Here is a 57,671-nt window from a genome sequence, read left to right on the forward strand (position 1 = left end):
GTCGTTGCGGCAGACCACGCGGACGCCGTCATTGAGTTCCCGCGCAAGGTAGTCGCCGAGCAGGTCCCGGCCACCATGCGCGGCGAGGTACCTGTCCTGCATCGCCAGTTTCCTGGCGGGCTGATTCGGAACGGCCGCCGACGCCCACACCTGGCAGTGCGGATGGGGATTGCTGCAGCCCATGGCGGCGCCCTTGTTTTCGAACACCTGAACGTAGTGCACAAACTCAAGGCGACTTGCCCGCTCGACCTCGTCGGCCCAGGCATCGACAACGGCCCGGATGCCATCGGTCGTCATGCGCGCGATCGTGATGTCGTGGCGCGGCGAGAAACACAGCACGCGACAGCGACCGGGTTGGGGCTCGGCGACGAGCAGGCCATCCAGCCCGCCGCAATCGGGTCTCTGGGCCCGATCAGTGACGTCGCTTGTCTCGTGGCCGGCGTCGACCAGCGCCGGGAAGTCGTTGTCGAAAGCGAACGTCGTAGCGTATGACGGGTTCGGTTTGCCGTTCGCCCTGGCGTTACCCGGGCACAGGTAGCAGGCGGGATCGTAGGACGGCGCCTCCTCGTCCTGCGCCGGTTCCACGTGGCCGAGCCACGGGCGGGCGAGACGGTGCGGCGACACGAGCACCCATTCGTCTAGTAGCGGGTTGTACCGCCGGTGCGGCCCCGCCAGCAGCGATTGGTCAGGCGCATCCATGGCACACGAGCATACACCGGCAGCGCGTCTATAATCCCCCCATGGCTGTCGTCCCTGGACTCACCCGTCTGCTGGCGTCGCGCGACCTCGATGGACATCGGGTTGGCCTGGTCTGCAACCCCGCCTCGGTCGACGCGGACCTGAATCACGCCGCCGATCTGGTCTTCGCGACGCCCGGCGTCACGCTTGGCGCGATCTTCGGGCCGCAACATGGGTTTCGATCCGATCTGCAGGACAACATGATCGAATCCACGCACGCGGCCGACGCCCGGCGCCGGGTGCCGATCTTCTCGCTGTACAGCGAAACGCGCGAGCCGACCGCCGAAATGCTCAAAGGGCTCGATGCGCTCGTGGTGGACCTTCAGGACATTGGCGCCCGCATCTACACGTTCATCTACACGATGGCGAACTGCCTGCGCGCCGCAGCCCGTCACGGCATTCCCGTCATCGTCTGCGATCGCCCGAATCCGATCGGCGGATTGGCGGTTGAGGGACCAGTCCTCGAGCCAGGGTTCGAGTCGTTCGTCGGGCTGTTTCCCATCCCGATGCGGCACGGCATGACGATCGGTGAACTGGCGCGCCTGTTCAACCAGCAGTACGGCATTGGCGCGAGCCTGACCGTCGTGACCATGGAGGGCTGGTCGCGGACGATGTTCTACGACGAGACCGGCCTGCCCTGGGTGATGCCGTCTCCAAACATGCCCACGCTGGACACGGCCGTTGTCTATCCGGGTGCCGTGCTGTTTGAGGGCACACAGCTTTCCGAGGGGCGTGGCACCACAAGGCCATTCGAGTTGCTCGGCGCCCCCTGGATTGACGCAGAAGCGTTCGCGGCCGACATGAACACCCTCGGCGTGCCCGGAGCGCGTTTCAGGCCCGTCGTGTTCGAACCGACGTTCCAGAAACACGCGCGCACCGCGTGCGGCGGCTGCCAGACGCACGTCGTCGACAGGCGCCGGTTCCTGCCGGTGTTGACGGGGGTGGCGCTGCTCTCCCGCTTCTACAAGGCGGATCCGGCCCGGTTCGCCTGGCGCCAGCCTCCGTACGAATACGAACACGAGAAGATGCCGATCGACATCCTGGCGGGGTCAGCAAGCCTGCGTCAGCAGATCGAGGCCGGCGTCGATCCGTTCACGATCGCGGAGAGCTGGACGGCCGAGGTCGACGCCTTCAATCAGATACGGCACCAGTACCTGCTCTACTGATGACGCTCCGCCTCAAACCACTGAGTGCTCTGACCGGTTATCGGCGTCGGACAAATCCCTCCCATTCCGTCATTCCGGCGAACGCCGGAATCCAGTCGTGTACCTCTCTGGATGCCGGCTTGCCACCCCAACGCGGTTGCCGCGTTGGGGACCCCGGCTTCCGCCGGCATGACGATCTCGATGTGACATCCGTTCTCGCCCCGGCGTGACGAAATCTTCCTCCATTACCCGACTGAGCCTCTTTCGTCGCGGCTCGGCCGGGTTATGATGACGCTGCCCCCGGCGGACTTCTCCGCGGTTCCGTAACTCCATTCCCGAGACGAGCGCACATGGCACACCCTGTCACGCCCGGCACCGACGCTCCAGTTCAGCCATTTCCCGGATCGTTCTGGACCGCCAACGTCACGGAACTTTTCGAGCGCGCCGCGTACTACTCGATGGCGAGTTTTGTCGTCATCTACCTCGGCCAGCTCGGCTTCGGGGCGTACTGGCCTTCGACGCTCAATTCGACGCTGTGGTTCCTGGTCTTCTTCCTGCCGATCCTGTCGGGCACGATCGCGGATCAAATCGGCTTCCGGCGGGCATTGCTGATCGCGTTCGTGTTGCTGACGATCGGGTACCTCCTGATGGGGTACCCGGTCTGGTTCGGCGGCAGCACGCTCGCTGCGACAATCGGCAAGGAGGTGACCGCTGGTTCTCGCGATTTCGGGGTGCTGTTCCTCGCGATCCTGCTCATCGGCATCGGCGGCTCGGTGATCAAGCCGTGCATCTCGGGCACGGTGCAGAAGACGGCCGGCGCACGGGCAACGTTGGGGTTCGCGATCTTCTACATGGTCATCAACATCGGGTCGCTGTTCGGACGCGGCACCGCGTTCGTGGTCCGAAGCGGCTCGAGCCTTGGCACCATCCTCGAAGTCGTCGCCATCTGCGGACTGGCGGCGTCGGGTATCGTGTTTCTGGTACACCGCACGACAAAGGCCAACCGGACCCAGAAGGACATCTGGATCGCGACCGCCGGCTTCACGGCGATGGCCGTGGCCGGGGCGTTCCTGGTCGCAAAGATCTATGGCGGTGCAGCCGCCGAACGGGCGGTGGCCGGCGCCGCGAACCTGTCGCTGATTTTCGCCGTTGCGGCGATGGCCTCGATCGTCGCCTTCTTCGTTGTGCTCTTTACCTACCAGGAGCCGGTGGCGGCGACCGCCCCGGCCAAGCCCAGACGCTCGATTGCGCGGATTCTCATCGACATGGTGCTGGTGCTGAGGAGCGGGCGCTTCACGATGTACTTGATTGTGATGACCGGGTTCTACTTCCTCTACAACCAGGTCTACAACGTGCTGCCGTTGTACGTGAAGCGCGTGGTCGAGTCGAACCCCGCCATGGATCTCTACACGGCCGCCAACCCGTTCATCATCGTCTGCTTCCAGCTGATCATCACCAGCACGTGGGGCAAGATGAAGCCCATCCGCTCGATGGTGGCCGGCACCGTGATCATCAGCGTGGCGATGCTCATCAACATCGCGCCGATCTATATGGCGGGCGGGCCGCAGGCGCTGGTCGCCAACTGGCTGCCGATCGCCTCAGTATTCACCATTCTGACGGTGGCGTTGATCGCGCTCGGCGAGCTGTTCACGTCGCCCCGGATGTACGAGTACATTGGGGCGCTGGCGCCCAAGGGACAGGAGGGGTTGTTCCTGGGATATGCCAATCTGCCGCTCGCGTTCGGGGCGATGCTGGGTGGTCCGGTTGGCGCCTACATCTTCAACGACATCATGGCCGCCGGCGCGACGGTCAAGCCCGACGGCCTGCTCGAGCTCGTGCCCGCCAACAACGCCATGGGCTGGCTCATCCTGATGGGCATCGGCTTTGTGTCGGCCGCCTCGTTGTGGATGTTCAACGTCTGGCTCGAAAAGCAGAAGTAGGGTTACGAGCGCGTGACAACCTTGCGCTTCTTATTGGCGAACTCGGGCGCTTCCATCACGCAGGTTCCGAGCACTTTGAATGATCTGGCGAAGGCGCGTGCACCGAGCCGCGAAATCTCGGCCGGGGCCGCGCCAACGTCGGGATAGCCGTCGGCATCGGCTTTCGTGCTGGCGGTTTCCCAATTCTGGAACAGCCGCCCCCAGTCACTCGACAGGACGTCCTTCATCATCCGGTCCGCGTTCATCGGGTACCAGAAGCTGTCGTGGTACATGACGCTGGCGATGTAGGCCCACGGCGCGAGCACGGTCTTGAGGCTCCACTCGATCGGCTTCTTGAGCGGGCCCCAGTAGATCCTGTGCTGCATCCGGGACGCGAACGTCATCTTCTTGAACGGCCCCACAAAGTGCCAGTTTTCGGCGGCCGCCGACTGGTCGCCGACGATCTCGATGTCGCGTGGATCTCCACATCCCAGCCCGGCCTCGTGTGCCAGGCGGATGAACTTGATCGACATCGGGTCCATGCCCATAAGCCGAGCCGCGACCGCGTCAATGGCCACCTGATCCGCGCTCGCCAGGATCACGTTTTTCACCTGCGGCGTCATGCAGCGTGGCCCCGGGCCGTCGCCCGCGAACGTGCCGTCCATCACGGCGAAGACGCCGCGGTGAATCTTCTTCTGGATCATCAGCAGGTCCACGAGCGTTTCGTGGATGACCGGGTGGGTCCAGTGACGCCGCTCGTTCAGCAGTCCGCCAAACGCGTTCTTCATCGCACCGGTCGTCGTTGTGAAGATATGCGTCTTCACGGTCGGCAGATGGATGATGTTCTCGCCGATGAATCGCCGCGGGATCATGAATCCCTGCGGGTAGACCTCATTGAGGCAGAGAAACTTCTTCGTCAAATCGCCGACGGCGTCCTTGATCCCGATCCACTCTTCGTCCTCGTAGAGGTGGATGTTCCTCAGTCCGTGCGCGTCGACGACATTGACCTGCTTGTTCTCACGCTCGCCGAGGTGCGCGTCGATGACGACGGTGCGGTTGTGGCACGCGTGCACCAGCGCCGGATCGTAGCCGTCAGCCTTGAGCGCGCGGATGACGCCATCCAGTTGCCACGGCACCGTTGAGCTGCCTGGAAAGAAGAAGTGCCACGAGATATTGACCTTGAGCGCGGTGTCCGCATCCTTGGCGACGACGTCCTGGTAGCGGGCCAGGTTCATCAGCTCGTGGTAGTCCCTCAGGACAGTCCCGGGGCGCGTACGCAGAATGGCTACAGTCGCTTTGGCCATGGAAACTCTATTGTAGTCGACCGGGCGGCGCGTCAGGAAATGGCATCGTCTGACACGCGAACGAGCAACTTGCCGGTGTTCGCGCCGTCGAAGAGCCGATTGATTGCGATCGGGGCGTGTTCGAGGCCGTCGACGATGTCAGTGCGATAGCGCAGCAGGCCCTTGGACATCCACGTTCCAAGCGCAGCGAACGCCTCCGGGAATCGGGTCGCGTAGTCGAGGATGATGAAGCCCTCGATCCGCGCCCGCTTGATGAGCACGTTACCGAAAAAGCGGGGCCCTGGCGGCGGCACGGGTTCGTTGTACTGGGAGATGAGACCGCAGAGCGCAATACGCGCGCGCTCATTGATGAGTGCCAGCACCGCGTCGAGAATCTCGCCTCCGACATTCTCGAAGTACACATCGATCCCGTTCGGACAGTGCTGCCGCAACCGCCGGAGGACGGATTCGCGTTTGTAGTTGATCGCGGCATCGAAGTGGAGTTCGCCGGTCAACCACTGGCACTTGTCATCACTGCCAGCGATGCCCACAACGCGGCAGCCGAGAATCTTGCCGATCTGACCGACAAGTGAGCCCACCGCGCCGGCGGCACCAGACACGACAATCGTCTCACCCTCCTTCGGCCGGCCGATATCGAGCAGGCCGAAGTACGCCGTCGCCCCGATGTAGCTGAAGACGGCCGGGTAAGCGTCGAGTGGAATGCCGGGCTGAGGCTCGAACCGCGTGACCGCGGCTCCGTCGACCACGCTGTACGCCTGCCAGCCGAGCATGCCCTGCACGTAGTCGCCAGGCCTGAGCGCCGCGTGACGTGACGCCTCCACGATGCCGAGGCCAAAGCCGCGCATGACGCTGCCGAGCGGAATCGGCGGCAGATAGGTCGCGGTGGCATTGGCCCAGCCGCGATTGGTCGGATCCAGCGACAGGTACACGACGCGCACGAGCACCTGGCCGTCGGCCGGATCCGGAACCGGCTCTTCGGCCCACTGAAAGTCCTCTGGTTTGAATGTCCCTTGCGGCCGGGCCGCCAGTTTCCACGCGCGATTGATCAGCGTCGCCATGCCGCTCCTCTGTCCTTCGATTCATGATCTCGACGATGAATGCATTCACTCAGGACATAGTGCTGAGCGAGCACTTTCGCCGGGTGGCCTTCCAAGAATATGCAGCCGTCATTGCGAGTCGAAGCACTATGCCTTGATCGTCTCGAGGCCGTGGGCCTTCGGACCCTTTTCGCTGCGCCACAACAACCACGCGAAGAAGAGGCCGAAGAAACCAAGACACGAGAAGATCCACATGCCGAGGTGGTAGCCGCCAGGGTTCGAGGCGCTCGCGCCCGCGTAATCGTTGGCCCACCCGATAGTCAGGTTGAATCCCGCGAGGCCGATGTTCTGGATGAGCGTCATCAACCCGTACGCCGTGCCGAGCTTGTTCTCCTCGACGACGTAGGCAACCGACGGCCACATGATCGCGGGGATGAGCGAGAAGGCAATGCCCATCACGGCCATCGGCACGTAGAGCGGGATCGACGAGTAAGCCATCACGAGGTAGACCGGGATGAGCAACAGCGACCCGAACATCATGAACAATGATCGTTTGCCGATCTTGTCCACCATCAGGCCGAACAGCGGCGTGCAGATCATGGCGAACAGCGTGAGCATGCTCGACAGGAACCCGCCCGTCTCGCGCGAGACGCCGTGCGACGCCATGAAGAACTTCACCGCGAAGGTCTGGAACGGGAAGATGCCGGAATAGAAGGTCACGCATAGGGCGACGATGCACCAGTAGGACCAGGTAAAGCGGAAGATGTCGCTGAACACGACCTTGTCGGTGGAGCCGGCCGCGCCGAGCGCGTACTTCCGGTCCGCATTGATCTCGAGCAGCCAGTAGAAGATGGCGCCAGTCACGCAGAAGGTGCCGAACGCGACGCTTATCAGCAGCGGCTTGCGCCAGTCGTCAAACGCCCAACTCGCCCAGGATGGGGAGTTGAGGGCCGCAAACGAACCGAGTCGCGCAATCGTCAGGTTGATGCCGAAGGCGAAGCTCAGCTCCTTGCCCTTGAACCACTTCGCGATGGCCGTCGTCACGGCGACGATGAGCGATTCGGCGCCGAGGCCGAAAATGAGACGGCCCGCGGCCATGACCGCCAGGGTGCGCGAATCGGCCGCCAGGCCGAAGGGGCCTCCCAGTGTCGCCGCGAGCGACTGCAGCGCGCCGGTGTCGGCCATAGCCGTTGTGGCAGCCCCGATAAGGCAGAGCGTGCCAAACGCCAGCGTCGCCTTGCGGGTGCCGACACGGTCGATGATGAAACCGCCGATGAGCACCATGAACACGTTCGGGATGCTGTAGATCGCCTGCAGCAGGCCGATGTTCGCATCGGAGAAGCCCAATTTGGCCGTGAGGACATCGGCCATCGGGCTGATGCAGTCGTAGACGTAGTAGTTGCCGAACATCGCGAGGCTGATGAAGACGAGCACCAGCCAGCGATAGGCGCGCGGCGGCTGCGGGCGCGCGGACGTTACGGACCGATCAGTCATCAAGAGCCTCGCTCCACCTAATTCTTCAGCGCCGCCAACTCCTTCGCCGACTCGGCTTCGATGTCCTTGTGCAGACTGTTCCCGTGCGCATCCATCGTCACGATCACCGGGAAGTCCTTGACGTGCAGGTGCCACATCGCTTCGGGCACACCGAACTCGAAGAGCGACACGCCATCGACGCGCTCGATGCACCGGGCGTAGAACTGCGCCGCGCCGCCAATCGCGCTCAAGTAGACCGCGCCGCACTCCTTCAGGGCGTCGAGCGTCTTTGCGCCCATGCCGCCCTTGCCAATGACGGCGCGCACGCCGAACTTGCGAATGACGTCGGCCTGGTACGGCTCCTCGCGAATGCTGGTGGTCGGCCCGGCGGCGTTCATCTTCCACATATCGCCGTCTTTCACCGCCACTGGTCCGCAGTGGTAAATCACCCCGCCGTTCAGATCCACCGGCGGGTTGTTCTTCGCCAGGTATGCGTGCACCGAGTCGCGGCCCGTGAACATGCGGCCGTTGAGCAGCAGGACGTCGCCGACCTTGAGCGAGCGGACCTGCGCCTCGGTGAGCGGCGCGGTCAGCACGACCTCGCGCCCCGTCCGCTTGAACCCGGCCTGATCCGCCATCGGCGCGATCGGGCTCGACGGATCGCGATACTGCCACCGCTTGATCGCGCCGGTGGTCGCGTCCATCACCACGCCGAGCCGGCGGAACGCCCAACAGTCGTACGCGATCGACACGAAGAAGCAGGCCGGCAGACGATTGAGCGCCGCGATCTTGCAGCCGATGAGCGTCGTCTTGCCGCCGAACCCCATCGTGCCAACGCCGAGCCGGTTGACCGTGCCCATGATGTTGGCTTCGAGCTCCGCGAGTTGCGGATCCGGGTTCACATCGTCGAGCGTCCGGAACAGCTGCGCCTTCGCCTCCGCGTAGCTGCTGGTGCGATCGCCGCCAATACACACGCCGACGGCCCCAGGCGCGCACCCCTTGCCCTGTGCCTGCCACACGGCGTGGAGGATGCACTTGCGGACGCCCTCGAGATTCCGGTCCGCGCGCCCGAGATTCGCCAACTCGACCGGCACCGCATACTGGGCGTTGCAGTTCTCGCAACCGCCACCCTTGAGCAGCAGCTTGACCTCAATCTCGTTGGCCGACGCCCACTGATTGAAGTGGATGACGGGCGTGCCGGGGCCGAGGTTGTTGCCGGAATTCTTGCCAGTGATTGAATCGACCGAGTTCGGACGCAGTTTCCCGCGCCTGGTGGCCTCGACAATCGCCCTTCGAACTTCCTCGGCCATCCACAACTGGTCCGCCTCTCGCGGCACGTGGATCTCGAAGGTCGGCATGCCGGTGTCCTGGCAGATCGCGCCTTCGACGTCGGCAGCCTGATCGATATTGACGTTGATGATGCACAGGGCCTGGCCGGCACGCGTGTCGGCGGGTTCCAGATCGGTTGCGGCTTTCATGGCCGCGCGAACGTCGGGAGGCAGTTCAGACGACGTTTTGACGATGAGTTCAAGCATGCTCGAAAAGAATTCTGCTAACATGACGCCAGAGTATATACCGATTCCATATGATGGATTAACCCGTTCATGTTCAGCAGGATACGGCTCGCGGCGGCGTTGTGTGCCGTGGCGCTTTTCGCCACCGAGGCGGGGCACCTCGGTGCGCAGGGCCGGGTGCGGCATGGCCGCTTGTTCGCGCCCCAGGATCTTGGCCTGCTCGAGGGGCCCGACCGCGATCTCTGGCAGATGCCGGGACCGATCATGGATGCGCTCGGCATCGCCGAAGGGTCGATCGTGGCCGACCTCGGAGCGGGCGGCGGCTGGTTCACGATTCGCCTTGCTCGGCGCGTCGGTCCCAACGGAAAGGTCTACGCCGAGGATATCCAGCGCCTGATGCTGGAAGCGACCCGGCGTCGCATCGCCCGCGAGGGTCTTCGCAACGTGGAACCGGTGCTTGGGACGGAATCAGATCCGAGGCTGCCGGCAGGCAAAATCGATGCGGTCCTGGTGGTTGACACGTACCACGAGATCAACGACCCCGTGCCGTTGCTCCGGAACCTCGCAAAGTCGCTGAAGCCGCAAGGACGCGTTGGCGTCGTGGATTTCCGGAAGGATGGGTGGGGCCCTGGCCCGCCGCTCGAGGAGCGCGTGGACCCGGATCTCATCGTGCGCGATGCGGAAGCGGCCGGATTGAAGCTGGCACGGCGAGAGACGTTTCTCCCCTACCAGTTCTTCCTGATCTTCGTGAGGAAGTAATCGGGCGGCGCGTGCGCGTGCGCCGCCCGCAAGGCTAGCGCCCGAGCACCTTCCAGACGCCCGGCAAGACGCTTGCGGCGATGAGGAGCTTGACCAGATCGGCAGCGACAAACGGATAGAAGCCGGCCGCGAGCGCGGCAGCGAGCGCGCCACTACCCATCGCCGGTGCGAACTGCAGCGTGAGCGTCGACACCCCGCCAGCAAAGATGATGGCGAGACCAGCGGCCATGGCGGCCACTGAGGTCAGGTAACGGCGATCGAATCCGCGCTCAGCGAGCAGGCCAGTCACCAACGCCGCGAGCGGGTAGCTGAGCAGGAACCCGCCGGTCGGGCCAAACAGCCTCGCGATGCCGTGTGGAAGTACCGGCGACGCGGCAAACACCGGCAACCCGGCAACGCCGGCCGCCAGGTAGAGGATCTGGCTGGCGACACCCAGCCGGGAACCGAGGGCCGCCGCGCCGAGCAGCACGATCATGGGCTGCAGCGTCAGCGGCACCGGCGTGAACGGCAACGGGATGCTGACCTGGGCTGCGGCCGCGGTCAGCACGGTGATGAACAGAACACTGGCCACCCGGATGGCGCGCGAAGACGGCAACGCCAGTCGGTCAGTCAGTGAATACAGCAGAGATGCATTCGTCATGTCAATCCGGATTCTAGCGTATGAAGAAGGCACTGACAATCGCCGGGAGTGATTCGGGCGGCGGAGCAGGCATCCAGGCCGACCTCAAGACGTTCGCCGCGCACGGGGTCTGGGGCACGAGCGCGATTGCGGCCATCACCGCTCAGAACACGCTCGGGGTGACCGCCGCGCTCCCGCTCCCTTGCGACATCATCACGGCGCAGATCGAGGCCGTCACGAGCGATATCGGCGTCGACGCCGTCAAGACCGGTATGCTCGCCACCACCGCTATCGTCGAAGCCGTCGCCGCCGCGGTGGCGCGGTTCACGCTGGTCAATGTCGTCGTAGACCCGGTGATGGTGTCGAAAAGCGGCGCCGTCCTGCTGGCTGGCGACGCGGTGGATGCTCTGCGCAGACAACTGCTGCCGCGGGCGACCGTGGTCACGCCGAATACGGAGGAAGCGGAGGTGCTGACCGGACTCACGATCCGGAGCGTGGACGACAGCCGGCTGGCGGCGCGCCTGATTCACGACATGGGCCCCGCGGCCGTCATCGTCAAAGGCGGGCATCTTCCAACGGCCGACGTCGTGGATGTGCTGTTTGATGGCCAGGATCTGCTGGAGTTTCGCCACGTGCGCGTGCCGGGGACAAACACGCATGGTACCGGATGCACGTTCGCGGCTGCCATCGCGGCGAACCTGGCACTCGGCAAGACGATCGCGCAAGCCGTTCCGCTCGCCCAAGCATACGTGGAGGGGGCGATCCGCCACGGCGCCGCAGCCGGCCGGGGTGTGGGCGTCCTGAATCACTTCTGGAACGGCGCAGCAAAGCTATACTGAAGTGTTGACTCCAATGCCGCCGACGCTGCTGAGTATCACACGCGACGAACTGGACCTTGCGGCGCTGGTGCGTCTGGTCACCGAGAGCGGCGACCAACCGCCGGGCCGGCATGGAGCGATCGTGACGTTTCTCGGGACAGTCCGGGGCGAGAACCTCGGCCGGCGCGTCGTGGAGCTGGAGTACCAGGCCTACGAGCCCCTGGCCGTGCGCGCGTTTGAGATCATTGCCGCCGAGGTCGCCGACACCTGGCCCGAGGCGAGGCTGGCGCTGCATCATCGGATTGGGACGCTGCGACCGGGCGAGGTCAGCGTCGCGATCGCCGCGGCGTCGCCGCATCGCACAGAGGCGTTCAAGGCCTGCCGCTACGCGATCGAGCGCGTGAAGCAGATCGCGCCGATCTGGAAACGTGAGGTTTTTGAAGGCGGCGAGGCGTGGATCGAGAATGCAACGGCCGATCCCTCCGATTCGGCGGCTCGGCAGGCTGCCAGCGAGCGCGCATGCAGGTAACGATTCGATTGTTCGCGCGGCTGCGCGACATCGCTGGTACAGCCGATCTGGTGCGTGACGTGCCTGAAGGCGCCACCGTGGACACGGCATGGCAGGCCCTCGCCACCGAGTTTCCGGCGATGGCGCCGCATCGCGCATCCCTGTCGGCCGCTGTCAACGCGGAGTACGCGCAATTCACCCGGGCGCTGGCCGATCGGGACGAGGTGGTCTTTCTGCCGCCGGTGTCGGGGGGATGAGGATCGGATTGTTGTTGATGTCAGGTGCTCCACATGCTGGATAAGCTGAATTCCATCGAAGCGAGATACGAGGACCTGCTCGTGGCGCTGGGGACGCCCGCGGTGCAGTCAGACGCGACCCAGTACCGGACCAACGCGAAGGCACTGGCCGAGATCGAGCCTGTCGTCGAGCGTTTTCGCGAGTACAAGAGCGTCACCTCGCAGATCGCGCAGGCGGAAGAACTCGCGAAGACCGATGACGCGGAGATGCGGGCACTGGCGCTCGAAGAATTGCCGCCGCTCAAGGCACGAGCGGAAATCCTGATCGCGGAGATCAAGGCGCTGCTCGTGCCCAAAGACCCGAACGACGCGAAGAACGTCGTCCTGGAGATCCGAGCGGGCACGGGCGGCGACGAGGCGGCGCTGTTTGCCGCCGAGCTGTTCCGGATGTACAGCCGATTTGCGGAACGGCAGGGCTGGCGTATCGAAGTCCTGTCGACCAGCGAGAACGGCATCGGCGGCACCAAGGAAGTGGTCGCGAGCATCGAAGGCAAGCTGGTCTACAGCCGGTTGAAGTACGAAAGCGGCGTGCACCGGGTTCAGCGGGTTCCGGCAACCGAGGCGAGCGGCCGGATCCATACGTCGACCGCGACGGTGGCCGTGCTGCCGGAGGCCGAGGAGGTCGACGTCGCCATCGAGGCGAAAGACCTCCGCGTTGACACGTTCTGCTCGAGCGGTCCCGGCGGCCAGAGCGTCAACACGACGTACTCGGCGGTGCGGATCACGCATCTCCCCTCGGGCCTGGTCGTCTCGCAGCAGGATGAGAAGTCGCAGGTCAAGAATCGGTCGAAGGCCATGAAAGTGCTGCGAGCGCGACTCTACGAGATGGAGATGCGCAAGCAGCAGGCGGCGATCGCCAAGGACCGGCGCAGTCAGGTCGGCACCGGCGAGCGTTCCGAGAAGATCCGGACGTACAACTACCCACAAAGCCGGATTACGGATCATCGGATCAACTTCACGACACACCGGTTGACCGATGTGCTGGACGGCAACGTGACCGAACTGATTGACCAGGTCGTCACGTATTACACGGCCGAGCAATTGAAGGACGTCACGACGGTCGGGGAATAGCCGGACGGGAGTCGGGGTTCGGGATTCGGGAGTCGGTAGTCAGTAGTCGGTAGCCAGTAGACGGTAGCGGGACGATATGGGTCAGCAGCAAGAAGGAACTGGGCAGGGTATCTAGCACTGGAGGCCGGGTCTTCAGACCCGGCGATCACCGCCGTCGGGGCGTGTTTCACCACACCCGAGAAGGCTCGAACGGATGAACGCCACCGACACGCTGCACGCGATCATCTTGGATGCCCGGAGGCGCCTCGAGCGCGCCGGCATCGAACCGGCCGAGGCCGCGCTCGACGCGGAGCTGCTGGCGCGACATGCGCTGGGTGGATGGGAGCGAGGGCAACTGCTCGCCAACTGGCGTGAGCCGGCCCCGGCGGGGTTCGTTGAACGGTTTGACCCGCTCGTTGAGCGTCGCGAACGCCGGGAACCCACCGCATACATCACGGGACACCGCGAATTCTGGGGCCTCGAGATCGACGTCGAGCCCGGCGTGCTCATCCCGCGGCCCGAAACCGAGTTCATCATCGAGGAGGCCCTGGCTCGTCTCACTCCGCTTGCCGAATCCCGACCGAATGGCCGTGTCCTGCGTATCGCCGACATTGGCACCGGCAGCGGCTGTCTTGCCATCGCGCTGGCGCGCTGGCTGCCTTCGGCCCACGTGATTGCCACCGACATGTCGGCCGCCGCGCTCGCCATCGCCGCCAGGAACGTCGTCCGACACGACGTGCAAGACCGCGTGACGCTCGTGCGCTGCGATCTACTGGACGCGACGGCCGGCCCGTTCGACCTCATCGTGTCGAACCCACCATACGTCCCGGCTGCGGATCTGGCATCACTTCAGCCCGAGATCCTCGACTATGAACCGCGGCTCGCGCTGGAGGCGGGACAAGATGGCCTCGACCTGATTCGCCGGCTCGTGCCGATGGCCGCCAGCCGGCTGGTGCCGGGCGGGTGGCTCGTCTTCGAGTTTGGCCATGGCCAGGCGACCAGCGTGCGGGAGATCATCGCAGCCGATGCGCGCCTGGCAGTGGTAGCATTGCGCGACGATCTCGCGGGCATCCCGCGCACCGCCGTCGCCTGTCGAACCCGGAGTGGCCTATGAGCTGCCTGTTCTGTCGCGTGGTCAGTGGCGAAATACCCGCCAAGAAGATCTACGAAGACGACGCCCTGGTGGCGTTCCACGACATCAATCCGCAGGCGCCCGTCCACTTTCTGATCGTGCCGCGCAAGCACATCGCCACGCTCAACGACGTGACGCCAGATGACGAACCACTGATCGGCATGATGCTCACCCGGGCTGCCGCACTCGCCCGCGAACTGGGTCTCGCGGAGCGGGGCTATCGCGCGGTGTTCAACTGCAACAGCGAGGCCGGCCAGACGGTGTTCCACATCCACCTGCACCTGCTCGGTGGACGTCCGATGCTCTGGCCTCCGGGCTAGAAGGGCACGGCATGCCGTGCCCCTGCGGCGCCGCAGTCAGCGCTTCAAGCCGGATCGCAGTTCGTCCAGCTTCCGCTGGAGGCCCAGCAGATCTCGCTTTATTTGGAGCAGTTCCGAATCGTCGGTCGACTTCATGCCTACCTCGATCTTCTTCTGGATAGCGGCCATCCGCTCCTGAAGAAGCATGATCTCCGCCTGGACGCTTTTCATCATCCTCTGTGTCATCAGTTGCGCTTCCTGCTCGGCGCTGATGTTCGCTTGGCGCAGCTTGAGCTGTTCCTCGTGCCGCAGCTTCAGGATCTGATACTGCGTCTGCAAGTCCCGAATGTCCCCCGAGAAAGGCTGGCCGCGTTCTACTCTCGCCTGAAATTCAGCAAGCCGCCTTTCCGCCGCCTCCATCTCGATCCTGGTCTCCTCTAGACTGCCCATCGGCCTTTCTTTTGCGACTTGCGGGCGATCGGAGGCCAACTGGCTCGCACCAGTGACATCGAGTTGCTGTTTCAGCTGCTCGATTCGTTGGCGCAACTTGAGGTGCTCTGGGCTCTCGCGAGAGACCACTCCCGCCTTGATCCGCTGCTCCAAGGCCACGAACCGCTCCTCCAGAACCGCCTTCTCACGTTGGAGGCTGTCCCGTGTCCGCTCTCGCGACTCGATGCTGCCCGCTTGCGGCCTCGCTACCGGCGCCCCCGTCACGTTGGACTGGCCGAAGACGGTCGTCAACTGCTTGCGGCTCGATTCGACGAGGGCTGCCTGGTCGGAGAACTCACGCACGACTCGCTGGTAGGCGGCGAGAGCCTGCTCACGCTTGCCGGCCTTGCGGGAACACTCGGCCAGGCGGTACAGCGCCGCGGCCGCCGTCTTTCGTTCCTCGTCGAACTGGGCGACGATCGCCTGGTATGCCTCGATGGCCTTGGGCAGGTTCTGGTTGACCTCCTCCTGCACGATCCCCTTGCGAAGTTGGTCGGACAGCCGCTCTTGCGCGCCGGCGAGCGCCGACGCCCCGACGAGCATCGCGACGGTCAAAAGGGTCTTCATGACGTGCCTCCCTGGTGGTCTGTCGGAGGGTACCGCTCCGCATCGCTCAACCACCAACCTCATCCTGCGGCGGCTGCCAATGGCAATTGTCATGGTTCTGCAAAAACAAGAGGCTCCGTCACCCTGGCGGAAGCCGGGGTCCACAGCGCGGCAACCGCGGCGGGGTGTTCTCCGGGATCCAGAGAGGCACACGGCTGGATTCCGGCGTACGCCGGAATGACGAAGGTGAAATTGCGCCCCTCCTCATGCTTCGTCCTGAAGAGGAGGCGACTCCAGCCGGTATCCCACGCCATGAACCGTCGTGATCCACCGAGGCTTCTCTGGGTCGGCCTCAATCTTGCCCCGAAGGACGGCAATGTGCGTGTCCACTGTCCTCGTTGTCGGAAACGCCGTGTAACCCCAGGCCCTATCCAGAAAGCGCTCGCGCGTCACCGGCTCCCCACGCGACTCGGCCAGCACTCGCAGGATCGAGTACTCCCTGGCCGTCAGTTGAATCGAACGACCGCCCCGGCGGGCCGATTGCTTCACCAAGTCGATGACGACGTCGCCGAGCGTGAGCGTCTTGGGTGTCCCGGCGCCCCGCGTCGCACGGCGCAGTAGCGCGCGCACCCGCGCAAGCAGTTCGTCGGTGCTGAACGGCTTCACGAGGTAGTCGTCGGCGCCGGTGTCGAGTCCGGCGACCCGATCCTCCACTTGTCCCCTGGCGGTCAGCATCAGCACAGGCACCACCACCGCCACTCTCCGCAGTTCGGTACAGAACGCGAGGCCATCGAGCTTCGGCATCATGACGTCGAGCAGAATGAGGTCCGGCTTCTCGTCCAGCGCCAGCGCCAATCCCGCCTGCCCGTCTGCTGCACACAACACGCGGTAGCCGTCCGCTTTCAGGATGTCCTCGAGCGCCATGCGCATCGGCGCCTCATCCTCGATGACGAGGACGCGTGGACCGAGCGCGGTATGACTCGAAGGCCTGGGTCTGTCGCTCATGACGCGGGCTCCGCGGGAACGGGAAGCTCGATCGTGAAGCGGCTGCCCGATCCGGGGCTGCTGCGCACCACCACGCGGCCGCCGTGGGCCTCGGCGACGTGCTTCACGATGCTGAGGCCGATCCCGATGCCCTGCGTCTCGCGGCGCAATTCGGACCCGCGTCGGTAGAACGGCTCGAAGATCCGCGTCTGCTCGTCGGCCGGAATGCCAGGGCCGTGGTCGGTCACAAAGAGGCGGACCCGGACCGGCCTTCGCGTGTCGCTGGTCGCCTCGTCGGCATCAACCTCGAGGCCGAGGAGCACGTCGGCGCCGGCCGGCGAGTGCTTGATCGCGTTGTCCACCAGGTTGACAAGAGCCTGCTGGAGCGCCTCGCGATCGACGGACATCTGGGGCGGCTCGGCGTCGTCGGTGGCCGTCTGGCACACGAGGCTCACGTGTCGCTGCGCGGCGTACGGCCGCATCACATCGGCGGTCTGCACGACGAGCGCCGGAAGATCGGCCGGCTCGAACGAGTACTGGCGCCGCCCGCGATCGATCCGGGAGAAGTCCAGCAGGTTCTCGACAAGCGATGACAACCGCCTGCATTCCTGGCCGATGACGCGGAGGTATTCCTGCCGGCGCTCGCCCGGTTCGATGGTGCCTCGCTCCAGGCTTTCCGCCATCAGCGTGACCGAGGCGATCGGGGCGCGCAGTTCGTGCGACACGCTTGCCACGAAGTTGGACTTCATCTCGCCGAGACGGCGCTGCCGCTCGAAAGCCCGCCAAGCGCCGACAAGGCCGCCAAACGCGGCGAGCGTCGCTGTGAAGACCAGCCCGATGGCCATCCATAACCGTACCCTGTAGCTCGCGTACAACGCGTTGGCATCCGCCAGTTCGAGGATGACGGTGAAGGCGTGGCCTCCCGGCACACCGCTCAGCCGGACGGCGCCGCCCGGTGCCTGGGAGCGCAACGGAATCGCCTGGGGCGCAATGCGAAACAGCTCACCGGCGAACGTGGATACCGCGTCGGAAGGCACGGCCAACGGCAGCGCAATCTGCCCAGATGCCGAAGCCAGTTCAACGGGATGTTCGGTGGCTGGCATCGCGCGGCCCACGCGCCAGGCGTGGTCCTCGAGCCGGATCGTCGCTGCCGCGTACTTCGGCACGTCGTCGCGGTCGGACGCCGCCGCCTGGAAGACGCGCTCCAACCGGCGCGCGGAAACCAGCGTGATCTGATAGGCGGAACGGCGGGGGACAGCGGTCCCTTCGTCGATTGCGACGAGTGGGTGTATGAGCGCCAACCACGCGCCGTTCCCTGTTTCGATCCATGCCGCCGTGGGGCGCACGGCGTCGATGCGCAATTGCCGCAGGAGATCGAGCGCAAGCTCGTTGGCCGCCCAGCGTCTGTTGATGCCGGCCATCGTCATGTTGCCGGCCGCGACACGGGTGGCGTCTTCGAGAATCAGTTTCGTCAGCAACGATGGGTGCTCGACGATTCGCCGTCTCAGATCCTGAAGCAGCACATCGGGCATCCCGCCGACACGCAGGTGCCTCAGGGCCAGCAGCAGCGCGAGGTCCGAGAGCGGCGTGCCCGATTCGCTCGCGATGCCGGCCGACCGGTTGGCGAGGTCCAGCAGCCGCTCGGTGGCTTTCGACAGGGTGTCCCGATTGACCTCCGCCCGAACCAGGATCCATTCCGCGTTGACTCGCGCAGCGCTCGACGCACCGGCCAGCGACGCCACCGCGCGACGAAGAGTCGCGAGATCCACATCCGCGGGCACGTCGGCGACGACCCGCCACGCGCGAGCCTGGGAGGGGGTGAGATCGCGGAGCCAGTCTGGCGGCGAAAGCGCCGACAGATAGTCGAGCGGTACGCGAATCCGACCATCGACAACAAGACCGCAGAGTGGCCCGCCGTCGCCCGCATCCGCCGGCGGAGCCTGCGCCTCGATGTCGCCCCCCGAACAAGCGGAGGCCACGAGCGCGGCGAGTTGGCTTTCCGCACGCGCTCCCCAGCGACGCGCGAGATCAGTGGCCAGCACAGCAGCATTCCGCCGGGCGTCCTGTTCAATCGATGCGCGATCCTGCCTCAGGGAGTACAACGCCGTCACCGACAGGATCACGACTGGAGGCACGATAAGCAGGATTTGCCACACGAATCTGGCGTCGTGCCGACGGCCTGGGATCGAGCGCGAGCGGACCATCGAACGGAGGATAGCACGCGGCAGCGGGGTCGCGACGAAGCGCGATGCGACCGCAAGGGCTGCCTAGGTGATCCCTATAAAGGCTGGTGGGTATTGGTAAGCAGGTAGCGGCCGTGCTGCCGATCCGCGTGGAGTTCGAAATCAACCACCTTGTACCCACGCGGGAGGTAGTGGTTGAAGATCTCCCGGGTGCCGAGGCGCCAGGCGTGGGCGAGGCCCGGATCGCCAGTCAACATCTCGGTGAATCCACCGGGAATCGCCACAGTCAGCCATGGCGCGTCCGCCCCGAGCGTCACGCCTCCACATCCGACCCATCGGCCGCGCGAGTTCAGGACGTTCACGAGCGGCGCGCGATCCCAGCTCTCTCTCCGTGACGCTGCGCCGCTGGCGGTCTCGTCGCGAGCGACAATCGCCTGCTCGACCCGTGGCGTGCGCATCCACCACTGCGCGATAAAACGGTCGGTTGGATTGCCCCGGTGTAGAACGCTGCTCGACTCGCCATAAACGTTCTCAACGTAGTCCTCGACGATCACGCCCAGGCGGCGAAAGTTGAGGTGGGCGTTGACGGCCTGCAGCGGATCGTACGTCCACTCCATCAACTCGAGACCCATCTCGATCGCGACGCGGCGCTGTTCAAGCTTGAGCTCGCGGCCCACACCGGTGCCGCGGTACTCGGGCAGCACGCCCAGCATGTGCGACCACTGCGTGGGCCGGCCGTCCTTGATCCCGGCAATCGAATACACGAACGCCACCAGGGCGTCGCCGTCGAAGGCGCCGAGCAGGATGCCGCCGCGCTTCAGCGTGATTACGAACATCGGGATGCCGACCGCGTCCTCCGGATCGCCGTACCCCCAGATCTCGCCCTCCAGAGCCATCACCTGTCGAAACTCATCGAAGGTATGGAGGGAGCGGATCGTCATGCCCGGATGTGGCGACTGAGTCCTTCGATTCATGAATTCGGCAACGAATTAGTTCGCTCAGGACTTAGTGCTGAGCGAGCATGTTTCACCGGATCGCCTCGCAGCAACACGCTACCGTATTTGCGAGTCGAAGCATTCAGCCATTCGACATCACTCCACGCGGGGATCCGGATCCGGGTCGAGACAGCACGAGATCCGGCAACTCCACCAGCGACTGGATCACCGGCACATCCTCGTAGCCCGGACCGAGCGAGCGCTGGAGAGGGCTTGACAGGCCGTCGCCCGATCGGCGAACCAACACGGCGCGCATCCCGGCCCGGCGCGCGCCCTCGATGTCGTGTTTCACGCTGTCGCCAACCATCACGGCGTCGCCAGGGGCGACATCAAGCGCGGTCAACGCCGCGTCGAAGATGGATCGATGGGGCTTGAGGAAGCCGTGCTCAGCTGACGACACCGCCGCCGAAATGAGGCCTCCGAGCGCAAAGTGCGCCGCGAATTCATCGAGCGGTCGCTGGGTGTTCGAGATGAGGCCGATCCGGAGCCCCGCATCCGCCAACCTCCTCAGCACCGGCTCGACGTCGTCGTACAGAAAGAAGTGATGGCACTCCGCCCATTCCTCGTAGATGTCACGCGCCGCATCCTGCGTGGCCGGGCCCGTGCCTCCCATGTGTTCGATGATGCTCCGCGTATAGTCGACGAACAGTTGCGCGTCGTAATTGTGTGCCTTGACTTCGTCGAGGATGGGCGCCGAATATGCGACCGCCGCACGGAAGCGCGACGGATCCACCCGCACGCCGTGCCGCGCGCAGAAGAACTCGTAGCCCTGGCCCTGGAGCGTTGGCCCCGGGTAGATCAGGGTGAAGTCGACGTCGAAGAAGACCGCGCGCGTCATGTCGTCGGAACCGCGTTCATTATACGAGCAGAACGGGGACGGGCTAGAATACGGGATCAATCATGTCCGACTGGAAAGCCACTCTCAATCTGCCCAAGACGGGCTTCCCGATGAAGGCCAACCTGCAGGCCACCGAGCCGCAGATGCTGGCGCACTGGGACGCCATCGACCTCTACCGCAAGCTTCGCGACAAGCGCCGGGGCGCGCCGGTTTTCATCCTGCACGACGGCCCGCCGTACGCGAACGGCGATATCCACCTCGGCACCGCGCTCAACAAGACGCTCAAGGACATTGTCGTGCGGTCGCGCTCGATGATGGGCTTCGACTCGCCGTACGTCCCGGGATGGGACTGCCACGGCCTGCCCATCGAGCTGAAGGTCGTCCGGGAGCTTGGCAAGCGGAAGGCGGAGATGAGCGTCGCCGACCTGCGCCGCGCGTGCCGCGAGTACGCGACCAGGTTTGTCGGCATCCAGCGCGAGCAGTTCAAACGCCTCGGCGTGATGGGCGACTGGGACGATCCGTACTTGACGATGGACTTCCGCTACCAGGCGGCGATCGTGCGGGCGCTCGGGCGGTTCGTCGAGCGGGGCATGGTCTACAAGGGCAAGAAGCCCGTGCACTGGTGCATTCACTGCCGCACGGCACTGGCCGAAGCCGAGGTGGAGTACGAGAACCACACCTCGCCGTCGATCTATGTCGAGTTCCAGCTCATGGACGAGTCGCGCGCGGAGCTTGGCTTGCGCGTGCCGGAGCTGAACAACCGCGCCGTGTCCGCGCTCATCTGGACGACCACGCCATGGACGATTCCGTCCAACCTCGCGCTGGCGTTCCACCCCGAGGCCATGTACGCCGCGTACCCGTTCGAAGGCCGGGTGGTCATCGTCGCCGAAGCGCTGGCTGATCAGCTGTCCAGCGAGCTGGGGCGGCCGTTTGTCCATCCGGTCGCGCGCATGCCAGGCACGGCGTTCGAGCACCTCCGGTTCCGGCATCCGCTCTACGATCGCGGGTCGCTCGGCGTGCTTGCTGAGTACGTCACGCTCGACACCGGCACGGGCGTGGTGCACACGGCACCGGGCCATGGCGCCGACGACTTCCGTACCGGCGTGCGGTATGGGATCGAGATCTACGCGCCGGTTGGCGGCGATGGCCGATTCCTCGCCGAGGTGGAGCGATTCGCCGGGCTCACCGTGTTCGAGGCCAACCCGGAAGTTGAGGATGCGCTTGCCGACGCGGGACGCCTCTGGAAGAAGGCGCGGTTCGATCACTCATACCCGCACTGCTGGCGCTGCCACAATCCCGTGATCTTCCTGGCGACCTCGCAGTGGTTCATTGGCATGGATGACACGGGACTGCGCGCCAGAGCGATCGCCGAGGTTGACGCCGTCCAGTGGTTCCCCGCCTGGGGCGGCGACCGCATGAAAGGCATGTTCGCGGGGAGGCCGGACTGGTGCATCTCCCGGCAGCGGTCATGGGGCGTCCCGATCCCCGCGGTCACCTGCAAGCAATGCGGCGTCGCGACGTTGACACCCGACCTGATCGAGCGTGCGGCGAAAGCGTTCGAACAGGATGGCGCCGAGGCTTGGTACGAACGCCCGATCGGCGACTTCGTGCCACCGGGGTTCGAGTGCCCGTCGTGCCACGCGACCGAATTCGAGCGTGAGCAGGACATCCTCGACGTCTGGTTCGACTCGGGTTCCAGCCACGAGGCCGTGCTCGCGGTCCATCCCGAACTGCGCTGGCCAGCCGACCTCTACCTCGAGGGATCGGATCAGTACCGCGGCTGGTTCCAGAGTTCGCTGCTCGTCGGCCTGGGTACGCGCGATCACGCCCCGTACCGGCAGGTCCTCACGCACGGCATGGTGGTGACCGAAGAAGGCAGGAAGATGTCGAAGTCGCTCGGCAACGACATTCCGCCCGAGACGGTGATCAAGCAGAGCGGTGCCGAGATTCTGCGACTGTGGGTTGCCAGCGTGGATTTCCGTGAAGAGGTCCGTTTCGGTCCGGAGATCCTCGCGCGCGTCGTCGAAGCGTACCGCAAGCTGCGCAACACGCTGCGCATCCTGGCGGCCAATCTCACCGATTTCAATCCGGCCACCGACGTAGTGCCGCCACCCGTCATGGACGAGGTCGATCGTTTTGCAATGGCGCGCTACGGCGAAGTGGCGACGGAGATTCGTGCCGCGTACGAGGCGTACGACTTCCCGGCGATCTTCCAGACGCTCAACGCCTTCATTTCGGTGGATTTGAGCGCCTTTTACGTGGACGTGTCCAAGGACCGGGTGTACACGCTGGCCGCCAACGCCCACGCGCGCCGATCGGCACAGACCGCAATGTTCGCGATCGCCGACGGGCTGGCGCGACTCGTCGCGCCAGTGTTGCCCGTGCTGGCGGAGGAATACTGGAAGCACCTGCCGGGCGAGCGCGAAGAATCGGTGCATCTGGCGGAGTTCCCCAGAGACGTCCATCTCTTCAGTGACGAGACGCTCGTCGCCCGATGGTCGCGCCTGCTCAAGGTGCGGGCGGCCGTCAACGTCGAGCTGGAGAAACTCCGGCAGTCGAAGGTCATCGGCCAATCGCTCGAAGCCGTGGTTCATCTCCATGGTGTCGGGCCGGTTCAGGAGTTGCTCACCAGCCATTGGGCGCACCTGCCAGCGCTCTTCATCACGTCGCAGGTCGACGACCAGACCACGGCACCTGTCACGGGCCAGGCGCCGCCGGATGGCTCGGTCTACGTCGAGGGCGAGGGCAGCGCGGTGCACATCGTCGCGTTCCGCGCGGCGGGCACCAAGTGCGATCGCTGCTGGCGGTACGTGCCGGCTGTCTCGAGCGCGCCGGGCCGTGAAGGCGTCTGCCCGCGGTGCGAGGACGCCCTGGGGACGTCCACCCGGTGAGCCCCGCCGCCCATTCCGTCGTCAGCACGGCGACCTTCCGACTTCACAGGCTTGAAGTCGCCGTGGCCGCCGGGATCGTGGTCGTCGACCAGATCACCAAGGCGCTGGTGCGCACGCATGTACCGCTTTACGACACCGTGCCGGTGGTCTCCGGGATCCTGAATCTCACCCATGTCCGCAACTCGGGGGCGGCATTCGGGTTTTTCAATGCCGTGGATTTTCCGTACAAATCGGCCATCCTCGCGCTGGTCGCCACGGCGGCGTTCATCGGGATTGCCGTCTACGCGGCGCGCGCGTCCACCAACGAACGTCTGGCGCGGTTCGGTCTGGCGATGATCCTGGCGGGCGCCATCGGCAACCTCATCGACCGGCTGGTCTTCGGCAGCGTGGTCGATTTCGTGGACGTGGTCTTCGGCTCCTGGCACTTCTGGACGTTCAACGTGGCGGATTCGGCGATCACGCTTGGCGTCATCGCGATGATGATCGATATGATGGGAACGGGCAGACATGTATCCACGACTTCTTGAACTCGGACCTCTGACCGTCTACAGCTACGGCGTGCTGCTGGCCGCCGCGTACCTGCTCGCGTTGTATTTCGCCGTGAGACGAGCGCGGCGTGCCGGCCTCGACGGCGACCGGGTGCTCGATCTCGGGATCTACATCATCATCTCGGCGCTGGTCGGCGCCAAGGCGCTGCTCCTCATCGTCGATTTCGACTACTTCCGCCGGCAGCCGGCTGAATTGTGGACGCTCGCCCGATCGGGGGGTGTGTTCTATGGCGGGCTGGTGCTTGCGTTTTTCGTGGGTCTCTGGTACATGCGACGTCACCGGCTCCCGGTGTGGGCCACGGCCGACGCCATCGCGCCTGGCATCGCGCTCGGCCATGTCGTGGGCCGGATGGGGTGCGTGCTCGCCGGCTGCTGCTATGGCACACCGACGTCGCTGCCCTGGGGCATCACGTTCAGCGATCCGTTTGCGGCCGCCAACGTCGGCACACCGCTCCATGTGGCGCTGCACCCGACGCAGCTGTACGACGCGGCCGCGGAGTTCGTGATCCTGCTCCTGCTGCTCGCGACAGAACGGCGTGGGCGGAAGTTCAACGGCCGGACATTCTGGATCTACATCCTGCTCTACGCCGTCTCGCGATTCGTGATCGAGTTCTTCCGCGGTGATCCGCGCGGCTCGACGTTTGGGTGGTCGACCTCACAGGCGATTTCGATGGGGCTCGCACCGCTGGCGATCATCATGCTGGTGATCCTGGCGCGACTCCGGCCGAGCGAATCGGTTCCGGCGAAGACCCCGGCGGTTGGCACGCCTCGGAAACGCCATCGTTGAAGCTGAGTTCGGAGACCCCTTGAGTTGACGGTGGCTGTACGTCATTTTTGATGGAGCCCGGAGTCGCTTGGGCTGGGCGTTTTGCACTGGAGGCCGGGTCTTCCGCCTTCGCGTGAAGCTTCGGCGGACCGCCGTAGCCTTGGCGGAGGCAGTCAGACCCGGCGACAGAAGCGGCCTACCGCGAGGACTATGCAGCATTTCGATCTCACCGTGGACGCCGAACAAGCCGGCCAGCGCCTCGACCAGTTCGTCGTGGCCCTCGTGCCAGGGCAGTCGCGTTCCCAGGTTCAGCGACTCATCAAGGAAGGCCAGATCCGCCTCGGCGAAAAATCGGTCCGCTCGAACCACCAGGTTCGAGCCGGCGATCTGGTGATCGTCGACGTTCCCGATCCGTCGCCCGCCACCCCTGTGCCGGAGGCCTTGCCGATCGACGTGCTGTTTGAGGATAGCGACGTCATCGTCGTGAACAAGCCGGCGGGCATGGTGGTGCACCCGGCGCCAGGCCACGCGGCCGGCACGCTGGTGAATGCGCTCCTGCACCACGTGAACGACTTGAGCGGGGTAGGCGGCGAGCTCAGGCCCGGCATCGTGCATCGCCTCGACAAGGGCACGTCGGGCGTGATGGTGGTCGCCAAGCACGACGCGGCCCACCAGGAGTTGTCGCGGCAGTTCCAGGACCGTGAGGTCGAAAAGGAATACGTGGCGCTCGTCTGGGGCGAGGTGCAGCAGGGCCGGCGCATTGACGCCGGCATCGGCCGCGACCCCAACGACCGCAAGAAGATGTCGGCGAAGGCCAAGCATGCACGCTCTGCGGTCACGCGGGTAACGAAGGCCCGGTTCCTGCGCGGCGTGTCGTACCTGCACGTCGCCATCGCGACGGGGCGGACGCATCAGATCCGCGTCCACCTGAGCGCGATTGGCCACCCGATCGTGGCCGACTCCGTCTATGGCGGCGTGCGGCGACATGTCCCCCGTCATCTGCGGCCCGTGCTGCGACTCGATCGACCGTTCCTGCACGCGATGCGGCTGGCGTTCACCCACCCGTCCGACCCGAAGCGGCGGATGGAGTTCGTCGCACCTCTTCCCCAGGATTTGCAGGACGTACTCGATGACATCGTGGAGCGCTTCGAGGCGAGGATGGAAGACTAAGTCCTTCGAAGAACAAATACGGCAACGTATTTGTGCCCTCAGGACTTAGTACTGAGAGAGCCACTGCGGCCCACGCGATCGAAAGCGATACGGGGCCGTACTTGTGACTTGAAGCACTAAGTGCGGAGGCGCTCCGCACGGCAGGAGCGCCTCCCCCTCTGCTTCACGATGCGGCGAGATCTCCTCGCCCGATGGCTACTTCCCCTGGTCGTGCGGCACCTTGACGTCCACCGTCGCGGCGCAGGTGCTCCCGGGCGTGGTGCACTGCAACTTGATCGTATAGACGCGCCCGGTTCCATTGCCGTCGCGGTCAGCCCGCAGGCTCACCGTCTTCAGGCCGGTGATGACAACATCCGAGGCTGCAATCGTCTCATTGCAGGTCACGCCCACGATCTTGGTACTGGGCGCGGGGCCGCTTGTGGCCGTCACTGTGACCACAATTGGCACCATCTTCTTGTTGGGTGGCCATACGGTATTAGGTGTTGCGGACGCGCTGATCGCGGACGGCGGAGGCGCCACCACGGTCACTTTCTGCGTCGCCGTGGCGGAGTTGCCCGAGTGGTCCGTCGCGGTCCACGTGACCGTCGTGATACCCACCGGGAAGAGGGCCGGCGCGTTGTTGGTGATTGTAGGGTTCGGATCAGCAATGTCTGTGGCCGTCGCCAACCCCAGGTTCACCGGCGTGCCGCCCGAGCCGGTCTGTTGCGCGGTGACGTCTGGAGGCGCGGTGATCGTCGGCGGCGTGGTGTCCTTGACCGTCACCAACTGAACGGCCGTCGCCTTGTTACCCGAGGCGTCGGTGGCCGTCCACGTGACGGTGGTCACACCCAGAGGAAAGCCGCCCGTCGGCGCGTCGTTGGTGACCACCGGGTTGGCGTCACGGTTGTCTGTCGCCGTCGCCTGGCCAATGTCCACCGGCGTGCCGGTGCTGCCGGTCGCCTCGGCCGTCACGTCCGGCGGGACGGTGAGAGTGGGCGGGGTCGTGTCGGGCGGGAGAACCCCGAACGCCAGCGCATGGCGCCACCCGATGGCGATGGCGGTGGCTCCCGTCAGGTCGGCCGGTACGTTGCGCTGGCCGTAGCTGTCGCCCTCGCCCCACGCGACGACGGTGCCGTCTTCCTTCAGGGCCATACGGTCGTAGTTCGTGCTCGCGGATATAGCAGTGACGCCGGTCAGCCCATCTTTGTTCCACCATTCGACATCGGCGAGCCATTCGACCACGGTGCCGTCCTCCCGGAGGCCTACGCTGTGCGTGAATCCCGCGGCGAGGGCCTTGATGTTGGCCGTGCTTGCATCGGTCAGGAAGGCAGGTACGGTTGCTGGCTCATCGTCGTATCTACCACGGCCCCATGCGACAACAGTGCCGTCGTTCCTGAGGGCCAGGCCATGGTAGGCTCCCGCGGCGATAGCCTTGACGCCGTCCAGCCCGGCCGGGACGGCGATCTGGTTATACATGTTGGCGCCCCAGCCGACGACGGTGCCGTCGGCCTTCAGGGCCAAGCTGAAGTTCTCGCCCGCGGAGATGGCCTTGACGTCGGTCAACCCGGCCGGGACATTGCATTCCCCATAGTAGTTGTAGCCCCAGGCGACGACTGTGCCGTCGCTCTTGAGGGCCAGGTTGTGCGCGTAGTGTGAGGAGATGGCGATAACGCCCGTCAGGCCCTCCGGGAAGCCTTCCATGCCATTGCCGCTTCCCCAGGCGACAACGGTGCCATCGCTCTTCAGCGCCAGGCTATGGGACCCGCCCGCGGCGACGGCGATGACGTCGGTGAGCCCAGCCGGAACATCGCGCTGCTGGTTTTCGTTGCTGCCCCAGACGACGACGCGGGGGGGATTCTGGGCGTTCGGGCTCGCCACGAGCAGGCCGAACATTAAGAAGACAAGCAACCAGGCACGTTTTGCAAACATTGAAGCCTCCCTTGCTACGACCCGACTGGGGTGAACTGTTTCAGTGCTCTCACCGCTCTGTTGTGTTGTTCGGTTGCGAGAATTCGCAATGAGTTCCAAGCACGGCGCAAGAGTAGTGCCCCGCGTCAGCAGCCACAATTCACGAAAACACGTGATGCCTCCGTGAGGCCGGGCTGGAGCCCGGCGATCCCAGGCGAGTCACGCTGACGGGACCGCTTGCCGGGTCTGACAGCCTCCGCCCCGACTTCGCTCTTTGAGCTACGTCGAGGTCACGCCATAGCGCTCTGGCGCGGAGGCTGGTCGCGCCCGTCGCGCAACGGCTAGATTCAGGAATATCGAAGAAGCGGAATGAGGTAGGCCGCTCAGCGGAACTTCGCCTGGAGCATCCTGCCCACGGCGCCCGCACGCGAATGCACGTGGAGCTTGCGGTAGATATTGCGCAAGTGCGTGTCCACGGTGTGGATGCTCAGGTCGAGACGGTCGGCGATTTCCTTGGTCGCCAGACCTTGGACCAGGAACTCGAGCGTTTCCTTTTCGCGCTGGCTGAGGCCATGCTCCGGCGGCGGGCCAGCCATTCGCGCGAAGAGGCCCAACACCGACCGCGCAATCTGCGGCGTCATGGGCGCGCCGCCGCCGAGGACTTCGCGAATCGCCTGGGCGATCTTCTCTGCCGGCGAAGTCTTCAGGAGGTAGCCAGCCGCCCCGGCGCAGATGGCCCTGACGATCTTGTCCGTGTCCTCGAACACGGTCAGGATGATGACGTGCGTGGCCGGCGAAAGTTCCTTGAATTGCTGGATGCCGTCGAGCCCGCTCATGCCCGGCAGGCCGATATCCAACAGGATGATCTCGGGAGGATGGTCTTCGCGCAGCCGTCCCAGGGCGGCCTCGCACGAACCGAACGCGCCTGTGCAGCGAAGGTCCGGAGCGTGGTCCAGCGCGCGCGCAATGGCGCCACGATACGTCTCGTTGTCTTCGACCAGCCAGACGTTGATGGGATGGGCCGGCGAGCCTGACGGTGCGTTCAGCATAGTGGCATCAGCGCTCATGGGCGCATCATCGCACGGCATTGGATGTCGCGCCACTCCCGAGATTTCGTGATGGCCTCTGATCACGCCTCACGGGAGCATCACGGTGAGCGTCACGATGGTTCCCTTAACTGGTTCGCTCTCGACGACGAACTCCCCGCGCAGGTCCGCCGCGCGCTGCTGCATGCTCCGCAAGCCGTGCCCTGACGAGGCGGCCGCGCGATCGAAGCCGCGCCCGTTGTCCTGGACGCGCAAGGTGAGCCGGCGGCCGGTCACCTCCACCCGCATGCTGACCCGTGTGGCGGCGGCGTGCTTGACGATGTTGTGCAGGATTTCCTTGAAGGTGAAGAACACATTGCGACGGAATTCGAGCGGCAGGCTCTGTCCCGACAGCTCGCTCGGCGCCACGAACTCGCAATCCACGCCGGCCAGCAGCGTGCGGGCGAATTCACGCATGCGCGCCACCATGTCGACCAACGTGTCGAAGTCGGGGTTGAGAAACCACACGATGTCGCGCATGGCGCTGGCGGTGCGCTGGGCGGTGGTGTTGATCTCCTGAAGCGAGGTCTGCGCCTCCGTGGGAAGCGCCGGAACGTGCTGCGTCAACTCGCTGAGCAGGATGATGCCGCCGAGGTTGCTGCCGATTTCGTCGTGCAGGTCGCCGGCGATGCGCCCGCGCAACCGGGCGAGTTGCTGCAGGCGCGACACCCGGACATGGATCAACGCCCAACTCACGCCCGCCATCCCGGCGAGCACGAGCAGGAGGAACCACCACGTTTGATGAAACGCCGGCACGACCTCGACCGCGAGCGACACGCCGACCTGGTTCCAGACGCCGTCATTGTTGCAGGCCGTCACATGGAAGGTGTAGTTCCCAGGAGGCAGCCGCGTGTACGAGGCGCTGCGCGTGGCGCCGCCATCCACCCAATCGGGATCGAATCCCTCCATCCGATACCGGAACCGCACCCTGGTCGGGGCTGCGAAGCTCAAGCCTGTGAAGCGAAACTCCACGCGGCGCTGACTCGGCTGCAGCGTGACGCGTGACCAACCTCCCCCCGAAGTCTCACCTCGGCTTTCAGAGCGCTGCTCTTCGACGATCTCGCCATCAATTCGCACTTCGTCTATCATCACTGGCGGCGGGAACGGGTTGACGCGCAGTTGCCTCGGGTCCACGAAGGCCGCGCCCTTGGCCGTGCCGAACCACAGTGTGCCGTCGCGGGCCTTCAAACAGGCCGGCTGGATGCCGCCCACTTCGATCGTCTCCAGCCCGTCACTGCGATCGAAGGCCACATAGTTGACCGAACGGAGGCGGCCGTCGCCAAACTCCGCAAGTTCGTGCCGACTCACGCGAATGATGCCCAGGTCGGAGGCCATCCAGAGGCGCCCATCGTTGTCTTCGAGCATGGGACCAACGCCCCGCGCCGGCAGGCCGCCCTTGACGCGGTAGTTGAAGAACCGACCCGTCTGAAACCGGCTCAGGCCACCACCGTGCGTGCCGATCCACAGCACGTCTTCGGCGTCCACATAGAGCGCGGTGATGACATCGTCGGGCAATCCCTGTTCGTGCGTGAAGACGGTGAACCGCCCGTCCTGAAACCGGTTCAGTCCTCCGTCAGCGGTCCCGATGTAGAGGCGCGCGTGGGAGTCTTCCGCCAGTGTCTGCACTCGATCCGATGACATCCCGTTGCGGCGGGAGTAATGCGTCACCTGATCACGGTCAATCCGGCTCAGCCCTTCGACACCGCCCACCCAGATAGCCCCCTGCCGGTCTTCCAACAAGGCGCGCACCGACCCGGCCAACATCCCCTCGGCTGCCCCGTACGCGGTCAAGGCGCCGTCCTTGAAACGAAAGACCTTTCCCCCGTACGTTCCGATCCAGGTTGCTCCTGTTCGTGCGGCCAGCACGGCCCAGACGCCTTGCATGGGATCGGAAAGCGGGGACGCGATCGCCACCGACACCACGCCGTCATTCAACCAGTACGGTTTCGAAGTGCCGCCCCCGAACCAAATCCGCCCATGCTGATCCTGAGAGACCGAATGAACTGCATCTATGCCCAGCCCTTCGCGCCGGGTGATCATTTTCCAAAGACGAGGTTTGATCCGGAGCAGCCCGCCGCCGTCGGTGCCGGCCCACACGTTGCCTTCCCGGTCGCAATGGAGGCTCCGCAGGGACAACGTGGTCAATCCGGACTCCACCGTGAGATAAGTCCATCCGGTATTCGGGCTGAATCGGAACAGGCCGTTGTTGTACGTCGCCAGCCAGAGGTTACCGGCGAGGTCTTCGCGCGAATCCACGGGGCGGGACTTGAAGTCAGGACACGGCCAGACCACCGGCAGCCATCTACCCTGACGATGCTTGCGGAGGCCCGCCGGCGTGACCACCCAAAGACCGCCGTCACGACTGGGACAGACATGCTTGACCACGGCCTCCGGCTGGCCGTCCGGCCCTTGCAGCAGGACGATCTGGCCGTTGTGAAGACCGAACAGACGATCCTGTTGCTGGAACCACGCCCCACCCTCGCTGTCGACCACCATTCGCTCAATAGGCCCTGCCTCGAGTTCAGGCGGCGCGGGCACGGAGACAAACTTGCCATTCTGCCAACGACGCAAGCTACCCTTCTGTCCGGCCAGCCAGAGAACGCCTTGACCATCTTCCTCCACCCATCGGACTCCTTCCGGCGGCAGACCGTCGGCGGCGGTGAAGGTGCGGCACCGCCCGTTCTGGAGCCGTGCCAAGTCGTAATACTCGGTGATCAACCAAAGCGCGCCTGCCCGGTCTACCGACAATTGGATGAGGCGGTTGTTGGGCAACCCGGGCAGGTTGCTGGTGTCAAACACGGTAAACCGGACGCCATCGAAGCGGGCAAGGCCGTTGAAAGTGGCCAACCACAAATAGCCATCGGGTGTTTGCGCGATGGACTTCACGGAACTCTGCGGCAGGCCGTCATCGGTTTGCCAGGCGTCGATGGTGAAGTCCGCTTGGCCGGTCACTCCCACGGCGCCACCGCTCATCCCGCCGATGGCCACCAGCGCGAGGACGAGGCACTGCGCCTTCCAAGGTCGAAGGCCACTTCCGCGACGCCTCGTGTCAGCAGTCAGCATGGATCGAAGCCGATGGGCGCTATCAGAGGCCTCTCGCGAGGCTCCGAGTTGACCAATCACCCTTTACGCGACACCGCTGGGGACGCTGGGCCGGTGCTTGCACTTGGCGCCGCCGGAACCTCCGGAGGGCACCGGGCAGCCGACGGCCGAACACACGCCGGCACAGGATACACCACACAAGTGCTGACACAGGGCGCATGAGCACCGCCGCACCGAACGCCGGACAGGCATCGTTCGGCCCCGATCCCGAGGAAACGGCCCAGTGCCGCCACAATCTCGCCATGTGCCGAGAGCCATGTGCTGAGAGTCGTTGCGGACCGTGCGTCAGCAGCTCACTTGAGTCGCGGGCTCCGCCGCGGGCAACAACGGTCCCAAGACGATCTCCGGCACGAAAGCAAGAAGCGGGTGGACTGAAAACCGTACTACAGTAGACAGTAGGGTAGGCAGTGGTCGACAGGGAATGGCGAGAATCGAATCAGGAGTCTCTCCCATGAATGAACCGGCAGGCACGCGCCATACGCAGACCACGGCGTTTCAGGGGCGCATCTTCACCGTCACGAAGGACCGCGTCACGCTCCCGAACGGCCGCACGGTCACCTTCGAGATCGTGCGCCATCCAGGTTCGGTGGTCTTGCTGCCGCTCGTCGACAACTCACGCATCGTCCTGATCAGGCAGTACCGCTACGCGCTCGACCGGTGGATTTGGGAATTGCCTGCGGGCAGTCTTGAACCTGGTGAAGATCCCGCCGCGGCGGCGGCACGCGAGTGCGAAGAAGAAATCGGACTGGTGCCCACGACGGTCGAGTTCGCCGGTTCGTGGTACCCGACTCCCGGTTTCTGTACCGAAGCGATGAACTACTACAGGCTCACCGGACTTCATGCCCCGAATCCGGACGGACCCGTCGCAGAAAAGGACGAGGACGAGGACATTCGCGTGCAGGAGTTTTCGCTCGACGATGCACGCGAGTTGGTCCGCCGGGGTGACGTCGTGGATTTGAAGACGGCGTGGGGGTTGACGCTGGTCTGATCGCGCAACCCGGTGTGTGGTCCGTTCCTGTGCCGGTTCCACGCGATCGGCAGACGCGCCGTGGTCGCGTCACGAACGGGCCAGTCGGGTTCACGATACCGAACATTTGTTCATCATACGGCCACGCCGAGTGGCTCCCCGAACCGCGTGATGTACGCCGCGATCGATCGAATTGGCGTATGATGAGAAAGTACCCCTCGCATTTCTCTGCGAAGTGGCGAGACTGGCCGCCCGGCTTCGATGAAGACCGGGCGTGGTCCTTCGATTCATAAGTTCGGCGACGAACTTATTCCCTCAGGACTTCGTGCTGAGCGAGCGTTTGGACCCGATCATCTCACGAGAAATCGCAGTCGTAGTGGCGAGTCGAAGCACTCAGGAAGGTTCTGACGATTCATGCCGCAACATCCCAAAGGCACGCAGGCGCGCGTTCTTCTTTCCTCGGTGTTCGGGCCGTATGCCCAGGACGATGAGTTCGGGAGCCGATCGATCAATCCGATGGAGCTGTACCACAACCAGGTCACGCGTGAGCAGGGCCCGTTCTCGCTCCGCCTGTTCCATCGTTCCTGGGGCATCATCTTCATCCAGCACAACATCTCGGCGCCATGCGCCGTGCTCGACTTCCCCACCCGCGAGCGATTCATCGAAGAGCTGAAAGCCCACGAATACGACATCGTCGGCGTGTCTGGCATCATCGTCAATATCGGCAAGGTCCGCGAAATGTGCCGGCTCGTGCGGGAGCATTCGCCGACATCGACGATCGTGGTTGGCGGCCACGTGGCGGCCATCCCCGGCCTCCAGCACATGATTGATGCCGATCACATCGTGAAGGGCGAAGGCGTGTCGTGGTTCCGGTCCTTCCTTGGCGAGGACCCGACCGTGCCGGTCAATCATCCGGTGATTCCGTCGTCATTCGGATTCAGCATCATGGGCCTGAGAGGACCACAGGGCGGCGGGAGCCCGGCGGCGACGATCATTCCGTCGGTTGGCTGCCCGATGGGCTGCAACTTCTGCACGACGTCGGCGTTTTTTGGCGGCAAGGGCAAAGTCATAAACTTTTTCGAGCACGGCGCGGAGATTTTCCACGCGATGTGCGACGCCGAAGCACGCCTTGGCGTCAAGTCGTTCTTCGTCATGGACGAGAACTTCCTGCTCTACAAAGAGCGCGCGATGGAGTTGCTCGAGCACATGAAGGAGAAGGGCAAGGCCTGGTCGCTCTACGTGTTCTCGTCGGCGAACGCGATCTCCAAGTACAAGATGCGGGAACTGGTCGAACTCGGCGTCGCCTGGATCTGGATGGGCCTCGAAGCGCGCCAGAGCGGGTACAGCAAGCTCAAGGGCGCCGACACCGTCACACTCACGAAGGAACTCCAGGCGCACGGCATCGGCGTGCTCGGGTCGACCATCGTCGGCCTCGAACACCACACGCCCGACAACATCCAGGCCGAGATCGAGCACGCGGTCGCGCACGACACCGACTTTCACCAGTTCATGCTCTACACCCCGGTGCCAGGCACGCCGCTGTACGAGGAAATGGCCGGCGAAGGCCGGTTGATCGACGTGGATCTGGCCGACATCCATGGGCAGGATCGGTTCAATTTCGAGCACGCGGCCATGCCGCGCGACAGCTCGAAGCGATGGCTCGATTGGGCCTTCCGGCGCGACTACGAGAAGAACGGCCCGAGCGTCTATCGCCTGGCCAAGACCATGATGGAAGGCTGGAAGCGCTATCACGACGATCCCGATCCACGAGTCCGGCAGCGATTCCAGCGGACTGCGCGCGACCTGCGCCGATCGTACGGCGCGGCGCTGTTTGCGATGGAGAAGTACCTGCGGGACACCAACGTCGACGTGAGCCTGAAGATCCGCGCCCTGCGCAGAGACATGGAGGGTGAATTCGGCGCGTTGACGCGCTGGATCAACCGCGCGGCGGGCCCGGTGCTGCTGTGGACGTCGCGACGGGACGCACGCAAATACCCGCGCGGGAAGCAGATCGAGCCGATGACGTTCATCGAGCGCCGGAACTGGCCGGAACCCGTCTAAGTAGTGGACGTGGCCGGCGCCAGATCGATGGCAGACGCGATCGTGGCCGTGTGGATGGCTGCGGTGTCCTCGACCCGCCTGGCGTAGCCACCCGCAAGCACGACCACCACAGGCACTCGCGCCACGCGTGCCGCCTGGAACACGGCGCGATCCCGCTGCGCCAGTCCATCCATCGTCACATTCAAACCTCCCAACTGATCCTCGATGAAAGGATCGGCGCCCGCCACGTAGACGACGAGGTCCGGTCGCGATGCCAGCACCTGGGGCAGGGCGCATTCGAGGGTCCGCATATACTCCTCGTCGCCTGCGCCGTCGACGAGGCCCACGTCCAGCGAGCCGCGCGGCTTGACGAAGGGGTAGTTGTGTTCCTGATGCATCGAGAACGTGAATACCGACGGGTCGCCTTCGAAAATGAACGCCGTGCCGTTGCCCTGGTGCACGTCGCAGTCGACCACTGCGGCGCGCGCGATCGTGCCATCGTGCTGCAACGCGCGAATCGCAACGGCGATGTCGTTGTAGAGGCAGAAGCCCTCCCCGTGTGACGGGAAGGCGTGATGAAACCCGCCACCGAGGTTGGCGGAAACAGCCAGGGGAGCAAGGGCGTCATCGGCGGGTGTGGGGTGGTGACGGCTGATCCGAGCCCCTTCGGCCACCGCCAGCCGGGCGGCCAGCACCGTGCCCCCGGTCATGACCCGGAACCCCTCGGCCGCCTCCGATGACCACGGCAGCTCGAGTAGTGCGAGCTCCGACGACCGGAATCCTCCCGACCTGGTCTTCTCGAGATACTGGGGCTCGTGGACCAGGGCCAGCGTCTCCCACGGAGCGGCTGCCGGTTCGAGGATGTCCGCGGGTACGACGAGCCCGGACGACAGGACCGCGTCCCGCACAAGCCGGTACTTCGCCGTCGGAAACACATGGGCGCCGATATCGACCATGTAGCGTTCCGAGTAGACGAGTTTCACGGGCGTCGGTTTCTGACCGCCGGACAACGGTGATGCGGACTCACCGCGAGGAGATCGCTACGGCGGATCGGCGCTTGCGCCGCGAGGTCACTGGCGCGCGCCGGGACGGCAGTGCGGCTGGCAACGCCAGCGCGAGCACCTCGTCAATCGTGGTGACGAAGTGGACCTTCAGATCGCGACGCAGATCCTCGCTGATGTCTTCGTTGATGTTCTTTTCGTTCTGCCGCGGGAGAATCACTTCGCGCAGGCCGGCGCGGCGCGCCGCCAGCACCTTCTCCTTGATGCCCCCGACCGGCAGCACCCGGCCACTCAGCGTGATCTCGCCGGTCATGGCCAGATCACCGCGCACGGGCCGACCCGTGAGCTCGGACGCCAGCGCGGTCACCATGGCGACGCCGGCCGACGGGCCGTCTTTCGGAATCGCACCTGACGGCACGTGCAGGTGAATCTCGGCGTCATGGAAGAAGTCCCCTTTTACGCCGAAGCGGTTGGCGTTGGCCCGCAGCCACGAGAGGGCGGCCCGCGCGGATTCCTTCATGACGTCGCCGAGATGTCCGGTCAGCGTCAGCGAGCCGGTGCCCTTCATCCGTGAAGCCTCGATAAACAGCACCTCGCCCCCAACCGGCGTCCACGCAAGGCCGATGGAGACACCCGGGGCCTTGGTCCGCTCCTCGATCTCCTCATCAATGAACTTCGGCGCGCCAAGCAGATCCATGACCAGACTGGACGTCACCGCGACCGGCGTCTCGTCGCCCTCGGCGTGGCGACGCGCCACCTTGCGGCAGAGCGCCGCGATCTCGCGCTCGAGGTTGCGGACGCCAGCCTCGCGCGTGTAACCCCGGATGACCGTCCTCAGGCTGTCGTCGGTGAACGCGATGACCTCGGCGGTGAGGCCGTGGTTCTGCACCTGCTTGGCGACCAGGTGTTCGCGGGCGATCTTGAGCTTCTCCTCTTCGGTATAGCCCGGCAGCTCGAGCACCTCCATCCGGTCGCGCAGGGCGGGTGGCACCGGGTCGAGGATATTGGCCGTCGTGATGAAGAGCACCTCGGACAGGTCGAAGGGCACATCGAGGTAGTGATCGCGGAACGTGTTGTTCTGTTCCGGGTCCAGGACCTCGAGGAGCGCTGATGCCGGGTCGCCCCGGAAATCCGATCCCAGCTTGTCGATTTCGTCGAGGATGAACACGGGGTTCCTGAACTCCGCCCGCCGGAGGCCCTGGATCACCTGTCCCGGCAGCGCGCCGATGTAGGTGCGCCGGTGACCGCGGATCTCGGCCTCGTCCCTCATGCCGCCAAGCGAGACTCGCACGAATTTCCGGCCGAGCGACGTCGCGATCGACTTGGCGAGCGACGTCTTGCCCACGCCTGGAGGACCGACGAAGCAGAGAATCGGCCCCTTCATCGAGGGGTTCAGCTTACGCACGGCGAGGTATTCCAGGATGCGGTCCTTGGCTTTCTCGAGATCGGAATGATCGGCATCGAGGATGCGTTTCGTGTGGGCCAGATCGATGGTCTCCTCGGTGCGCGCCACCCATGGCAACGTGACCAGCCAGTCGATATACGTGCGCGACACGGTGTACTCGGCGGCAGCCACCGGCATCCGGGACAGGCGATCGAGTTCTCGGAGCGCCTCCTTTTTTACCGCCTCCGGCATGCCTGCGGCCTCGATCTTGTCTCGCAACTCGTCGATCTCCTTGGCCTGGTCGTCGCCTTCACCCAACTCCTTCTGAATTGCCTTCATCTGCTCGCGCAGGAAGTACTCACGCTGGTTCTTGCCGACCTCGGACTGCACCTGCGACTGGATCTTCGAGCCAAGTTCCAGCACCTCCAGTTCCTTGATCAGAATCCGGTTCAGATGCGCCATCCGTTCGCGGAGGTCGAGCGTCTCGAGCACCTCCTGCTTGACCGGCGTGCCGATCGTGCTCAGGCTCGATGCGATGAAATCGGCCAGACGTCCCGGTTCGGTAATGCCGAACGCGAGCGTCTGCAAGTCGTCCGACAGCAGCGGCGAGAGCGACACCACCTGCTGAAAATTCGACTTGATGTTTCGCTGCAGCGCGTCGATCTCCAGATGGTCGTCGTCTCGGGTCACTTCTTCGGCGCGCCGTACCTGCCCACGCAGATAGGGCTCCGTGGCGATGATCGCATCAAGGTGCAGCCGGGCGAGCCCCTGCACGATCAAGCGAAGGCTGCCATCCGGCAGCTTGAACATCTTGTGAATGTGGGTCGCGGTGCCGACGGGGTACAGATCCTCGGCGCGCGGCTCCTCGACACTCGCGTCGCGCTGTGTGCACACCGCGATCAGCTTGCCCGTTCCGATGGCCTCATCAATCAGACGTACGGAGCTTTCGCGCGCCACGGCAAGCGGCATGAAGGAATTCGGAAACAGGACCGTGTCGCGCAGCGGGAGGATCGGGAGATCGGGCGGAATGAAGAGTCCCTTCTCCCCGCCTATCAGATCCTCGAACGGCGGCTTTTCCAGTACATCAGTCATCCGCAACCCTCGTGTCGGGCAGGGAGCGGGGCGACCCACTCACGTCCCGAACGCAGTGAATGAGAGAGAAAACTTCGGCGGGTCCCGACCGGTTACGGCCGACGACCCGTCTGAAGGATGCCGCAGTTAGTTGGAGATGTCAAAGAAGAGTGACGAAGAGGCTGATCGCTGGGCCATCAACCGCTCGCGATGCATCGCGTTCTCTCGCGCCTGCTCGCAATCCTTGCAGCGAACCGCAAACGGCAGGGCGCGCAGCCGCTGCGGGGCGATCTCGTCGCCGCACTCGAAGCAGTCGCCGTACGCCCCTTCCTCGAGTCGCGAGAGCGCTTCGTTGATCTTGGTCAGCGTCTCCGCCTTCATCTGGATCAACGCGAACTCGATGTCGTCCTGGATGTCCGCCTCTGAGCTCTCACCAGCATCGAACACTTCGCTCATCTTGCCGTGGGAACCCTCGGTCCGGACGTCTCGAATCTTGTCGTGCACTTCGTTCACGATCTCGCGACGGCGGTCTTCGAGCATCCGCTTGAGCTCGCCGTAGCGTTCAGTCTTCATACCCTTCACGGTTGCGCCATTGGTTGCCATGGTGTCCGACGCTCCTTTCGCGTCATCCTGGGACGTCAGGGTCTCTATGCCCGCAACACCCCTGCAAAGAATCTGCCATTGTAGCGGGGTGTCTCCCACGCTGTCAATCTCAGTCTGGCATCCTGCTTTGCGTGGCCCGCGCCCTCACGCCCATCGGTTCCAGTGCCCGCTGACCGATTCGAACGGCCGCCTCAAGCCCGGCCAACGCCAAGACCACTCGCGGCCGTAATCGCTTGATGGTCAGTGCCTTACAGGATGCCATCATGGATTGACCAGCAGCGCCTGCCGGCCGCGTTAACACATTAGACGCCGAAGATCCGGCAATAGTTCGAGACGACGACTTGGGTTGCCAAAGAGCGTGAGACGCGCCGGCGGCGTGACCACAAAAGTGGACGTGTCGCATCTTCGCCACATCCCCGTGGCGGCTGTGCACGTCTACGGCAGCGCACACCTACGGCAGCGCACACCTATGTGGCAGCGTTGACGGAATCACGACCCCGTGGCACGCTGGACGGATGCGCTGTCCATCCTGCGACGCTCGACCGGCCCGCCGCGCCTGCCCGGCCCTCGGAAAAAGCATCTGTTCGGTCTGCTGTGGCACCAAGCGCCATGTCGACATCAGGTGCCCGGACACCTGTCCGTACCTGTCCTCATCCCGATCGCACCCTCCCGCTATGGTGCGAAAGCAGCAGGAGCAGGATATGGCGATGCTCGTGCCCGGGATGATGGGGCTGTCTGATGGACAGCAGCGGCTGTTCTTCCTGAGCCTGACGCTCATTCACCGATTCCGCGGAGAAGGCCTCGAGGCGGCACGCGATGTCGAGGTCGCCGACGCGGCCGGGTCGCTGGCCTCGACGTATGAAACTGAATCGAAGGGCCTGATTTATGAGCACCGGGCAGGCTCACTGCCAGCCCAGCGAATGGCCACCGAACTCCGCACGGTGTTCGATGAGTTGGGGCGGGAGCGCCCGTCCGCGTTTGTCCGCGATGCGGCTGCCGTCCTTCGGCGACTCGAGCAGCTGGCGCGTGGCGCGCAGAAGACGGCGCCAGGCGACTCTCTCTATTTCCTGAACCTGATCGGTCGGGTCGCGGGGCGAATCGCCTCGGCCGCGGGCGCACCCGAGCCACTCGGGTCGGCCGACGGCTCGGAGGCCGCCGCCAGGCCCGCCATCATCATGCCGTAGTGCTTCGACTCGCAATGCCGGTTGAGCGTTCTTGCGAACCGGTCGGGTGAAGTGCTCGCTCAGCACTACGTCCTGAGTGAACAGATTCGTTGCCGAGCTCATGAATTGAAGGACGTAGGCGACCCGCAGTGGTCTACTTTCAACTTCTTCCCGTGATGGACGGCACGGCGTATGCTAACGCCGACGTCTCACCCGCACCACCCATTACCCAAATCTGAGCAGGGGCAACAACGTGCTTGGTGTGGTGGACCCGCCATCCTCGTCAGAACAGGCGGCGCGATCTCGCTCGGGCTAGTCTTTGGATTAGCCCTAATCATGGCTTTAGGTTAGATATTGCCGTCGTTCCTGCCGAGTCATCGGTTGATCGTAGTTCAGGCCGCGCGTGGATTCGTCAAAGATCAGGTGGTTCTTCGCGCGGTCGTACCTTCGGCCGAATCCTGCTTCGTGGACATCGCCGAAACGGTCCTCGTAATGAACTTCGCCGGAAAGCCACCATGTATGAGTGGCCAGCATTTCCTTGCCAACAGGCACGTCCACCGAGCACATCATGCTGGCTTCGGCCGTGAGAAGCATGGGCGCAACATCGATGAACTTCTTGAGTTCCACCAATTGACTGCCGGGTGTATCGGTGGCCGACCACCAGATGTTGCCCCCGAGAACCTGCCCCGGAGTCTTCCCGCGATTCATGATTTTCATTCGGATGGAGGCGCTGTCCTCGCGCAACTCAGTCAGCCGGACGTGAGAAACGCCGATATAGGCTCGTTCGACCACCTTGGTGTGGTCACGCATTTGTCGATAGACGATGACCTGCCAACATGCGAAGAGGGCAATAACAGCAGTTATCCACGTAATCGGATTCATCAAATCATCGGCCAAGCGGTCAGTTTTGTTCTGTTCATGTGTGGTTGCTGGCTCGTCATTATTCGTAGTGGCGATTATCTGGCGAGAGGCTACAGGCTCCGGGGATGGTTGGCCCGGCTGATCGGCATCCTTGTGTTTCTGGTCGGTTGGGTCAGCGGACTGTGGGGTTGGTTCGGCGAACTGTGGGGTTGGTGGTGGTTGTGACCGTGTCGCCACGCCGGAGACGCAGCCGACAATGACCGCGACGACCACGATCCATTTCATCCCGACGATGAGTAAATCCGGGTTGTCGCCGTCGTAGAACAGGTTCATGACCGGCCGATTGTAACTCAGGCGCGGTCGAGTAAGGCCACGATCTCAGTGATCGTCCAAACGTGATCGGAGATGCCCGCTTCCATCGCGGGCGTGACTCGGAGGGTCTGATGAATCTTGGCGAAGTTGTAATACAGGAAGTGCAGCGCAACGGCGTGCGCGTGCATTTCGACCTTCTTCGAGAACCCGTTCGTCAGGCGGGTGAACCGTCGCATGTGCATCCGCATGGTCAGGTTCTGCCGCTCAACGTAACTCGTGCTGATGTGTTTCGGGTTCGGGTTGCCCGTGATCGGTCGGGCGATGGCTCCAAGGCAGACGGCCGGACTGTACCGCTTCTCGGCAATCGGGTCAGACCCGTAGATTTTCTGAAGCATGGCGTAGTCGATGTCCGCGCCGAACGCATCCTCAACCGCCGCGAGGTAGGGCGTGTGACCGTCCGTCGTGAGTTGTACGCGATGGCGCAAACGACTCGCCACGTCCTGCATGAATTCATAGGCCGATCCGGCGTCTCGCGCGCCGACGAGCCACGACACGATCAGCTTGGAATCGGCATCCAGTGCCGTCCAGGTCCAGATGTCGCCCGCGTCGGGGTGTGTGGCGGCGATTTTCGCCGTGACGTTTTTCTGCTTGGCGTACACGAAGCACCAGATTTCGTCGCATTGAATCCGGCGGCAATGGAGGTTTCGCAGGTGCTCGTCTTGATACCGGACAGAGGCCGCGCCCAGGTCGCGGAGGAGCTTTTCGACGGTCATCCGAGCTACGCCGGTCATGCGGGCCGTGGCGCGAAGGCCGCAACCTTCAACCAGGGCCGCCACCACTCGAACACGGTCCTCGGTGCTCAGCTTGTTCATACTAGACAATATACTTGCTCGTGCAAGTATTGTCAAGTGGTGAGACGAAATAAGTTCGGCGTCGGCGACTCGGTTCGCGTAGTCTCTGTGCCATGTCAACACGCAATGCGGCTTTCGGAGTGGGTGGCGTAATGCTTGGACTATTCGCGACGGTGGCGGTAGCGCAGGCCCAGTCCGCGCCAAACCCGTGGACGGCGTTCCTCGTACGAGCCACTTGGCTTGTGCCAACGCTGGCAATAATCACCGCCTGTTGCTTTGTGTTTGCCATCCTGCAGACCGGCCCAGGGAGCCGTTGGGCATGGCGCGTATTCAGAAGAGTTGTTCCTCCACCAGACCAATGCGTCGGTGGCCGGGCGGTCGTCTCTGAACCGCCAGCCGAAACCATCACATTGGTAACTCCGTCCGACTGGCACCGCTTGGAGACTAGTTTTACCGTCATGGATGCCGCGCTTGAAGGCATGTGGCAGCAAGAGAAGGGCATCAACGGCGCGTCAACAAGTTGGCAAATACTGGGTGCCGACGAGAGATCGCGCGAACGCTGCGATGCGCGCGCCCGAGAAGCAGGGGCTCTCTTGCTTCACTCCCGTTACGTCTGTGCGGCGCATCCCGGACTCACCAAGGAAGCCGATCCGCTTGCGCGGTGGCTCAATACGGTGCAGAAGTTTGCCGCCACGTCCGGCATACATGGAATCGGGACCGGAGAGGGTAAGGAACACACGTTCGGCTCAATCTCCGGCCTACCGAGCGCCTGCGTGGTGACCTGTGCTCAGTTGGCTGCGCGTGAGTTGGAATACGCGGCGAAAGGCAGGAAGGACGCGAAATGGGGATGACAACCGGAAAGCACCTTGTGCGGTTCGTCCTCCAGGCGGCCGTCTGCTATGTCCTATGGCTGGCCGTGGACGGTCTTTTGGTATGGATACTGGAGAGATTCGCGGGGATGCCGTTTCCAGCAAGGTTCTACGGCGACCCACCGACAAGATACTTGGTGGTCGATACTGTCGCCCTCGTAATCGCCGTGTCACTGCAAACGCGCTGGCGATGGCCGGATTGGCCGAAATCGTAGGTCGGCGGCGTCTGAATAACTGAGAATGTCGCTCGACTAAACGATCTCGTTGGACAACTTCGACGGGATCTTCGTGATCGCGACCTAGTGGATTAATCAGAAATGTGGGGGGAATATGACGGATGCCAAGTCAGATGATTTCGACTGGGTGACTGCTCGCCATCAGTGCTCGGTAGGCATCATCTTTGAACGGTTGCGCGTCCGAACTAGCGCAGACGTCGCGCTTCGTAACAAACGGCTGGAATCTGAACGTGAGGTTGCCCCGCTGACGGTCACTACTGACGGGGCGTCTTTCTCTGTTTTGAGGGGTCCGACGCGGGTCGTGAGGTTCATGTTGCGGGGCGAGACGATCGACGTGTCGGACGAGAAGATCCAGACTGTCATGGAAGCTACGTTAACTCTCAACGATGCGGGAGAGTGTCGGCTAAGAGTCGGCGACGAGGAATTGCTGCTGTGGCAGTTTCTGAAACGGGCGCTTGAAACGCTGTTCTTTGGTTAGCGTCACCGCTGGCCAGACCGAATGATGGCGTGTCTGACCATGTACTCGACCAGAATGCCGATGATGAGCGGCACGAAAGACTGGTCGTAGATTGACGACGCGCACGACGCCCATAGGATAAGTGCTGATACGAGATGACACAACCGCTGGCCCTTCTTGAGCGTTCCGTCCTGGTCGTAGTTGGTTGCGACAGCGGCGATGTGTCGCAGCCCAAGGAGCGCGACCAGCGCGATCGAGACGAACAGAACGATCCTCACGTGTCTAGTGTTTCTTCCACCGCGCCTGAACCGCTTTCTTGGCGATGGCGCGGCGGCGGGCAGGAGACAGGCTGGCAGCCCTCGCTTTGCCGCCCTTGGATGCACCCAAGGCTGCTAGGGCGACGGCGGCAGGATTACGGGTATCGGGTGGCGGGGCGATGACTGGAGTCTGGCCTGTCGCCTGCTGGACGACAGCAAAGGCGCGTTGGTTGGTGTCGCGGGGTAGACGTGTTCGGGTCTGCATGGATCTAGTGTACGCCGTGGCCGCGCAGATGCAACGCGCGAGAAATCGAAACTAGACCATTACCGGCGACCCGCAGTGCTCGGAATGAGCTGGAAGTCATGGTATGATTAGGGTTTCCGCCCTGCGTGGTTGGGGGTCACTGAGGACCCTTCCACCAAAGGGCGTCAGGTGATGACGTATGGCAAAGCAATGTGAAATTTGCGGCAAGCGCCCGGTGATGGGTCGTAAGGTCAGCCACGCCCACAATGTCTCGCCGAGGCGGTTCGAGCCAAATCTGCAGACGGTCCGCGCCTCGGTCAACGGTGGCGTCAAGCGAATGCGCGTGTGCACGCGGTGCCTGCGCTCGAACAAGGTCGTCAAGGCCGCGCCTAGGACGGTTACTCCTCATGCGTGATGCCATCAGCACGACCGACGCGCCCCAGGCCATTGGCCCATACTCACAGGCCATCCGGGCCGGCAATCTGCTGTTCGCCTCTGGCCAGATTCCCATCGACCCAGTGACCGGGGCGATGGTGGCCGGTGACATCGCCGCCCAGACGCGCCGGGTCTTCGAGAACATCGCCGGCGTGCTGAAGGCGGCTGGCGGGTCGTTCGACCACGTCGTCAAGACGACGGTGTTCCTGGCCGACATGAATGATTTCGCGGCGATGAACGCGGTCTACGGCGAGTTTTTCGCGGCGCCGGCGCCGGCCCGTTCGACGGTCCAGGTTGCGCGGCTCCCGCGCGATGCGCGCGTCGAAATCGAGATCGTCGCCGTTCTCTGATTCGGGACACCAAGTTCAGAACGTCCCCTGTCCGCTGCTGGTCGGCACAGCCCGAGTCCGATCGACCGCGATCACGCCCTTCACACTCTTCAGCGACTTCATCACCTTCTCCAGGTGTTTCAGGTCGCTGATTTCCACAGTGACCTTGATCCAGCCGCGCTGTTGTTCGTCGGTACGCGCGTCGATGTCGATGATGTTGGTGTTGACCCCGGTGATCCGCGCGCTGACCTCGGCAATGATGCCCTTCCGGTCCTCGACCTCCACCGTCAGCCTGACGGTATAGCGCCCGGACTCCTTGCCCTTGTCCCATTCGACGTCGATCCGGCGCTCCGGGTCGTACATCAGGTTGGTCACGTTGGGACAGGTGGCGGAGTGCACCGACACACCCTTGCCGCGCGTGATGTAGCCCACGATCTTCTCACCGCGAATCGGATTACAGCATCGGGCTCGGACCACCAGCAGGTCATCGGCGCCAAGGACCTTGATCTGGTCGCCGCCGAGGCCAATCGCCCGCTTGACGGCCGCCGTCACAGCCGACTCGCGTTTCTCCTTAAGCGAATCCGCGGGAACAGCCTTGGTGAGGACCTGTCGGGCCCCAACCTTGCCATAACCAATCGCCGCGAAGAGATCCTCGGCCTTCGGCACGCCCCATTCCGGGGCGATCCGGTCGAGCAGGTCCTCATCAAACAAGGTCTTCAGGTTGACACCGAAACGCCGCGCCTCCTTCTCGAGCAGCTTCCGGCCGAGGTCGACGGCCCGCTCTTTCTCCTCCCCGTGCAGGAATTGTTTGATCTTGTTTCGTGCACGGGTCGTGACGACGTAGTTCAGCCAGTCGCGGTTGGGCTTGTGTTTGGGGTTGGTGACAATCTCGATGATGTCGCCGTTCCTGAGTCGCGTGCGCAGCGGCATCATCTTGCCGTTGATGCGCGCGCCGATGCAGCGATGCCCGACGTCGGTGTGAATCGTGTAGGCGAAATCGATGATCGACGAATCGCGGGGAAGCGACTTCACCTGACCCTTTGGTGTGAAGGTGTAGACCTCTCCAGGATACAGATCGACCTTGAGATTCTGGATGAACTCCTGCGGGTCCCGCACTTCCTGCTGCCACTCGAGCAGTTGCCGCAGCCACTGGAAGTACCGCTCGTCGTTGGCGGCGCCGACGCGGCCTTCCTTGTACTTCCAGTGCGACGCGATGCCTTCCTCAGCCTGACGGTGCATTTCCTCGGTCCGGATTTGCACCTCGAACGGGATCCCGAGGGCGCTGATGACGGAGGTGTGGAGCGATTGGTACCCGTTGGGCCGCGGCATCGCGATGAAGTCCTTGATGCGACCCGGCACCGGCGGCCACGCGTGATGAATGATGCCCAGGCTGGCGTAGCAGTCCTTGACGGTCTTCGTGATGATGCGGACCGCCAGAAAGTCGTAGACCTGCTCCAGCTCAATCTTCTGGCGCTTCAGTTTCTCGTTAATGCTGTAGAGCCGCTTGATCCGCCCGTCGATCGCCACGATGGGAATCTCGGCCTCGCGGATCTTGGTCTCGACCGTGCGGACGAGCTCCTCGACCATGCCCTCGGTCGCCTTGCGGCGCTTCTCCACGCGGATCTTGAGCGCCTCGTAGGCATCCGGCTCCAGGTGCCGGAACGACAGATCTTCGAGTTCGTTCTTCAGCCGGCTCATCCCGAGGCGGTTGGCGATCGGCGCGTAGATGTCGAGGGTTTCCTGTGCCGTCCGGGTCCGGCGGTCTTCGGGCATGTACTGGAGCGTCCGCATGTTGTGCATGCGGTCGGCGAGCTTCACCAGGATGACCCTGATGTCGTCGACCATCGCCAGCAGCATCTTGCGGAAGTTCTCGGCCTGGCGTTCCGCGCTGGACGAAAATGGGATGGCGCCGATCTTGGTCACCCCTTCGACCAGGTGCGCGACTTCCGGGCCAAACAGCTCCTGGATCCGTTCGACCGTGGTCAGGGTGTCTTCCACCACGTCGTGAAGCAGGCCCGCGATGATGGCCGCGGGGTCGAGCTTCAGATCCGCCAGAAAGTAGGCGACTTCGAGCGGATGGACCAGGTAGGGCTCCCCCGATCGGCGAACCTGTCCCTTGTGCGCAAACGCCGAGAACACGTACGCCCGGCGCAGTTGCTCGATGTCGGCTTCCGGGATGTAGGCCTGGGCGCGTTCGACTAGGTCTTCGAATCGAATCATGACGGATGGTGTCTAATTGTTGACAGGTGTCTTTGTGCCCGCCCAGGCACCATCATAGGGACGGGTTCCGTGGGCGGTCAAGGAAGACGGGTTTCCGGCCCAATTGAGCGGGGCGCGTGTCGCTCGCCCGCCGTAGCCTTGGCGAAGGCGGGTTGCTTGACTCACTTGTTTTCGGTTCACTATACTGGCCCGGCTCGGGGGTTTGCCCTTCCCGCGACCATGGGGGCGCAGGGCCTTCGGGACGGCTGGGTGTCTTTACAATCTGTTCTGATTCCGATGGCCGGTTCCGGCCGCTTCAAGCCGCGCGGCGCGCGTAAGGCAAGGGGGACACAATGTTGAGGGGATTCTGGCGGGGCGCATCACTGGCGATTCTCGTGGGGCTGGCCCTGTCGCTGGTTGCGTGCAGCCAGTTCGGTAAGCTTCAGGCGAAACGGGCGTTCAAGGACGCCAACGTGCAGTACCAGCAGCAGGAGTACAAGAAGGCGTCGAAGCTGTACGAGGAGGCGGTCGCCGCCGACCCCGAGATGTCGCTGGCCTATTTCTACCTGGCCAACAGCTACGACAACATGTACAAGCCGGCTCGCAAGGGTGAGAAAGAGAACGACGAGTACCTGGCCAAGGCCATCGAGAACTACAGGAAGGCTTCGGAGAAGGAAACGGACCCGAAGTACCGCAAGCTCGCCCTCGAGTTCCTCGTGTCCGCGTACGGGGCCGACAAGATGAACGATCCCTCCCAGGCGATGCCCATCGTCGAGAAGATGATCCAGGTCGACCCCCAGGACACTGACGGTTACTTCCGCCTCGCCAAAATCCACGAAGACGCAGGCGAGTACGACAAGGCCGAGGCCATCCTGCTCAAGGCCAAGGAAGCGCGGCCAAACGACCCGATGGTCTACCTCCAGCTTGGCGGGTTCTACAATCGGCAGGAGGAATTCGGAAAGACCATCGAGGCGCTGACGCAGCGGGCCGCCATCGAGCCGAACAACCCGGAGGCCTACTACACGATTGCGACCTACTACTGGGAAAAGGCCTATAAGGACTTCCGCCTCAAGGAACCGGAAAAGAAGGACTTCGTAGCGAAGGGCATGACCGCGATCGACAAGGCCCTCCAGATCAAGCCCGACTACATGGACGCCATCATCTACAAGGGGCTCCTGCTCCGCCTCCAGGCAACGTTCGAGAAGGACGCCGCCAGGCAGACGGCATTGATCAAGGAAGCTGAGAAGCTCCAGGCTCAGGCGAAGGAACTGCAAAAGAAGAAGGTGTCGGGCGTCAAGTAGACGCCGGCCAGACACCGCTACTAGACGACCTCGGGGGCCGTCCCGGCTAGTGGCTGGGACGGCCCCTGGACTGTACAGGGGATTAGGATTGGGGGTTAGGCATTGGGGGCAGCCGTGCACCGGGCGAGTTCCTGGGAACGCCGGGCGCCCCTTCGAGTTCCCTCAGGGCTGGCAGCCCGGCACGTGTCCAGGCCACGCTGGAGCGTGGCGATCCCAGGGGAGCCTGCCTGTGGTCGTCGGCGTGGCGGACGGGGTTCTGGCGCCCTAGCCCCGTACAAACAAACGGCCAGTCAACCCGCACGAAGCGGGTCAGCCGGTCGCAGATTGAAACGCCGATGGGCTCCGGGCTAGTTGCCGCCGGTGTTCACGCCAGCCGCCTGGCGCATCCCCTCGGTGACGATGCCGACCTTCTCGACACCCGCACCCTTGGCGGCATCGATGACGTCGGTGATGTCACCGTAGCGCAACCGTCCGTCGCCCACGATGAACATCGTCTTGTCTTTGCGCTGCTCGAAGATGTTGCGCAGGCGCGATTCCAACTCCATGATGGTCACGTCCTGCTTGTTCACCGAGATGCGCCGGTCGGCGGTGTACTCGACCACGATCTGGGTGCTCGTATCGTTGGTCTGGTCCTTGGGCTTGGTGTCGAGGGGCAGATTGATGTCGAGCCCCTTCTGCGTGAGCGGCAGCGCCGCCATGAAGATAATCAGCAGCACGAGGAGAACGTCGATGAGCGGCGTGACGTTCATGTCCGCGCTCGCGACCAGTGCCTTCGACTTGACGTTATCCTCGGCGCCGAAATGCTTGTGGTGTGCCATCACTGACCTCCCGATGAACCGATCTTGCGTTCAGTGATGAGACCGATGTTCTCGATGTTCGCGGCCCGCAGCCGATCCATCGCCGCCATGATGGCAGAGTATGGAGCGTCCTTATCGCCCTTGATGAGAACCACCTTCTCCTTCTTGTTCTCCATCGCCTGCGTGATCTGAGTCGTCAGCTCATCCTCGCGGATCCGGAGGCCGTTGAGGTATATCTGCCTGTTCGCGTCAATCGCCACCACCGTCTGTTCCTGCGTTTCAGGTTTGTCCGCGGTGTTGGCGGCCTGCGGCAGTGTCACGGGCACGCCCTGCTGCAACATCGGCGCGATGAGCATCATGATGATCAGCAGCACCAGCATGACGTCGACCAACGGCGTGACATTGATGTCCGCCTTGAGGCCGCCCTTGCTGCTGCCCACATCCATTGACATAGTCGCCGTCTCCTCTGTCTAACTCCCGCATCTGCCCGCACGGCGCCCCGCGGCCCCTCTCCGGGGCCTGGCAGGAGACCGCGACGTGCACGACTAGGCGGTCTTCTTGATGAAGTAGTCGACGAGCTCCGACGAAGAGTTGTCCATCTCGACGTTGAAGTAATCGATCCGGCCCGTCAGGTAGTTGTAGAACCACACCGCCGGGATGGCCACGACGAGTCCGAGCGCGGTCTCGACGAGCGCTTCCGAGATACCGGCCGACACGGACCCGAGGCCGCCCGAACCGGTGGCCGCGATGCCCTGGAAGGCCGTGATGATGCCGATGACGGTGCCGAGCAGTCCGACGAACGGCGCCGTCGCGCCGATGGTCGCCAGCGCCGCGACGCCGCGCTTGAGGTCGGAGGCCGTCAGTGCGGAGGCGCGCTGGATGGCGCGGCGCACGGTGTCGACCATGTCTTCGCGGCTCAGCGAGGACCCGCCAGTGTCAGTCTGAAACTGGTACTCGTTCAAGCCGGCCAGCACGACCTTCGCCAGATGGCTGTAACGGAATTCCTTCTTCTGCGACAACGCCACGGCCTCCTTCAGGCGGCCGTCCTTGAGGTGCTTGGCCACCTGAGGCGCATACAGCCTGGACTGCTTGCGCGCCTGCAGGAAGGTGTAAAACCGCTCGATGGCCACGCCAAACGAAATCATGGACATGATGAACAATACCCACGCAATGGCTTTCGCGAAGTAGCCCATCTGGTTCCACATATCAATGAGGTTCATGTCTCTCCATCCTCCAGAAAACGAACGATGTTACCTGCCACTTTCACCGGGGCGCCGGCAGAAACGGCCCCCTCACCCGCATCAGTCGACACGACCGACAGGGCCTACTGCAGCGTAAAGTTCACCGTCACCGTCATGATGACCGGCACCGGCACGCCGTTGAGCAGCGTCGCCGTGAACTCCCACTGGCGCACCGCCTCGAGCGCTGCCTGGTCGAGCAGCGGAATCGAGCGCAACACGCGCGCGTCTTTCACCTTGCCATCCGCCCCGATCGTCGCCTCGATGATGACGAAACCCTGCACGCGCGCTGACTGGGCGATGCTCGGGTAGATGGGATTGACGTTCTTGACCTTGGTCGGAGGACGGATATTGCCGCCCACGCGAACCGGCGCCTGCGGTGGCGGCGGTGGAGGTGGCGCTTCGGGCAGACCGCCGACGATGCCGCCAGAGACGCCGCCGGGCACTCCACCTTCAACCCCGCCGGCAACGCCGCCTTCTGGCGCTTCGATGCCGGTCTCAGGTTTGATTTCCGACGGCGCCGTCACGGGCGCGGCCGCCGGGTTCACGTCCAGTATGGGCTTGGGCACCGCTGCCGCCGGTGGAGGCGGTGGCGGGGGTGGCGGCGGGGGTGGCGGCGGAGCCGTCACAAACGCCATCATCGCCGGTGGTGTCGGCAGAATGTCCGCCGCCATCAACGGGATGATCACCACAAGCGCAATGATGAGCGTGTGGACGAGAATCGAGAGCGGAACGGTATACCACTTCCGGCTCCCGAGCGTAATAGAGGGGTTTGTGACGTCCCCAAACATGTCGCGTGGCACCGGTCTTTCCTCCTAACCTCTTCGACTCACCCGGTTGACGAGGGCGGCCGATTATAGCCAGAGCCTCTTGGGGGTGTCAACGAATCCGACCACCGGGGTCGGGCTCCAGACCACCGCCTGTGAAATTAGACACCAAACATCAGAAATCGGCCATCGGCCCCGACCGGGCCAGTCGGATATCCCCCACCAGCCCGGGATTACCTCTACAAGGGCGCGGCATGCCGCGCCCCGACAAGAGGCGCGACCACTCGCGGGGCCCCTACTTCGCCCCAATGCGCATGCCGTAGAACGACCGCCAGACGAAGACGACCGCCACCATAAAGAAGACCGCCGCCAGCCCACGCGTCACCGCCAGGCCCGCATCCACACCCACTTTGACGGCCAGTTCCACCGCCAGGAGGCCAAACAGGGTCGTGAACTTGATCACCGGGTTCATGGCCACCGACGAGGTGTCCTTGAACGGGTCGCCCACGGTGTCGCCGACGACGGTGGCGGCGTGCAGGGGCGTGCCCTTTTCCTTGAATTCGGTCTCGACGATCTTTTTGGCGTTGTCCAACGCGCCGCCGGCGTTGGCCATGAAGATGGCCTGGAACAACCCGAACAGCGCAATCGACATCAGGTAGCCGATGAAGAAGAACGGCTCGACAAACGCAAAGGCCAGCGTCGAGAAGAACACCGCGAGGAAGATGTTGAACATCCCCCGCTGCGCGTACTGGGTGCAGATCTCCACGACTCTCTTGCTGTCGGCGACCGAGGCCTTTATCACACCTTCGAGTTTGATATTGGCCTTGATGAACTCGACGGCGCGGTACGCCCCGGTCGACACGGCCTGGATCGAAGCGCCGGTAAACCAGTAGATCATCGCGCCGCCGGTGATGAGACCAAGCAGGAACGGCGGGTGCAACAGCGACAGGTTGGTCACCAGTTCTGGCTGCAACCGGTTGGTCAGCAAGAAGATGATCGAGAAGATCATCGTCGTCGCGCCAACCACCGCGGTGCCAATCAGCACGGGCTTGGCTGTCGCCTTGAACGTGTTGCCGGCGCCGTCGTTCTCCTCGAGCAGGTCTTTCGCCCGGCGGAAATCGACGTCGAAGCCGTAATCCTTCTTGATCTGGGCCTTGACGCCGGGAATCTGCTCGATCGTGGAGAGTTCGAATACCGACTGCGCGTTGTCGGTGACCGGACCGTACGAATCGACGGCGATGGTCACCGGCCCCATGCCGAGGAAGCCGAAGGCCACGAGGCCGAACGCGAACACGGCCGGGGCAATCATCAGCGCGCCGAGGCCCATCGTGCTCACGAAGTACGCCGTCCCCATCAGCACAACGATGACGATGCCGAGCCAGTAGGCGCTGAAGTTGCCGGCCACGAGCCCGGAGAGGACGTTGAGCGAGGCGCCGCCTTCGCGCGACGCCTTCACGACTTCCTTCACGTGACCCGACTCGGTTGAGGTAAAGATCTTCACGACCTCCGGGATGATCGCGCCGGCCAGCGTGCCGCACGTGATGACGGTCGACAGCTTCCACCAGAGCGTCGTGTCGCCGCCGAGGTCCGGGATAAGGAGGTAGGACGCGATGTAGGTGAGAACGACCGAGACGAACGACGTCAGCCACACCAGCGACGTCAGCGGCGCCTCGAAATTCATCTTGGTAACCGTCGCGTAGCGCCCCTTCGCGATCGCGCTGTTGATCATGTAGGACAGGCCGCTGGCGATCACCATGATGACGCGCATCAGGAAGATCCACACGAGCAGCTGCACCTGCACGAACGGCGAGTTCACCGCCAGCAGGATGAACGAGATCAGTGCGACGCCGGTCACCCCGTACGTCTCGAAGCCGTCCGCGCTCGGGCCGACCGAGTCGCCCGCGTTATCGCCCGTGCAGTCCGCGATGACGCCGGGGTTGCGCGCATCATCTTCCTTGATGTTGAAGACGATCTTCATCAAGTCGGACCCGATGTCGGCGATCTTGGTGAAGATGCCGCCGGCAATGCGCAGCACCGACGCGCCCAGCGACTCGCCGATGGCGAACCCGATGAAGCACGGACCCGCGTAGTCTCCCGGAATGAACAGCAGAATGCACAGCATGATGAACAGCTCGACGCTGATGAGCATCATGCCGATGCTCATGCCGGCCTGCAGCGGGATGCGGGAGATCGCGAACGGCTTGCCCCGCAGGCTGGCGAACGCGGTGCGCGAGTTGGCGTAGGTGTTGATGCGGATGCCGTACCACGCCACCCCGTACGAACCCGCGATCCCGACCAGGCTGAACGCCAGGATGATCAGGACGCGCTCGGCCTCGAAACGCTGCAGGAAGCCGTAGTAGAAGACGATGACCGACCCGATGAACACCTCGAGGATCAAGATGAACTTGCCCTGTTGCAGCAGGTACGTCTTGCACGTCTCGTAGATCAGGTCGCCGATCTCCGCCATCGAGGCGTGCACCGGCTGCTTCTTGATGTCGTGGTGAATGTAGTAGCCGAACAGTAACCCGCCCACACACACCAGCAGCCCGAACATCAGCAGGGTCCGGCCGTCGGTCCCCAGGAACTTCGCCTGGGCGAGGTCGGGCAGGATGAGACTGGCCTCACCGCCGCCGTGGTGCTCGGCTGCGGCCTGAGGCGGCTCGGTCTGCGGCGTCTGGTGACCAGCCGCCATCACGAAGGTACCCATCAACGACAGCAGCGCGACCATCGTCAGCGCGATTGCCCAGGCGCGCCGCTGCGGCGACCGCCCGTGATTCCCGATTACCCGCATGATCATCTCCTCCACTCCTGCAATCCTCAGTGCTTCGACTCGCAATCACGGCCGCGCAACCTTGCGAGGCGATCCGCTGAAAAATGCTCGCTCAGCACTGAGTCCTGAGTGAATAAATTCGTTGCCGAATTTATGAATCGAAGGACTCAGCTAGCCAGCCACCACCCCAGCACGAGGGCCGCAATGACCAATCGATACCAGGCAAACGCGGCCAGCGAGTGGCTGGTCAGGTACTTCAAGAAGAACTTGATCGCCGCGTACCCCACGATGGCCGAGGTGCCCATGCCAAGAAGAAAAATCATGGCATCGTCGCGGCCCATCCCGCCCTTCAGCAGGTGCAGTCCTTCGTGGCCAGCCGCAGCCATGATGGCCGGCACGCCCAGCACAAACGAAAACCGGGCGGCGCCCTCGCGGGTCAACCCCAGAAACATGCCCATCGTGATCGTCGCGCCCGATCGCGAGACGCCCGGCACCAACGCCACCGCCTGTGCGACGCCAATCGCCAGGCCTTCGCCAGTCGACAGCGACCCGTCGTCGCGGCTGCGCGACCCGACACGCTCCACCCAGAAAAACAGCAGCGCTCCGAGCGCCAGCGTGACCGACGCCACGAGCGGGGTCCGGAGCTGCTCCTCGATCCGGCCCGCGACCAGCGGTCCGACGACGATCACCGGCAACGTTCCGACGACCACGAGTTGAAGCCGTCTCGCCCCCCCGTCTGCCGCGCGCTGGAACACGCCCGGAACCGCCGTCGCCATCGCGAGCAGGTCCTGGCGAAAAAACGCCACCACCGCGAGCAGCGTGCCGACGTGGCAGGCCACATCAAACGCCATTCCAAGCCGATCGGCGTCCACCCCGAACAGCATCCGGGCGAGAATCAGATGCGCCGAGCTGGAAACGGGAAGAAACTCCGTCAAGCCCTGCACGGCGCCGAGCAGTATCGCTGCGAGTACACCCAACCGGATTCTGCCTCAGTCCTTCGATTCACAAGTTCGGTGACGAACTTGTTCCCTCAGGACTTAGTGCTGAGCGAATCTGTTGACCAGATCGCCTTGCTTGAATACGCCACCATCGTTGCGAGTCGAAGCACTCAGGGGCCCGAGCGTCTATGCCCGATCCCGCTTGCTGCTCTTCTTTTTCGGCCCCGCGTCGACGGCGACTGGAGCGGCGACTGGCACCCGCGGCGCGTTCTTGCCGCGCCAGAACGTGACGATGGCGGCGGCAATGAACACGCTCGAATAGGTGCCCGTAATCGTGCCGACGATCATCGTGAACGCAAACCCCTTGAGCACCTCGCCACCGAACAGGAACAGGGCGATGACGCTCATGAGCACGGTGCCTGCGGTAATGACGGTACGACCCAATGTCTGATTGATAGATCTGTTGACCACCTCGTCAATCGCGTCGCGCCGCATGCCTCTGAGGTTCTCCCGGACTCGATCGAAGATCACGATCGTGTCGTTGGTCGAGTAGCCGGTGACCGTCAGAATGGCCGCGATGACATTGAGCGACATGTCGTAGCGGAAAAATGCCAGGAAGGCCAGCGTCACGAGCAGGTCGTGGAACGTTGCGACGACGGCGCCGACGCCGAAGCTCAGCCTGAACCGGAAGCCGATATAGACCAGCAATCCCGCCAACGAGAGCACCGTGGCCCAAAAGCCCTTCTGGGTCAATTCCCGGCCGACAATTGGGCCGACCACCTGCGAGCCGACCTGCTTGAACCCGCCGAGGTTGGCGTCCTTAACCGCCTTGACCACCTCGTCGGCCGTCCTGGTGAGGCTGGTGCCTTGCTCTTCGCCCGAATGGGGCAGCCGCACCATCACCCGGCGCTCCGATTCTTTGCCGTAGCGCTGGACCACGATGTTCTGCCCACCGCCGCCGACCTTTTCGGCATCGAGCGCAGTACGGATCTGGTCGATGGTCGGCGTCTGGTCGAACTCGAGGATGACGATGGTGCCGCCGGAGAATTCGACACCGAGGGCGAGCCCCTTGGTGGCGATGACGCCGATGCCCGCCGCGATGACAATCCACGACAGGATCAGCGCGTGCCAGCGCCACCGGAGAAAGTTGTAGTTCGGATTATGGAAAATCTGCATGGTGCCAGCCGTCGCTCGTTAGATGCTCAGCGTCTGGACCTTTCGGCCCGACAGAACCAGCTCGAAAATTGTCTTCGAGACGAAAGTGGACGTAAACAGGTTGGACACCAACCCGATCGAGAGCGTGGTCGCGAATCCGCGGATCGGACCGGTGCCGAACTGGAACAGGAAAGCCGCCGAAATCAGCGATGCGATGTGCGTATCGAGCAGGGTGAGGAAGACCCGGCTGAACCCGGCATCGACCGCCTGACGCACGCCGCGTTGCGCGGCGAGCTCCTCCTTGATGCGCTCGAAGATCAGGACGTTCGAATCCACGCCGATGCCCATCGTCAGCACGAAACCCGCGATGCCCGGCAGCGTCATCGTCGCCCCGAGGTAGGCCATCAGCCCGAGCAGGATCGCGAGGTTGAAGGATAGCGCCACGACCGCGTTCACGCCCGACAGCTTGTAGTAGGCGAGCATGAACAGCATGATCAGGATCAAGCCCACCGCGGATGCGATGATGCCGGACCGGATCGAATCGGCACCGAGCGTCGGGCCGACCGTGTTCTTTTCGAGGTACGTGAGCGACGCCGGCAGCGCGCCCGAACGCAGCACGAGCGAGAGGTCCTGAACCTCCTGCTGCGTGAAGCTGCCACCCGAGATCTGGCCGTTATCGTCGATCCGACCCTCGATGTTGGGCGCCGACTGCACCCGCCCGTCAAGGATGATCGCCAGGCGGCGACCGATGTTCTCGCCGGTCGCCTTGCCAAACTTCCTGGCGCCATCCTGATTCAGCGTGAAACTGACCGCCGGGCGACCGTTCGTGTCGATCGTCGGTTTGGCGTTCCGCAGGTCGCGCCCAGTCACCACTGCCACCTTCCGGATCAGGTAGAACACGGTTTCGGCCCGCTCACCACGCTGCGACGAATCGCCCACGCCGGGCACGACTTCCATGTTGTTGGGAATCGCCCCGTTGCGGGACTGGAGCAGGCTCTCCTTGGTGCTCGCCGGACCGTCTTCTACCAGCTTCAACTCGAGTAGAGCCGTCGACCGGATGATCTCCTCTGCGCGCGCCACCTCGGTGATACCAGGCAACTCGACGATGATCTGGTCGTTGTTGGCGCCCGTCTGCGCAATCACCGGCTCGGCCACGCCCAGTTCGTTGACTCGCCGCTCGATGGTCTGCCGCGCCTGTGTCACCGCGTCTTCGCGCAACTGCACAATGATGTTCGGCTTCATCGTGAAGGTGTAGGTGCCGCCGACTCCGGATTCCCGGTTGAAGGAGACCTGCACTTCGTTGGCCGCCTCGCGAAACGCGCCGTCCTGAT

General features: G+C 63.9%; 50 protein-coding genes (1 of these 50 running past the window's edge). 21 read left to right on the forward strand and 29 right to left on the reverse strand.

The features are described 5' to 3' along the window. The coding region (gene galT / locus NT151_00515) for a galactose-1-phosphate uridylyltransferase (protein MCX6537404.1) at positions 1 to 699 on the reverse strand (699 nt) is incomplete at its 3' end. Between the two features lie 41 nt (positions 700 to 740). Between galT and NT151_00520 the strand changes: the two genes are divergently transcribed. Next, the gene (locus NT151_00520) at positions 741 to 1,904 is read left to right on the forward strand and encodes a DUF1343 domain-containing protein (GenBank protein ID MCX6537405.1); all 1,164 of its coding nucleotides are present in this window, start codon (positions 741 to 743) and stop codon (positions 1,902 to 1,904) included. A gap of 329 nt (positions 1,905 to 2,233) precedes the next feature. After that, a complete protein-coding gene (locus NT151_00525) occupies positions 2,234 to 3,823 on the forward strand; it encodes a hypothetical protein (protein MCX6537406.1) in 1,590 nt (529 codons plus the stop codon). A 2-nt stretch (positions 3,824 to 3,825) separates the two neighbouring features. Here NT151_00525 and NT151_00530 read toward each other — a convergent pair whose 3' ends face one another. From NT151_00530 to NT151_00545, 4 genes are all read right to left on the reverse strand, one after another. Further along, a complete protein-coding gene (locus NT151_00530) occupies positions 3,826 to 5,106 on the reverse strand; it encodes a DUF362 domain-containing protein (protein ID MCX6537407.1) in 1,281 nt (426 codons plus the stop codon). A gap of 32 nt (positions 5,107 to 5,138) precedes the next feature. After that, the gene (locus NT151_00535) at positions 5,139 to 6,164 is read right to left on the reverse strand and encodes an NADP-dependent oxidoreductase (protein MCX6537408.1); all 1,026 of its coding nucleotides are present in this window, start codon (positions 6,162 to 6,164) and stop codon (positions 5,139 to 5,141) included. Between the two features lie 126 nt (positions 6,165 to 6,290). Next, positions 6,291 to 7,637, reverse strand: a complete 1,347-nt coding sequence (locus NT151_00540) for an MFS transporter (GenBank protein MCX6537409.1) — start codon at positions 7,635 to 7,637, stop codon at positions 6,291 to 6,293. A gap of 17 nt (positions 7,638 to 7,654) precedes the next feature. Further along, on the reverse strand, positions 7,655 to 9,175 hold the full coding sequence (locus NT151_00545; protein MCX6537410.1) for a FumA C-terminus/TtdB family hydratase beta subunit: 1,521 nt from the start codon (positions 9,173 to 9,175) through the stop codon (positions 7,655 to 7,657). A 45-nt stretch (positions 9,176 to 9,220) separates the two neighbouring features. On the opposite strand from NT151_00545, the gene NT151_00550 reads away from it, so the two are divergent. Further along, positions 9,221 to 9,889 (forward strand): class I SAM-dependent methyltransferase, encoded by a 669-nt coding sequence (locus NT151_00550; protein MCX6537411.1) that lies wholly within the window; start codon positions 9,221 to 9,223, stop codon positions 9,887 to 9,889. A gap of 34 nt (positions 9,890 to 9,923) precedes the next feature. Here NT151_00550 and NT151_00555 read toward each other — a convergent pair whose 3' ends face one another. Continuing rightward, positions 9,924 to 10,529: a biotin transporter BioY gene (locus tag NT151_00555; GenBank protein ID MCX6537412.1), complete on the reverse strand. Its 606-nt coding sequence runs from the start codon at positions 10,527 to 10,529 to the stop codon at positions 9,924 to 9,926. A gap of 20 nt (positions 10,530 to 10,549) precedes the next feature. Between NT151_00555 and thiD the strand changes: the two genes are divergently transcribed. The 6 genes from thiD to NT151_00585 all read left to right on the forward strand — a co-directional run bounded on the left by thiD (position 10,550) and on the right by NT151_00585 (position 14,632). Then, positions 10,550 to 11,347, forward strand: coding sequence for a bifunctional hydroxymethylpyrimidine kinase/phosphomethylpyrimidine kinase (gene thiD, locus NT151_00560; protein ID MCX6537413.1), 798 nt, complete (start codon positions 10,550 to 10,552; stop codon positions 11,345 to 11,347). Positions 11,348 to 11,360: 13 nt separating this feature from the next. Further along, positions 11,361 to 11,855 (forward strand): molybdenum cofactor biosynthesis protein MoaE, encoded by a 495-nt coding sequence (locus tag NT151_00565; protein MCX6537414.1) that lies wholly within the window; start codon positions 11,361 to 11,363, stop codon positions 11,853 to 11,855. Continuing rightward, entirely contained in the window at positions 11,846 to 12,091 is a 246-nt protein-coding gene (gene moaD / locus NT151_00570) for a molybdopterin converting factor subunit 1 (protein ID MCX6537415.1), read from the forward strand. Before NT151_00565 ends, moaD begins: the two co-directional genes overlap by 10 nt. A 33-nt stretch (positions 12,092 to 12,124) precedes the next feature. Beyond that, the gene (prfA, locus tag NT151_00575) at positions 12,125 to 13,201 is read left to right on the forward strand and encodes a peptide chain release factor 1 (protein ID MCX6537416.1); all 1,077 of its coding nucleotides are present in this window, start codon (positions 12,125 to 12,127) and stop codon (positions 13,199 to 13,201) included. 193 nt (positions 13,202 to 13,394) lie between these two features. After that, complete coding sequence (gene prmC, locus NT151_00580; protein MCX6537417.1) at positions 13,395 to 14,294, forward strand: peptide chain release factor N(5)-glutamine methyltransferase; 900 nt, start codon at positions 13,395 to 13,397, stop codon at positions 14,292 to 14,294. Then, positions 14,291 to 14,632, forward strand: a complete 342-nt coding sequence (locus tag NT151_00585) for a histidine triad nucleotide-binding protein (GenBank protein MCX6537418.1) — start codon at positions 14,291 to 14,293, stop codon at positions 14,630 to 14,632. The genes prmC and NT151_00585 overlap by 4 nt, the downstream gene beginning before the upstream one ends. A gap of 36 nt (positions 14,633 to 14,668) precedes the next feature. Here NT151_00585 and NT151_00590 read toward each other — a convergent pair whose 3' ends face one another. The 5 genes from NT151_00590 to NT151_00610 all read right to left on the reverse strand — a co-directional run bounded on the left by NT151_00590 (position 14,669) and on the right by NT151_00610 (position 20,646). Then, on the reverse strand, positions 14,669 to 15,667 hold the full coding sequence (locus tag NT151_00590) for a tetratricopeptide repeat protein (protein ID MCX6537419.1): 999 nt from the start codon (positions 15,665 to 15,667) through the stop codon (positions 14,669 to 14,671). Positions 15,668 to 15,910: 243 nt separating this feature from the next. Further along, the gene (locus tag NT151_00595) at positions 15,911 to 16,651 is read right to left on the reverse strand and encodes a response regulator transcription factor (GenBank protein ID MCX6537420.1); all 741 of its coding nucleotides are present in this window, start codon (positions 16,649 to 16,651) and stop codon (positions 15,911 to 15,913) included. Beyond that, positions 16,648 to 18,786, reverse strand: coding sequence for a HAMP domain-containing sensor histidine kinase (locus NT151_00600; GenBank protein MCX6537421.1), 2,139 nt, complete (start codon positions 18,784 to 18,786; stop codon positions 16,648 to 16,650). Before NT151_00600 ends, NT151_00595 begins: the two co-directional genes overlap by 4 nt. Positions 18,787 to 18,908: 122 nt before the next feature. Continuing rightward, on the reverse strand, positions 18,909 to 19,787 hold the full coding sequence (locus tag NT151_00605; protein MCX6537422.1) for a hypothetical protein: 879 nt from the start codon (positions 19,785 to 19,787) through the stop codon (positions 18,909 to 18,911). A 103-nt stretch (positions 19,788 to 19,890) separates the two neighbouring features. Continuing rightward, entirely contained in the window at positions 19,891 to 20,646 is a 756-nt protein-coding gene (locus NT151_00610) for an HAD family hydrolase (protein MCX6537423.1), read from the reverse strand. A 62-nt stretch (positions 20,647 to 20,708) separates the two neighbouring features. Here NT151_00610 and ileS point away from each other — a divergent pair, with 62 nt between their 5' ends. The 4 genes from ileS (at position 20,709) to NT151_00630 (ending at position 26,021) form a co-directional block, all read left to right on the forward strand. Continuing rightward, a complete protein-coding gene (gene ileS, locus NT151_00615) occupies positions 20,709 to 23,537 on the forward strand; it encodes an isoleucine--tRNA ligase (GenBank protein MCX6537424.1) in 2,829 nt (942 codons plus the stop codon). Between the two features lie 62 nt (positions 23,538 to 23,599). Then, positions 23,600 to 24,064 (forward strand): signal peptidase II, encoded by a 465-nt coding sequence (lspA, locus tag NT151_00620; protein MCX6537425.1) that lies wholly within the window; start codon positions 23,600 to 23,602, stop codon positions 24,062 to 24,064. Beyond that, the gene (gene lgt / locus NT151_00625; protein ID MCX6537426.1) at positions 24,045 to 24,872 is read left to right on the forward strand and encodes a prolipoprotein diacylglyceryl transferase; all 828 of its coding nucleotides are present in this window, start codon (positions 24,045 to 24,047) and stop codon (positions 24,870 to 24,872) included. The genes lspA and lgt overlap by 20 nt, the downstream gene beginning before the upstream one ends. A gap of 189 nt (positions 24,873 to 25,061) precedes the next feature. Further along, positions 25,062 to 26,021, forward strand: coding sequence for an RluA family pseudouridine synthase (locus NT151_00630; GenBank protein ID MCX6537427.1), 960 nt, complete (start codon positions 25,062 to 25,064; stop codon positions 26,019 to 26,021). A gap of 195 nt (positions 26,022 to 26,216) precedes the next feature. Here NT151_00630 and NT151_00635 read toward each other — a convergent pair whose 3' ends face one another. The 3 genes from NT151_00635 to NT151_00645 form a co-directional block, all read right to left on the reverse strand. Next, positions 26,217 to 27,929 carry an HYR domain-containing protein gene (locus NT151_00635; GenBank protein MCX6537428.1) on the reverse strand — a complete coding sequence of 571 codons (1,713 nt, stop codon included), beginning with the start codon at positions 27,927 to 27,929 and terminating at the stop codon, positions 26,217 to 26,219. A 362-nt stretch (positions 27,930 to 28,291) separates the two neighbouring features. Beyond that, positions 28,292 to 28,975 (reverse strand): response regulator transcription factor, encoded by a 684-nt coding sequence (locus NT151_00640; GenBank protein ID MCX6537429.1) that lies wholly within the window; start codon positions 28,973 to 28,975, stop codon positions 28,292 to 28,294. A gap of 69 nt (positions 28,976 to 29,044) precedes the next feature. Further along, complete coding sequence (locus tag NT151_00645) at positions 29,045 to 32,056, reverse strand: triple tyrosine motif-containing protein (GenBank protein MCX6537430.1); 3,012 nt, start codon at positions 32,054 to 32,056, stop codon at positions 29,045 to 29,047. Between the two features lie 490 nt (positions 32,057 to 32,546). On the opposite strand from NT151_00645, the gene NT151_00650 reads away from it, so the two are divergent. Further along, positions 32,547 to 33,083, forward strand: coding sequence for an NUDIX hydrolase (locus NT151_00650; GenBank protein ID MCX6537431.1), 537 nt, complete (start codon positions 32,547 to 32,549; stop codon positions 33,081 to 33,083). Between the two features lie 393 nt (positions 33,084 to 33,476). Continuing rightward, a complete protein-coding gene (locus tag NT151_00655) occupies positions 33,477 to 35,123 on the forward strand; it encodes a B12-binding domain-containing radical SAM protein (GenBank protein MCX6537432.1) in 1,647 nt (548 codons plus the stop codon). On the opposite strand, the gene NT151_00660 is transcribed toward NT151_00655, so the two are convergent. The 3 genes from NT151_00660 to NT151_00670 all read right to left on the reverse strand — a co-directional run bounded on the left by NT151_00660 (position 35,120) and on the right by NT151_00670 (position 39,131). Beyond that, entirely contained in the window at positions 35,120 to 36,085 is a 966-nt protein-coding gene (locus tag NT151_00660) for a histone deacetylase (protein ID MCX6537433.1), read from the reverse strand. The genes NT151_00655 and NT151_00660 overlap by 4 nt on opposite strands. A 40-nt stretch (positions 36,086 to 36,125) precedes the next feature. After that, complete coding sequence (gene lon / locus NT151_00665) at positions 36,126 to 38,579, reverse strand: endopeptidase La (GenBank protein MCX6537434.1); 2,454 nt, start codon at positions 38,577 to 38,579, stop codon at positions 36,126 to 36,128. A gap of 126 nt (positions 38,580 to 38,705) precedes the next feature. Further along, a complete protein-coding gene (locus NT151_00670) occupies positions 38,706 to 39,131 on the reverse strand; it encodes a TraR/DksA C4-type zinc finger protein (GenBank protein ID MCX6537435.1) in 426 nt (141 codons plus the stop codon). Between the two features lie 731 nt (positions 39,132 to 39,862). Here NT151_00670 and NT151_00675 point away from each other — a divergent pair. After that, positions 39,863 to 40,345, forward strand: coding sequence for a hypothetical protein (locus NT151_00675; protein MCX6537436.1), 483 nt, complete (start codon positions 39,863 to 39,865; stop codon positions 40,343 to 40,345). A gap of 321 nt (positions 40,346 to 40,666) precedes the next feature. Here the strand turns inward: NT151_00675 and NT151_00680 are convergent, their stop codons facing one another. After that, on the reverse strand, positions 40,667 to 41,518 hold the full coding sequence (locus NT151_00680; GenBank protein MCX6537437.1) for a hypothetical protein: 852 nt from the start codon (positions 41,516 to 41,518) through the stop codon (positions 40,667 to 40,669). Positions 41,519 to 41,535: 17 nt separating this feature from the next. Next, positions 41,536 to 42,369: an IS1 family transposase gene (locus tag NT151_00685; protein ID MCX6537438.1), complete on the reverse strand. Its 834-nt coding sequence runs from the start codon at positions 42,367 to 42,369 to the stop codon at positions 41,536 to 41,538. A 437-nt stretch (positions 42,370 to 42,806) separates the two neighbouring features. Between NT151_00685 and NT151_00690 the strand changes: the two genes are divergently transcribed. Then, positions 42,807 to 43,199: a hypothetical protein gene (locus NT151_00690; GenBank protein MCX6537439.1), complete on the forward strand. Its 393-nt coding sequence runs from the start codon at positions 42,807 to 42,809 to the stop codon at positions 43,197 to 43,199. A gap of 348 nt (positions 43,200 to 43,547) precedes the next feature. Further along, positions 43,548 to 43,931, forward strand: coding sequence for a hypothetical protein (locus NT151_00695; protein ID MCX6537440.1), 384 nt, complete (start codon positions 43,548 to 43,550; stop codon positions 43,929 to 43,931). A gap of 2 nt (positions 43,932 to 43,933) precedes the next feature. On the opposite strand, the gene NT151_00700 is transcribed toward NT151_00695, so the two are convergent. Then, the gene (locus NT151_00700; protein ID MCX6537441.1) at positions 43,934 to 44,188 is read right to left on the reverse strand and encodes a hypothetical protein; all 255 of its coding nucleotides are present in this window, start codon (positions 44,186 to 44,188) and stop codon (positions 43,934 to 43,936) included. A 422-nt stretch (positions 44,189 to 44,610) separates the two neighbouring features. Between NT151_00700 and rpmB the strand changes: the two genes are divergently transcribed. Beyond that, the gene (gene rpmB / locus NT151_00705; protein ID MCX6537442.1) at positions 44,611 to 44,826 is read left to right on the forward strand and encodes a 50S ribosomal protein L28; all 216 of its coding nucleotides are present in this window, start codon (positions 44,611 to 44,613) and stop codon (positions 44,824 to 44,826) included. Further along, entirely contained in the window at positions 44,819 to 45,196 is a 378-nt protein-coding gene (locus NT151_00710) for a RidA family protein (protein MCX6537443.1), read from the forward strand. Before rpmB ends, NT151_00710 begins: the two co-directional genes overlap by 8 nt. A gap of 15 nt (positions 45,197 to 45,211) precedes the next feature. On the opposite strand, the gene NT151_00715 is transcribed toward NT151_00710, so the two are convergent. Next, the gene (locus NT151_00715) at positions 45,212 to 47,395 is read right to left on the reverse strand and encodes a bifunctional (p)ppGpp synthetase/guanosine-3',5'-bis(diphosphate) 3'-pyrophosphohydrolase (protein MCX6537444.1); all 2,184 of its coding nucleotides are present in this window, start codon (positions 47,393 to 47,395) and stop codon (positions 45,212 to 45,214) included. A 332-nt stretch (positions 47,396 to 47,727) separates the two neighbouring features. Between NT151_00715 and NT151_00720 the strand changes: the two genes are divergently transcribed. Continuing rightward, positions 47,728 to 48,675, forward strand: a complete 948-nt coding sequence (locus NT151_00720; protein MCX6537445.1) for a tetratricopeptide repeat protein — start codon at positions 47,728 to 47,730, stop codon at positions 48,673 to 48,675. 347 nt (positions 48,676 to 49,022) lie between these two features. Here the strand turns inward: NT151_00720 and NT151_00725 are convergent, their stop codons facing one another. From NT151_00725 to secD, 8 genes are all read right to left on the reverse strand, one after another. After that, on the reverse strand, positions 49,023 to 49,493 hold the full coding sequence (locus NT151_00725) for a biopolymer transporter ExbD (GenBank protein ID MCX6537446.1): 471 nt from the start codon (positions 49,491 to 49,493) through the stop codon (positions 49,023 to 49,025). Then, entirely contained in the window at positions 49,493 to 49,924 is a 432-nt protein-coding gene (locus NT151_00730) for a biopolymer transporter ExbD (protein MCX6537447.1), read from the reverse strand. The genes NT151_00725 and NT151_00730 overlap by 1 nt, the downstream gene beginning before the upstream one ends. A 93-nt stretch (positions 49,925 to 50,017) precedes the next feature. After that, positions 50,018 to 50,692 carry a MotA/TolQ/ExbB proton channel family protein gene (locus tag NT151_00735; protein MCX6537448.1) on the reverse strand — a complete coding sequence of 225 codons (675 nt, stop codon included), beginning with the start codon at positions 50,690 to 50,692 and terminating at the stop codon, positions 50,018 to 50,020. Between the two features lie 104 nt (positions 50,693 to 50,796). Further along, entirely contained in the window at positions 50,797 to 51,513 is a 717-nt protein-coding gene (locus tag NT151_00740; protein ID MCX6537449.1) for a TonB family protein, read from the reverse strand. Positions 51,514 to 51,772: 259 nt separating this feature from the next. After that, entirely contained in the window at positions 51,773 to 54,169 is a 2,397-nt protein-coding gene (locus NT151_00745) for a sodium-translocating pyrophosphatase (protein ID MCX6537450.1), read from the reverse strand. Between the two features lie 245 nt (positions 54,170 to 54,414). After that, positions 54,415 to 55,224, reverse strand: a complete 810-nt coding sequence (locus NT151_00750; GenBank protein ID MCX6537451.1) for an undecaprenyl-diphosphate phosphatase — start codon at positions 55,222 to 55,224, stop codon at positions 54,415 to 54,417. Positions 55,225 to 55,371: 147 nt separating this feature from the next. Further along, positions 55,372 to 56,361 (reverse strand): protein translocase subunit SecF, encoded by a 990-nt coding sequence (gene secF / locus NT151_00755; protein MCX6537452.1) that lies wholly within the window; start codon positions 56,359 to 56,361, stop codon positions 55,372 to 55,374. 18 nt (positions 56,362 to 56,379) lie between these two features. Beyond that, positions 56,380 to 57,671: the 3' portion of a protein translocase subunit SecD gene (gene secD / locus NT151_00760; protein ID MCX6537453.1), read on the reverse strand. Its footprint extends 292 nt past the window's final position; 1,292 of the gene's 1,584 nt are visible here — the last part of the coding sequence; the start codon falls outside the window, past its right edge — the gene reads right to left on this strand; its stop codon occupies positions 56,380 to 56,382.

The organism is Acidobacteriota bacterium, assembly GCA_026393675.1.
GTDB lineage: Bacteria > Acidobacteriota > Vicinamibacteria > Vicinamibacterales > JAKQTR01 > JBAXOX01.

What these genes read in the sequence shown, in the direction of transcription:
- NT151_00555 (MCX6537412.1), bottom strand. Translation starts at nt 10,529, where the DNA reads ATGACGAATGCATCTCTGCTGTATTCACTGACTGACCGACTGGCGTTG.
- secF (MCX6537452.1), bottom strand. Translation starts at nt 56,361, where the DNA reads ATGCAGATTTTCCATAATCCGAACTACAACTTTCTCCGGTGGCGCTGG.
- NT151_00595 (MCX6537420.1), bottom strand. Translation starts at nt 16,651, where the DNA reads ATGAGCGACAGACCCAGGCCTTCGAGTCATACCGCGCTCGGTCCACGC.
- NT151_00545 (MCX6537410.1), bottom strand. Translation starts at nt 9,175, where the DNA reads ATGTTAGCAGAATTCTTTTCGAGCATGCTTGAACTCATCGTCAAAACG.
- NT151_00745 (MCX6537450.1), bottom strand. Translation starts at nt 54,169, where the DNA reads ATGGCGGCTGGTCACCAGACGCCGCAGACCGAGCCGCCTCAGGCCGCA.
- moaD (MCX6537415.1), top strand. Translation starts at nt 11,846, where the DNA reads ATGCAGGTAACGATTCGATTGTTCGCGCGGCTGCGCGACATCGCTGGT.
- NT151_00735 (MCX6537448.1), bottom strand. Translation starts at nt 50,692, where the DNA reads ATGAACCTCATTGATATGTGGAACCAGATGGGCTACTTCGCGAAAGCC.
- NT151_00650 (MCX6537431.1), top strand. Translation starts at nt 32,547, where the DNA reads ATGAATGAACCGGCAGGCACGCGCCATACGCAGACCACGGCGTTTCAG.
- NT151_00685 (MCX6537438.1), bottom strand. Translation starts at nt 42,369, where the DNA reads ATGAACAAGCTGAGCACCGAGGACCGTGTTCGAGTGGTGGCGGCCCTG.
- NT151_00715 (MCX6537444.1), bottom strand. Translation starts at nt 47,395, where the DNA reads ATGATTCGATTCGAAGACCTAGTCGAACGCGCCCAGGCCTACATCCCG.
- NT151_00690 (MCX6537439.1), top strand. Translation starts at nt 42,807, where the DNA reads ATGGATGCCGCGCTTGAAGGCATGTGGCAGCAAGAGAAGGGCATCAAC.
- NT151_00550 (MCX6537411.1), top strand. Translation starts at nt 9,221, where the DNA reads ATGTTCAGCAGGATACGGCTCGCGGCGGCGTTGTGTGCCGTGGCGCTT.
- thiD (MCX6537413.1), top strand. Translation starts at nt 10,550, where the DNA reads ATGAAGAAGGCACTGACAATCGCCGGGAGTGATTCGGGCGGCGGAGCA.
- NT151_00640 (MCX6537429.1), bottom strand. Translation starts at nt 28,975, where the DNA reads ATGAGCGCTGATGCCACTATGCTGAACGCACCGTCAGGCTCGCCGGCC.
- NT151_00590 (MCX6537419.1), bottom strand. Translation starts at nt 15,667, where the DNA reads ATGAAGACCCTTTTGACCGTCGCGATGCTCGTCGGGGCGTCGGCGCTC.
- NT151_00605 (MCX6537422.1), bottom strand. Translation starts at nt 19,787, where the DNA reads ATGAATCGAAGGACTCAGTCGCCACATCCGGGCATGACGATCCGCTCC.
- NT151_00695 (MCX6537440.1), top strand. Translation starts at nt 43,548, where the DNA reads ATGACGGATGCCAAGTCAGATGATTTCGACTGGGTGACTGCTCGCCAT.
- lgt (MCX6537426.1), top strand. Translation starts at nt 24,045, where the DNA reads ATGTATCCACGACTTCTTGAACTCGGACCTCTGACCGTCTACAGCTAC.
- NT151_00535 (MCX6537408.1), bottom strand. Translation starts at nt 6,164, where the DNA reads ATGGCGACGCTGATCAATCGCGCGTGGAAACTGGCGGCCCGGCCGCAA.
- NT151_00585 (MCX6537418.1), top strand. Translation starts at nt 14,291, where the DNA reads ATGAGCTGCCTGTTCTGTCGCGTGGTCAGTGGCGAAATACCCGCCAAG.
- NT151_00530 (MCX6537407.1), bottom strand. Translation starts at nt 5,106, where the DNA reads ATGGCCAAAGCGACTGTAGCCATTCTGCGTACGCGCCCCGGGACTGTC.
- NT151_00680 (MCX6537437.1), bottom strand. Translation starts at nt 41,518, where the DNA reads ATGAACCTGTTCTACGACGGCGACAACCCGGATTTACTCATCGTCGGG.
- NT151_00675 (MCX6537436.1), top strand. Translation starts at nt 39,863, where the DNA reads ATGGCGATGCTCGTGCCCGGGATGATGGGGCTGTCTGATGGACAGCAG.
- NT151_00645 (MCX6537430.1), bottom strand. Translation starts at nt 32,056, where the DNA reads ATGCTGACTGCTGACACGAGGCGTCGCGGAAGTGGCCTTCGACCTTGG.
- rpmB (MCX6537442.1), top strand. Translation starts at nt 44,611, where the DNA reads ATGGCAAAGCAATGTGAAATTTGCGGCAAGCGCCCGGTGATGGGTCGT.
- NT151_00610 (MCX6537423.1), bottom strand. Translation starts at nt 20,646, where the DNA reads ATGACGCGCGCGGTCTTCTTCGACGTCGACTTCACCCTGATCTACCCG.
- prmC (MCX6537417.1), top strand. Translation starts at nt 13,395, where the DNA reads ATGAACGCCACCGACACGCTGCACGCGATCATCTTGGATGCCCGGAGG.
- NT151_00635 (MCX6537428.1), bottom strand. Translation starts at nt 27,929, where the DNA reads ATGTTTGCAAAACGTGCCTGGTTGCTTGTCTTCTTAATGTTCGGCCTG.
- NT151_00565 (MCX6537414.1), top strand. Translation starts at nt 11,361, where the DNA reads ATGCCGCCGACGCTGCTGAGTATCACACGCGACGAACTGGACCTTGCG.
- NT151_00730 (MCX6537447.1), bottom strand. Translation starts at nt 49,924, where the DNA reads ATGTCAATGGATGTGGGCAGCAGCAAGGGCGGCCTCAAGGCGGACATC.
- NT151_00710 (MCX6537443.1), top strand. Translation starts at nt 44,819, where the DNA reads ATGCGTGATGCCATCAGCACGACCGACGCGCCCCAGGCCATTGGCCCA.
- NT151_00655 (MCX6537432.1), top strand. Translation starts at nt 33,477, where the DNA reads ATGCCGCAACATCCCAAAGGCACGCAGGCGCGCGTTCTTCTTTCCTCG.
- NT151_00630 (MCX6537427.1), top strand. Translation starts at nt 25,062, where the DNA reads ATGCAGCATTTCGATCTCACCGTGGACGCCGAACAAGCCGGCCAGCGC.
- ileS (MCX6537424.1), top strand. Translation starts at nt 20,709, where the DNA reads ATGTCCGACTGGAAAGCCACTCTCAATCTGCCCAAGACGGGCTTCCCG.
- prfA (MCX6537416.1), top strand. Translation starts at nt 12,125, where the DNA reads ATGCTGGATAAGCTGAATTCCATCGAAGCGAGATACGAGGACCTGCTC.
- NT151_00540 (MCX6537409.1), bottom strand. Translation starts at nt 7,637, where the DNA reads ATGACTGATCGGTCCGTAACGTCCGCGCGCCCGCAGCCGCCGCGCGCC.
- NT151_00670 (MCX6537435.1), bottom strand. Translation starts at nt 39,131, where the DNA reads ATGAAGACTGAACGCTACGGCGAGCTCAAGCGGATGCTCGAAGACCGC.
- lon (MCX6537434.1), bottom strand. Translation starts at nt 38,579, where the DNA reads ATGACTGATGTACTGGAAAAGCCGCCGTTCGAGGATCTGATAGGCGGG.
- NT151_00725 (MCX6537446.1), bottom strand. Translation starts at nt 49,493, where the DNA reads ATGGCACACCACAAGCATTTCGGCGCCGAGGATAACGTCAAGTCGAAG.
- NT151_00720 (MCX6537445.1), top strand. Translation starts at nt 47,728, where the DNA reads ATGTTGAGGGGATTCTGGCGGGGCGCATCACTGGCGATTCTCGTGGGG.
- NT151_00520 (MCX6537405.1), top strand. Translation starts at nt 741, where the DNA reads ATGGCTGTCGTCCCTGGACTCACCCGTCTGCTGGCGTCGCGCGACCTC.
- NT151_00525 (MCX6537406.1), top strand. Translation starts at nt 2,234, where the DNA reads ATGGCACACCCTGTCACGCCCGGCACCGACGCTCCAGTTCAGCCATTT.